The organism is Halocatena pleomorpha (assembly GCF_003862495.1).
GTDB classification, from domain to species: domain Archaea; phylum Halobacteriota; class Halobacteria; order Halobacteriales; family Haloarculaceae; genus Halocatena; species Halocatena pleomorpha.
Window position 1 is genome coordinate 57,026 of record NZ_RRCH01000029.1, and the last position, 57,671, is coordinate 114,696.

54 protein-coding genes (2 of these 54 running past the window's edge) are annotated in these 57,671 nt (G+C 57.8%); 32 read left to right on the plus strand and 22 right to left on the minus strand.

Going from position 1 to position 57,671, the window contains the following annotated elements; genetic code table 11:
* The 9 genes from EIK79_RS13520 to yciH all read left to right on the plus strand — a co-directional run.
* Positions 1–125: the final stretch of a hypothetical protein gene (locus EIK79_RS13520; RefSeq protein ID WP_124955641.1), read on the plus strand. The gene continues 349 nt to the left of window position 1, outside the view; only the last 125 of its 474 coding nucleotides appear in the window; its start codon lies beyond the left edge, outside the window; it ends in the stop codon at positions 123–125.
* Positions 126–250: 125 nt separating this feature from the next.
* Positions 251–790: a hypothetical protein gene (locus tag EIK79_RS13525; protein ID WP_124955642.1), complete on the plus strand. Its 540-nt coding sequence runs from the start codon at positions 251–253 to the stop codon at positions 788–790.
* A gap of 371 nt (positions 791–1,161) precedes the next feature.
* Positions 1,162–1,809 (plus strand): DUF6230 family protein, encoded by a 648-nt coding sequence (locus tag EIK79_RS13530; protein ID WP_124955643.1) that lies wholly within the window; start codon positions 1,162–1,164, stop codon positions 1,807–1,809.
* Between the two features lie 69 nt (positions 1,810–1,878).
* A complete protein-coding gene (locus tag EIK79_RS13535; protein WP_124955644.1) occupies positions 1,879–2,343 on the plus strand; it encodes a DUF6114 domain-containing protein in 465 nt (154 codons plus the stop codon).
* Positions 2,344–2,351: 8 nt separating this feature from the next.
* Positions 2,352–3,434, plus strand: coding sequence for a hypothetical protein (locus EIK79_RS13540; protein ID WP_124955645.1), 1,083 nt, complete (start codon positions 2,352–2,354; stop codon positions 3,432–3,434).
* Between the two features lie 83 nt (positions 3,435–3,517).
* A complete protein-coding gene (locus EIK79_RS13545) occupies positions 3,518–4,462 on the plus strand; it encodes an AAA family ATPase (protein ID WP_124955646.1) in 945 nt (314 codons plus the stop codon).
* Positions 4,459–5,478, plus strand: a complete 1,020-nt coding sequence (locus EIK79_RS13550) for a DUF58 domain-containing protein (RefSeq protein WP_124955647.1) — start codon at positions 4,459–4,461, stop codon at positions 5,476–5,478. Before EIK79_RS13545 ends, EIK79_RS13550 begins: the two co-directional genes overlap by 4 nt.
* 74 nt (positions 5,479–5,552) lie before the next feature.
* Positions 5,553–7,643 (plus strand): transglutaminase TgpA family protein, encoded by a 2,091-nt coding sequence (locus tag EIK79_RS13555; protein ID WP_124955648.1) that lies wholly within the window; start codon positions 5,553–5,555, stop codon positions 7,641–7,643.
* A gap of 89 nt (positions 7,644–7,732) precedes the next feature.
* A complete protein-coding gene (gene yciH / locus EIK79_RS13560) occupies positions 7,733–8,026 on the plus strand; it encodes a stress response translation initiation inhibitor YciH (RefSeq protein WP_124955649.1) in 294 nt (97 codons plus the stop codon).
* A gap of 45 nt (positions 8,027–8,071) precedes the next feature.
* Here the strand turns inward: yciH and EIK79_RS13565 are convergent, their stop codons facing one another.
* From EIK79_RS13565 to EIK79_RS13580, 4 genes are all read right to left on the minus strand, one after another.
* Entirely contained in the window at positions 8,072–8,443 is a 372-nt protein-coding gene (locus tag EIK79_RS13565; protein ID WP_368276877.1) for a rhodanese-like domain-containing protein, read from the minus strand.
* Between the two features lie 45 nt (positions 8,444–8,488).
* Positions 8,489–9,109 carry an NUDIX hydrolase gene (locus EIK79_RS13570; RefSeq protein WP_124955651.1) on the minus strand — a complete coding sequence of 207 codons (621 nt, stop codon included), beginning with the start codon at positions 9,107–9,109 and terminating at the stop codon, positions 8,489–8,491.
* Positions 9,102–9,527: a DUF5809 family protein gene (locus tag EIK79_RS13575; RefSeq protein ID WP_124955652.1), complete on the minus strand. Its 426-nt coding sequence runs from the start codon at positions 9,525–9,527 to the stop codon at positions 9,102–9,104. Before EIK79_RS13575 ends, EIK79_RS13570 begins: the two co-directional genes overlap by 8 nt.
* 69 nt (positions 9,528–9,596) lie before the next feature.
* A complete protein-coding gene (locus EIK79_RS13580) occupies positions 9,597–10,001 on the minus strand; it encodes a DUF5810 domain-containing protein (protein ID WP_124955653.1) in 405 nt (134 codons plus the stop codon).
* Positions 10,002–10,307: 306 nt separating this feature from the next.
* On the opposite strand from EIK79_RS13580, the gene gdhB reads away from it, so the two are divergent.
* A complete protein-coding gene (gene gdhB / locus EIK79_RS13585; protein WP_124955736.1) occupies positions 10,308–11,537 on the plus strand; it encodes a glutamate dehydrogenase GdhB in 1,230 nt (409 codons plus the stop codon).
* A 286-nt stretch (positions 11,538–11,823) separates the two neighbouring features.
* Complete coding sequence (locus EIK79_RS13590; protein ID WP_124955654.1) at positions 11,824–13,290, plus strand: hypothetical protein; 1,467 nt, start codon at positions 11,824–11,826, stop codon at positions 13,288–13,290.
* Positions 13,291–13,512: 222 nt separating this feature from the next.
* Here EIK79_RS13590 and rimI read toward each other — a convergent pair whose 3' ends face one another.
* The 3 genes from rimI to EIK79_RS13605 all read right to left on the minus strand — a co-directional run bounded on the left by rimI (position 13,513) and on the right by EIK79_RS13605 (position 16,739).
* Complete coding sequence (gene rimI / locus EIK79_RS13595) at positions 13,513–13,977, minus strand: ribosomal protein S18-alanine N-acetyltransferase (protein WP_124955655.1); 465 nt, start codon at positions 13,975–13,977, stop codon at positions 13,513–13,515.
* A gap of 57 nt (positions 13,978–14,034) precedes the next feature.
* Complete coding sequence (locus EIK79_RS13600; protein ID WP_124955656.1) at positions 14,035–16,011, minus strand: aconitate hydratase; 1,977 nt, start codon at positions 16,009–16,011, stop codon at positions 14,035–14,037.
* Positions 16,012–16,211: 200 nt separating this feature from the next.
* Positions 16,212–16,739, minus strand: coding sequence for a CDP-2,3-bis-(O-geranylgeranyl)-sn-glycerol synthase (locus tag EIK79_RS13605; protein ID WP_124955657.1), 528 nt, complete (start codon positions 16,737–16,739; stop codon positions 16,212–16,214).
* Positions 16,740–16,896: 157 nt separating this feature from the next.
* Here EIK79_RS13605 and EIK79_RS13610 point away from each other — a divergent pair, with 157 nt between their 5' ends.
* Positions 16,897–17,634 (plus strand): hypothetical protein, encoded by a 738-nt coding sequence (locus tag EIK79_RS13610; RefSeq protein ID WP_124955658.1) that lies wholly within the window; start codon positions 16,897–16,899, stop codon positions 17,632–17,634.
* 4 nt (positions 17,635–17,638) lie between these two features.
* On the opposite strand, the gene EIK79_RS13615 is transcribed toward EIK79_RS13610, so the two are convergent.
* Together EIK79_RS13615 and EIK79_RS13620 are read right to left on the minus strand one after the other, a co-directional pair.
* Positions 17,639–19,105 carry an MATE family efflux transporter gene (locus EIK79_RS13615; RefSeq protein WP_124955737.1) on the minus strand — a complete coding sequence of 489 codons (1,467 nt, stop codon included), beginning with the start codon at positions 19,103–19,105 and terminating at the stop codon, positions 17,639–17,641.
* A gap of 56 nt (positions 19,106–19,161) precedes the next feature.
* Complete coding sequence (locus EIK79_RS13620) at positions 19,162–20,682, minus strand: sulfatase (protein ID WP_124955659.1); 1,521 nt, start codon at positions 20,680–20,682, stop codon at positions 19,162–19,164.
* Between the two features lie 309 nt (positions 20,683–20,991).
* On the opposite strand from EIK79_RS13620, the gene EIK79_RS13625 reads away from it, so the two are divergent.
* The 5 genes from EIK79_RS13625 (at position 20,992) to EIK79_RS13645 (ending at position 27,873) form a co-directional block, all read left to right on the plus strand.
* On the plus strand, positions 20,992–21,501 hold the full coding sequence (locus EIK79_RS13625; RefSeq protein WP_124955660.1) for a DedA family protein: 510 nt from the start codon (positions 20,992–20,994) through the stop codon (positions 21,499–21,501).
* 246 nt (positions 21,502–21,747) lie between these two features.
* Complete coding sequence (locus EIK79_RS13630; RefSeq protein WP_233738167.1) at positions 21,748–25,329, plus strand: MMPL family transporter; 3,582 nt, start codon at positions 21,748–21,750, stop codon at positions 25,327–25,329.
* A complete protein-coding gene (locus EIK79_RS13635) occupies positions 25,322–26,092 on the plus strand; it encodes a TrmB family transcriptional regulator (protein ID WP_124955661.1) in 771 nt (256 codons plus the stop codon). The genes EIK79_RS13630 and EIK79_RS13635 overlap by 8 nt, the downstream gene beginning before the upstream one ends.
* Positions 26,093–26,216: 124 nt before the next feature.
* Positions 26,217–27,164, plus strand: a complete 948-nt coding sequence (locus EIK79_RS13640; RefSeq protein ID WP_185715641.1) for an ABC transporter ATP-binding protein — start codon at positions 26,217–26,219, stop codon at positions 27,162–27,164.
* On the plus strand, positions 27,157–27,873 hold the full coding sequence (locus EIK79_RS13645; protein WP_124955663.1) for an ABC transporter permease: 717 nt from the start codon (positions 27,157–27,159) through the stop codon (positions 27,871–27,873). Before EIK79_RS13640 ends, EIK79_RS13645 begins: the two co-directional genes overlap by 8 nt.
* Before the next feature lie 22 nt (positions 27,874–27,895).
* On the opposite strand, the gene EIK79_RS13650 is transcribed toward EIK79_RS13645, so the two are convergent.
* The gene (locus EIK79_RS13650; protein ID WP_124955664.1) at positions 27,896–28,468 is read right to left on the minus strand and encodes a DUF7344 domain-containing protein; all 573 of its coding nucleotides are present in this window, start codon (positions 28,466–28,468) and stop codon (positions 27,896–27,898) included.
* A gap of 236 nt (positions 28,469–28,704) precedes the next feature.
* Here EIK79_RS13650 and EIK79_RS13655 point away from each other — a divergent pair, with 236 nt between their 5' ends.
* Positions 28,705–29,754, plus strand: a complete 1,050-nt coding sequence (locus EIK79_RS13655) for a protein kinase family protein (protein WP_124955665.1) — start codon at positions 28,705–28,707, stop codon at positions 29,752–29,754.
* Between the two features lie 19 nt (positions 29,755–29,773).
* Here EIK79_RS13655 and EIK79_RS13660 read toward each other — a convergent pair whose 3' ends face one another.
* Complete coding sequence (locus EIK79_RS13660; protein WP_185715642.1) at positions 29,774–31,069, minus strand: outer membrane protein assembly factor BamB family protein; 1,296 nt, start codon at positions 31,067–31,069, stop codon at positions 29,774–29,776.
* A 313-nt stretch (positions 31,070–31,382) separates the two neighbouring features.
* Between EIK79_RS13660 and EIK79_RS18175 the strand changes: the two genes are divergently transcribed.
* A complete protein-coding gene (locus tag EIK79_RS18175; RefSeq protein ID WP_185715643.1) occupies positions 31,383–31,925 on the plus strand; it encodes a metal-dependent hydrolase in 543 nt (180 codons plus the stop codon).
* On the opposite strand, the gene EIK79_RS13670 is transcribed toward EIK79_RS18175, so the two are convergent.
* From EIK79_RS13670 to EIK79_RS13700, 7 genes are read right to left on the minus strand one after another with little or no spacing between them, the layout of a single operon-like run.
* The gene (locus EIK79_RS13670; protein WP_124955668.1) at positions 31,859–32,488 is read right to left on the minus strand and encodes a DUF7261 family protein; all 630 of its coding nucleotides are present in this window, start codon (positions 32,486–32,488) and stop codon (positions 31,859–31,861) included. The two genes, EIK79_RS18175 and EIK79_RS13670, sit on opposite strands and share 67 nt — an antisense overlap.
* Positions 32,485–32,964 (minus strand): DUF7262 family protein, encoded by a 480-nt coding sequence (locus EIK79_RS13675; protein ID WP_124955669.1) that lies wholly within the window; start codon positions 32,962–32,964, stop codon positions 32,485–32,487. The genes EIK79_RS13670 and EIK79_RS13675 overlap by 4 nt, the downstream gene beginning before the upstream one ends.
* Positions 32,957–33,613, minus strand: coding sequence for a DUF7263 family protein (locus tag EIK79_RS13680; protein ID WP_124955670.1), 657 nt, complete (start codon positions 33,611–33,613; stop codon positions 32,957–32,959). Before EIK79_RS13680 ends, EIK79_RS13675 begins: the two co-directional genes overlap by 8 nt.
* 16 nt (positions 33,614–33,629) lie before the next feature.
* The gene (locus tag EIK79_RS13685; protein ID WP_124955671.1) at positions 33,630–34,088 is read right to left on the minus strand and encodes a DUF7266 family protein; all 459 of its coding nucleotides are present in this window, start codon (positions 34,086–34,088) and stop codon (positions 33,630–33,632) included.
* Between the two features lies 1 nt (position 34,089).
* Positions 34,090–34,803: a DUF7289 family protein gene (locus EIK79_RS13690; protein WP_124955672.1), complete on the minus strand. Its 714-nt coding sequence runs from the start codon at positions 34,801–34,803 to the stop codon at positions 34,090–34,092.
* Positions 34,800–36,626 (minus strand): type II secretion system F family protein, encoded by a 1,827-nt coding sequence (locus EIK79_RS13695; RefSeq protein ID WP_124955673.1) that lies wholly within the window; start codon positions 36,624–36,626, stop codon positions 34,800–34,802. Before EIK79_RS13695 ends, EIK79_RS13690 begins: the two co-directional genes overlap by 4 nt.
* A 2-nt stretch (positions 36,627–36,628) precedes the next feature.
* Positions 36,629–38,842: a type II/IV secretion system ATPase subunit gene (locus EIK79_RS13700; protein WP_124955674.1), complete on the minus strand. Its 2,214-nt coding sequence runs from the start codon at positions 38,840–38,842 to the stop codon at positions 36,629–36,631.
* A 225-nt stretch (positions 38,843–39,067) separates the two neighbouring features.
* Between EIK79_RS13700 and EIK79_RS13705 the strand changes: the two genes are divergently transcribed.
* The 3 genes from EIK79_RS13705 (at position 39,068) to EIK79_RS18510 (ending at position 42,549) form a co-directional block, all read left to right on the plus strand.
* Complete coding sequence (locus EIK79_RS13705) at positions 39,068–40,033, plus strand: transcription initiation factor IIB (RefSeq protein WP_124955675.1); 966 nt, start codon at positions 39,068–39,070, stop codon at positions 40,031–40,033.
* A 232-nt stretch (positions 40,034–40,265) separates the two neighbouring features.
* Positions 40,266–41,003 (plus strand): hypothetical protein, encoded by a 738-nt coding sequence (locus EIK79_RS13710; RefSeq protein ID WP_124955676.1) that lies wholly within the window; start codon positions 40,266–40,268, stop codon positions 41,001–41,003.
* An 838-nt stretch (positions 41,004–41,841) separates the two neighbouring features.
* Positions 41,842–42,549: a hypothetical protein gene (locus EIK79_RS18510; RefSeq protein WP_124955677.1), complete on the plus strand. Its 708-nt coding sequence runs from the start codon at positions 41,842–41,844 to the stop codon at positions 42,547–42,549.
* An 86-nt stretch (positions 42,550–42,635) separates the two neighbouring features.
* Here the strand turns inward: EIK79_RS18510 and EIK79_RS13720 are convergent, their stop codons facing one another.
* Positions 42,636–42,884 carry a hypothetical protein gene (locus EIK79_RS13720; RefSeq protein ID WP_124955678.1) on the minus strand — a complete coding sequence of 83 codons (249 nt, stop codon included), beginning with the start codon at positions 42,882–42,884 and terminating at the stop codon, positions 42,636–42,638.
* A 91-nt stretch (positions 42,885–42,975) separates the two neighbouring features.
* Here EIK79_RS13720 and EIK79_RS13725 point away from each other — a divergent pair, with 91 nt between their 5' ends.
* Positions 42,976–43,203 carry a DUF7860 family protein gene (locus tag EIK79_RS13725; RefSeq protein ID WP_124955679.1) on the plus strand — a complete coding sequence of 76 codons (228 nt, stop codon included), beginning with the start codon at positions 42,976–42,978 and terminating at the stop codon, positions 43,201–43,203.
* A 26-nt stretch (positions 43,204–43,229) separates the two neighbouring features.
* Here the strand turns inward: EIK79_RS13725 and EIK79_RS13730 are convergent, their stop codons facing one another.
* From EIK79_RS13730 to EIK79_RS13740, 3 genes are all read right to left on the minus strand, one after another.
* Positions 43,230–44,624, minus strand: a complete 1,395-nt coding sequence (locus EIK79_RS13730) for a GntP family permease (protein WP_124955680.1) — start codon at positions 44,622–44,624, stop codon at positions 43,230–43,232.
* 292 nt (positions 44,625–44,916) lie between these two features.
* A complete protein-coding gene (locus tag EIK79_RS13735; RefSeq protein ID WP_124955681.1) occupies positions 44,917–45,783 on the minus strand; it encodes a 2-oxoacid:ferredoxin oxidoreductase subunit beta in 867 nt (288 codons plus the stop codon).
* Complete coding sequence (locus tag EIK79_RS13740; RefSeq protein ID WP_124955682.1) at positions 45,780–47,543, minus strand: 2-oxoacid:acceptor oxidoreductase subunit alpha; 1,764 nt, start codon at positions 47,541–47,543, stop codon at positions 45,780–45,782. The genes EIK79_RS13735 and EIK79_RS13740 overlap by 4 nt, the downstream gene beginning before the upstream one ends.
* A 309-nt stretch (positions 47,544–47,852) precedes the next feature.
* On the opposite strand from EIK79_RS13740, the gene EIK79_RS13745 reads away from it, so the two are divergent.
* From EIK79_RS13745 to EIK79_RS13785, 9 genes are all read left to right on the plus strand, one after another.
* On the plus strand, positions 47,853–48,506 hold the full coding sequence (locus EIK79_RS13745; RefSeq protein WP_124955683.1) for an FAD-binding oxidoreductase: 654 nt from the start codon (positions 47,853–47,855) through the stop codon (positions 48,504–48,506).
* Positions 48,507–48,558: 52 nt separating this feature from the next.
* Positions 48,559–48,768, plus strand: a complete 210-nt coding sequence (locus EIK79_RS13750; protein WP_124955684.1) for a hypothetical protein — start codon at positions 48,559–48,561, stop codon at positions 48,766–48,768.
* Between the two features lie 270 nt (positions 48,769–49,038).
* A complete protein-coding gene (locus EIK79_RS13755) occupies positions 49,039–50,391 on the plus strand; it encodes a ribonuclease J (RefSeq protein WP_124955685.1) in 1,353 nt (450 codons plus the stop codon).
* A gap of 26 nt (positions 50,392–50,417) precedes the next feature.
* On the plus strand, positions 50,418–51,452 hold the full coding sequence (idsA3, locus tag EIK79_RS13760; RefSeq protein ID WP_124955686.1) for a geranylfarnesyl diphosphate synthase: 1,035 nt from the start codon (positions 50,418–50,420) through the stop codon (positions 51,450–51,452).
* 48 nt (positions 51,453–51,500) lie between these two features.
* The gene (locus tag EIK79_RS13765; protein WP_124955687.1) at positions 51,501–53,219 is read left to right on the plus strand and encodes a glutamate--tRNA ligase; all 1,719 of its coding nucleotides are present in this window, start codon (positions 51,501–51,503) and stop codon (positions 53,217–53,219) included.
* A 93-nt stretch (positions 53,220–53,312) separates the two neighbouring features.
* Complete coding sequence (locus EIK79_RS13770; protein WP_124955688.1) at positions 53,313–53,642, plus strand: 4Fe-4S dicluster domain-containing protein; 330 nt, start codon at positions 53,313–53,315, stop codon at positions 53,640–53,642.
* Positions 53,643–53,786: 144 nt separating this feature from the next.
* Complete coding sequence (locus EIK79_RS13775; protein WP_124955739.1) at positions 53,787–54,641, plus strand: electron transfer flavoprotein subunit beta/FixA family protein; 855 nt, start codon at positions 53,787–53,789, stop codon at positions 54,639–54,641.
* 2 nt (positions 54,642–54,643) lie between these two features.
* Positions 54,644–56,293 (plus strand): electron transfer flavoprotein subunit alpha/FixB family protein, encoded by a 1,650-nt coding sequence (locus EIK79_RS13780; protein ID WP_124955689.1) that lies wholly within the window; start codon positions 54,644–54,646, stop codon positions 56,291–56,293.
* Positions 56,286–57,671, plus strand: partial view of an FAD-dependent monooxygenase gene (locus EIK79_RS13785; protein ID WP_124955690.1) — the 5' portion only. The gene runs 282 nt beyond the window's last position; the window shows 1,386 of its 1,668 coding nt (coding positions 1–1,386); its start codon is at positions 56,286–56,288; its stop codon lies beyond the right edge, outside the window. The genes EIK79_RS13780 and EIK79_RS13785 overlap by 8 nt, the downstream gene beginning before the upstream one ends.

Here is a 57,671-nt window from a genome sequence, read left to right on the forward strand (position 1 = left end):
CGGGGGTTCTCGAACCGCTGTACATCGGTCTGGGCGTCGCAGCGTTCATCCTTGTCGACAGCCTCATCGGCAGCGCGATCGGTGGACTGCTACGCACGCTCGTCGACGTACTGTTCAGGCGCTGACTCACTGAACTATTCGGCTGTCGGTCGGCACTCACGCCGTCGTTATCTCCCATCTTCATTGTATGTAATAAACGACCCTCTTATTCCCACAAGAGATTTTTATAAGAGCAGGAACGCGCGAGAGTATGGAACGTACCATTCGGTCGTTGTTTGCGATCGAGACCGACATCGACATCGGAGATATCGAAGCCATCCTCGGTGGAAGCCTGTTCGGCGCGCTGCAAGCGAACGTCATCCTTCACCTCGGTGATCTCGAAGCGCTCAAACTGCTCGGGGCAACCGTCGGACGACCAACGTTGCTAGCCGGCGCAGGACTGTTGTTCGTTTACGGTGTGGTACTCGCGTTCCCGTTTCTCGCGTTCGTTTCGGGATCAATCAACGCGTTCGTCACTCGGGTCATCATGTTATCACGCAACAGTTCGCTGTTACAGAAAGTACTCGTGCCGCTCCTCAACGTGTCCGCGCTCGGCGTGACGCTGTTCGCACTCGGACAGATCTACGGACTCCTCGTCGGTGTCGTCTTCTTCGGCGTGCTCGTCCAACTGTGGCTTCTCTTCATCGGTGGACCGAGCGCGCTGCCAGCGCTGGGACTCGTCTCGCTGTTCGCGTGGATGACGTACGGTGGAATGATGGGTCTCGTGTACGGTCTCGCTATGGAACGGTGAGAATCCCGACCGGACTACTATTTGTCTGACCTGATTTCGAACGACGACCCGGTAACGCCCCCGAAAAACGCCGCTCAAAGATGACTGAGGATACGTCACCGAAAATCCATTAGGAAATATGATGGGCAACTATGGTATTAAATAGCCGCGTATGTCCGGGCAAAAGGTCTAACTGAGTGACATAGAAACAACGGTCGGGTCGATGGACACGCGAGACAGTGGGTTACACGGGAATTCGATCGTTCGGGAGGCCATCCGTAGATTGTCGTGTGTGAGGAGGCGTGAGGGAGTCGCTACGAGACGTGTTTGTTTCGGTGACTATATATGGCTTCCCTCCATCGACCGACCAGGTACGCACGACATTAACAACCATGTACAACAAGCGCACGTTTGGAAAGGGAATGGGTGCATCGATCGGACTACTGGCTGTGATTGCGTTACTCATCATTTCTACGGGGTCTGCGTATGCCGTTCCGCTCGCCGGTATCGGTGGGTTCACGATTCAGGCAGACCAGCTCACTGCTGAGTCGGCGTATATCTATCCAGGAGTCGATGACACCAGCAATCAAGACGCCTATCCGATGGCAGTGATTGAGCAGAAAGACGTCAAAATTGATGGGATGAAGCTCATGAAGTCGCTCGATGTGAGCGCGGTGCCCGGACTCAGCGGTAGTGCTCGGGTCGTGATGACATCTAGTGACACTGTAACAGCAGATCAGCAGATGGTCAAGGTGAGCAACATCGAAGCCGACACCGCGGAGTTCAACCAGCAGGTTATCGACGAGTCCAACTCGAACAACCCATCAGACCAGTTCGGCATCTGGGCGGGTGACGCGTCGAAGAATCAGGACAAGCTTCAGGATGGAAAGATTGTCGACATTAGTGGCGATGGCCCGGCTCAGAAGCTACAAGGAGCAAACATCAAGGCGCACTACCTTGCGTCTAGTTCGATCAGCATTCCAGGTCTGAGCCTGCAAGTCCAGTACGACCAAGACGGTGACGGTCAGTACAACGAGTAGTTGGTAGGGCCTGCCAACTTCCGTTAGAACAGCATCACAGCGATCATGATAAATACAACCTATGGATTCATGAGCGACCGACGACAACGACTCGAACAGTGGCGCCAGCGTCGTCCGGTGCTCGGTGGCGTGTTCTTGCTTCTCGGGAGCGTGTTCATGTTTTATGTACCGATGTTCATCGCAAAGGACACGATTTTCATCGGGGGCAACACGGTCGCCTACATCGGACTAGTGAACGCTTCGTTCATCTTCTTGATCGGGGTGTTTTCCCTAACGAAGCCGGAGTACTCCACGATACTCGGTTACGCCGGTGTCGTGTTTTCGTTTACTTCATTGATGGGGACGCTTGGGGGATTGCTTATCGGGATGATATTCTCGCTCATCGGGTCGAATCTCTGTATTGCGTGGGAGTCTGAGCTGGTCGAAGAGAACAGTCCGTTCAGTTGGAACGGCAGCACGGACGTGGATTCAGATTCGAACGATGAGGACGCTGAGGACATGGGCGTTTCCGGGCTCGTGAATAAGTGGCGATAAAAATGTCGATGGACAGCTTAAAACGACGAATCCGGTCGGTCGGGCCGCTCCGCGCCGCGCTTGCGTGTGGATTTTCGCTATTACTCGTTACGAGTGGAAGTCTCGTGTTCGTCACGTCGGCCCAAGAATCGCCTGATGGTGTCGATGACCGCGCGACGTTCACTGTTCGAACGGGCTCGATTCACCCGGATATAGCAGATGCCGGACAGATCTGTGCGGAGAAAATCGAACCCGACGTGAACAAGGTCACAGTCTCCGATTCGACATTGAAAGACGTCGATATTTATGTCGGAAAGGAAGGGAGTATCGAGTCCCATATCAGCTTCCCAACGGGGGACGTGAGCGGGAATCTCGTCTTGTACACGAACGGCGAGAATCCGCTGGTCAACACACTAGCGACGCTCGGCATTTGTCTCCCGCCGGGGGTACCGAACCCGTTGCCGACGACGCTCAAAGCCTACTGGCTCGGTGTCGACAACTTAGAGACGGATGGGCTTTCGATCTCGTCTGGCGGTGAACCACCGAGCGTCGGTGGCCCAGAACTCTCGGACGTTCTTGCGGAGACGAACACGTCCAAATCTGAACTCGGGATCAACAACTCTACTGAAACGAACACCACCAACGAGACGCTGACTAACGTCACGAACACCACCAACGAGACGCTGACTAACGTCACGAACACCACCAACGAGACGCTGACTAACGTCACGAACACCACCAACGAGACGCTGACTAACGTCACAAACACCACTAATGAGACGCTAACCAACGTCACGAACACCACTAACGAGACGCTGACTAACGTCACGAATGAGACGACAGCAGTAGAATCAGGGACGAATGACACGGCAACGCCGACAGCAACAGACGCACAGTCTGAGGCTGTCAGTCAGGGGACCGACGTTCAGGCAGAGTCGCTCCAGAACACCCCTGACCGAACCGATCGGAACACCTCCGAACCAGATGCGACTGAAACCGAGGCAGACGCGCCAGAATCACCGTCTATTCCGACCGGAACACCCCAGCCGACGACGACTGATGATGAAGATGACGGAATCCTGTCTGGCATACTGGGACCGTTGTTCAGCTAACTGGCAATCGTGTTCTACTCCGTTTACGGTTTCTGAGAAAGCGTATGTGTGTTCGTGAGAATCCCTAGTCGTACAGAGGATCAATGACGGACAACATCACTGCTGAGACGATGGATATCGAACGCGCCCAAACGGTGGCGCGGCGCGTGATCGAAAACGTAGAGCAGGTGATCGTCGGGCAACACGAGGCCGTGGAACATCTCGTCACATCGGTGTTGGCAGGGGGAAACGTTCTACTTGAAGACATCCCAGGAGTGGGTAAGACGATGCTCGCTCGGTCGATCGCTCGGTCGGTCGATGGCCGATTCAAACGGATTCAATTCACACCGGATCTCCTCCCGAGCGACATCACTGGCGCGAACGTGTTCAATCAGAAAACGCAGGAATTCGAGTTCCGCAACGGACCGATCTTTGCGAACGTGGTCCTTGGGGACGAGATCAATCGCGCGCCTCCCAAAACACAGAGTGCGCTGTTAGAGGCGATGGATGAGGGACAAGTCACTGTCGACGGCGAGACGCATCCGGTCCCATCGCCGTTTACCGTCATCGCCACGCAGAACTCCGTCGAAGACGATCAAACGTACTCGCTGCCCCTAGCCGAGATCGATCGCTTCATGAAACGTCTCCATCTGGGGTATCCCGATGAACACGAAGAAACCGAACTGTTGGGGCGAGTCACCGGCGAACATCCGATCGAGTCGCTGTCTTCGGTTGCCACCATCGACGACATACAGACGGCACGACGCGCCGTCTCGAACGTTCGAGTGGAGGACGCTATCCGGCAGTACGTCACCCGACTCGCGCGGTACACGCGGGATCACGCACAGCCGGGTGCGAGTCCACGAGGATCGGTCGCGCTGCTCCACGCGGCTCAGGCCCGAGCAGTACTCGATCAACGGGGGTACGTGATTCCGGAAGATGTTCAACAGGAAATACGTTCGGTTTTTACCCACCGGATCAGACCAGTACCGAGTGGCGACGCGCCAGCCTCTATCGTTACCGCTGCGCTCGAATCCGTCGACGTATGAATCTGACACGACGCGGAGCTGTAGTCGTGGCTGCTGCCGTTGTTGGGGTGATACTTGGGGCGTCGTTCGGTGCCCGTTCGCTCGATGTCGTTGTCGTTCCGGCGGTTGCCGTGCTCGCGTTTGCCCTCGGTCAGGTCACATTGGCCGATCGGCCGACGGTCGAACGGACGAGTACCGAACCGGGAATGCCGGGGGACACTCGCACGATTGGCCTACAGATCGAGACGGACGCGATGGCAACGGTCACGGATCGGATCGACGGCGTCAGTCCGGAGACTGTTGAGATGGCCGTCAGTGACGACGGATCGGTCGAGTACGACGTGACGTTCATCCGTCGAGGCGTCCATTCGGTCGGGCCGCTTTCGGTCACCGTGTGCGATCCTCTCGGATTAGTCACTGAGCGATACCAGTACACCGATTTCGATCCGATACTCGTCTACCCTGATATTCACCAAATCGCCGCAACGGATGTGTTCGCCACCCTCACAGGCGGGGACGGAGTGCCCGAACGCCAAGAGTTTCAAGGGCTTCGGGAGTACACGCCGGGCGAATCGCTCCGCAATGTCCATTGGAAAACGAGCGCCAAACAGCAGGACCTTTTCGTCGTCGAACACACGCGAGAGAGCGAGTCCAGCGTTTCGGTCGTCGCTGAATCGCTCAGCGGAGCGGAAAACGCCGACGCAATGGCGCGTGCGGCCGCAAGCATCGTCTGTTTTCTACTCAGAAACGGCGTCAACGTGGGGTTGACAGTTCCAAACAGTCGCCTCGAACACACACAGACCACAACTCGACAGTCGGTCCTTGAATTCTTCGCAAAAGCCACGTCGGGACGCGTTCCGACTGCTCGCACTGAATCAGCCGACGTCTGCGTACGCGGTGAACGCGGCCACGCAGTCGTGGAGATCGACGGTCACCAGATTCCATTCGACCGATTGGTCGACTACCGTCACTCCGGGCGCCGATCGAGCGAACCGGCATTACACGCCGTGGACACGACACCGGGTGGTAACTCGTGACGACTGTTACTGACAGACTCGACCACGATCGGATACCGTGGCCATGGCTGTGTTCGCTGGCTGCTCTAGCGGTTATGAGTATATCCTACCTCTGGGTGTTGTATCGGGCGGTCGATATCGACGGCGATCCGGACTTGTTTTTTCTGGTCGTCTGTGGGGCGCTCGTTACCGGACTCCTCCTCGGTCGGTTCGTGGGTCCCGTAGTCGCGTATCTCTGTGTCGGTCTGCTCGCAGCTGGGGGAACCATGCTGTACGCATCCACCATACCGAACGGCTATTCGATCATCCTCTCTATCGACGCGTTCCAGACAGACATCGTGGCGTTGCTCACGGGACTGTCGATCATCCAGATCATCAATGCAGGTGTTTGGGCCACGGCCGTCGCTCCCGTTCCAGTGTTTCTCACCGCGTATTTCACCGCCCGCCACCGCTACGGTCAAGCGACGTTCGTCGGCTGTCTGGCGCTCGGATTCTTGATTCTTACCGGAGACGTAAACACGACGATCGGTCTCATCGGTGTGCTCGGTGCCACAGCAGCGGTCGGGTTCGGGGATCTCGCGCGCCACAACACCGATCTCTCGGGGGCGAGTGCGCTCCTTGTCGTGCTCGCGGTGATCGTCGTACTCACGTCATCTCTCAGCCTCGTTCCTGGCGGAGAAAGCACCCCGATACTCGGCGGATCCGACGGGGATCGAGCGCAAACGGTCGAAGGCAGTCTCACACGCGCCGATTCACAGCTTTCGATACAAGGCTCGATCAGCCTCGATCCCGAAGTGCGGTTCTCGATCGAAAGCGACCGGGAAGCGTACTGGCGCGTCGGTGCCTACGACCGGTACACCGGCACAGGATGGGTACGGACGGCCGACGATCGGTCGTACAACGGGTCTCTCTCGAAACCGCCAGGAACGACTGACACTGTTCGCCAGCGAGTTCGCGCCGAATCGTCAATCTCGACCATGCCGGCGGCGTGGAAACCGATCTCCGTCGAGAATCGATCCCCACGGGTGACGGGCTTCGATGGATTGCAACCGTCCGAACAGCTCGACGCTGGAGACAGCTACACGGTTACCAGTGCTGTGCTGCGGACTGAGCCTGCTGTGCTCCGCAACGCGAGCACCGGCTACCCCGACGGCCTCCGACAGCGGTACACCCAACTCCCGGACAGTACGCCCGACCGGGTCGACGCGTACACCGATCGCGTGACCGCAAACGCTGACAACAGCTACGACACGGCACGGGTTATTGAACGCCACCTCCAGAAGAACTGGAACTATTCGCTCGACGTGCAGCGCCCGGACAAACACGTCGCCAACAATTTCCTGTTCGAGATGGAACGAGGCTACTGCACCTACTTCGCAACGACGATGGTCACGATGTTGCGCACCCAAGGGATCCCGACTCGACTCGCGGTCGGGTATGCGCCGGGGGAATCAGTCGACGGAAACCGGTGGGTCGTCCGCGGTCTCGACTCGCACGCGTGGGTCGAGGTGTATTTCCCCGATCACGGATGGGTGCAGTTCGATCCGACGCCGGCCACCCCCCGTGAGCAAGCGGAACAGACCGCCGCTAACACCACGGATTCCGAGAACGACAACGCTGGATCGACGACACCCTCCCCGACTGATCAGACTGACCGGAACGAAACATCTTCAAACGCGTCACACACGCCGACGCCAGAGAACCAAAGCCAGTCGAACACCGATGGAGCCAACGCTACGAACTCTCCGAATCAGGCCCTTCCTCCCGATCAGGACAGCACTGAGCGAGACAATTCCGAAGACGATCCCTGGATTGTCCTCCCGACATGGGAGCAAATCCTGTTCGGAATGATCGTGGTACTCGGGGTCGTTGCAGCGATACGCCGGAGCGGCGTTACAACACGGGCGTATCGCGCAGTATGGCTCCGTCGTCAACCACGCAGCGATCCCGAACGCGATATCGAACGCGCGTTCGATCGGTTAGTGTACCTCCTCGAACGCGAGCACCGGCCGCGACAACCCGGTGAAACGAGACTACAGTACGTTCACGAGGTTGGTGAACAGGCAGATCGACGCATGGCAGAGATATACGAACGAGCCGTGTACGCCGGCGATCCATCCCAAGCCCTTGCCGATGAAGCGGTAGAGATTGTCAATCGGCAAGTTAAAAGATGTTCGGTCATATAACTATCATTCCTCCAATTAGGTGTACAGGGTCAAAATCGGGATGAACGGTCGACAGTGTTTAATAGGCCCATCGAGTAGTCCCGTCTGTAATGTCGGAAGTCTGCTCGACGTGTGGATTGCCCCAGGAACTCTGCGTCTGTGAAGACGTTGCCAAAGAGTCCCAGGAAATCACGATCCACATCGACGAGCGCCGATACGGAAAAGAGGTAACGGTCATCAAAGGGTTCGATCCGCGGGATGTCGACATGGATTCGCTGTCGTCGGACCTCAAATCGAAGTTTGCGTGTGGCGGAACGGTTGAGGATGGATCAATCGAACTCCAAGGAAACCATAGCGGCCGGGTTGAGGATTTCCTCCGCAAGCAGGGATTCAACGTGGCCTAGCATACTCTCTTCTGTAGCGTCAGTTCGACTTCGAGAGCGGTCAGTTTAAAACGGGGCGTTCGCCCCGCCGTCGGTGCTCTCGGTGAGTGCGTACTCCCACCCATCGAGTCCACCGGCGAGGCTTTCGACGGTCGTGTCGCTTGTTCCTTCGTAAGAGGCGATGAGTCGGGCGGCCTGAACCGACGACTTTCCGAGCGGACAGACCGTGACGATTCGATTTTCGCCGTCGAGTTCTTCAACGCGCTGTGGCAACTCTTCGAACGGGATGTTGTCACTCCCCGGTATGTGACCGCGTTCGAACGCACCAGATGAGCGAATATCAACGATCCGAACGTCGTCGTCGGCTTCAAGTGTCGACTGCAGTTCCTCGGCGGTAATCTCTCCGTCCATATTCTGATCAATCCGACGAAAACGGATATACTGTGGGTTCCGCTCCGATACCGGTTCTCTCGAACTGAACGTTCACAGCAGTCCGTCCTGTTCGGCCAACAACAGTCCTTCGAGCGTCGCGTCGGTGGTGGGATCGGTTCGTGCCACCGCTAGCGCGTCGTCGACGGGGACACGCTTGACGGTGATGAATTCGTTGGTGTCAAGATCGCGGTCGGCTGGTTCGAGATCGGTTGCAAAAACGTATCCCCGGCGGTGGGTGAGGAGTCCGGTTGCGATCCATACCTCTTCGAGGAACACGACCTCGTTAGGATCCGTTCCCGTTTCTTCGCGGAGTTCGCGCCGTCCTGCGGTTTCGTACACGGCTGGCGGAACGTTCGCGGTAGGGGAGAGACCGCCCGGCGCGTCAACGCGCTCGCTCGCTTCGGGATGGTCCTCGATATCCACGATGCCAGCGGGTAACTCAAGACAGAGCCGTTCGATCGGTGGACGATACTGTTCGACCATCACCAGCTCCGATCCATCCCGAGCGACGACGACGACAGCAGGCGGCAGCGCTGCCCAGTAGTAGCGCTTTTCGGTGCCGTCGGGCTGTTCGAGACGATCGTATCCGCCGGTGTACCACCCAGTTTCGTATTCGGTGACTGATTCGATCCGCCGCCAGCCATCGGGGAGTGAAGACTCTGTTTCACGCATCGTTTTTTAGAAGTTCTCGGTAGTGACGACCGAATGCCTGGCGTCTGAGTGTTCCGATCGCGGCCGCTTCTTCCGATTGGAACGTTGCCCCGACGACGGTTTCAGCGAACGTGACGGGGTGCCAGACAACGTGATCGACCGATTCGCTGCCAGCGAGTTCTATCTCGTACTCTCGTTTTGCACACCAGTCATCGAACTCTTCGCGCGTCCCGACGGTGACCTCAAGCAACGACGCGAACAACGCGTCGCGTGCTGTCGTCACGACGGACGTGGTGACGCGCTCGTCATACTCCTCGCGGTCGAACGCCATCGACTTCGCAACCTCTCGAACGACGGTTTGGGACGCCGAACCCAGTTCCTCGTACTGTTGGCGGACATCCGCAGCCGTCGACGGAGCAAACAATCCCTCCGAATGCATACTACGGGGGTAGTCGGGACGAACGGTTAATACACCACTTTTTCACTCCCTAGTCTCTCAAAGGACGGATCATTCATCATCATCATCATCTAATCTCGCTTTGGTCAGCCGCTGGGCCTCCTCCAATACGGCTTGTGCCTCCCCATCGAGAGCGGGGGAGTCGATTCGGTGGTGCTGGCCGCGAGGTGATTCAACGTCATCATCGAACAACGCCCCCGATCGTTCGTGGTCGTGTTCGTGATGACCGCCTTCGGTCGTCGTATCCTCAAACACCTGCGGAAAGTCGGCGTCTGCTGCCCGTTCGATGAGCACCTCGGACAGTTCGGTTTCGCCCATCTCCGACCACTCAGACACGGTCTCATCGAGCCACGCTTCGTGGTCGTCCTCGTGAACCAACGCGGTGAACGCCATGTGGTTCGCCAGATGCCCACCGTCGGCCTGCGGTATTCCGCAGACGGGACACTCATAGCCCATACTGACGTGTAGCCACGCTGGCCGGAAAGCAGTTGTGAGACGGCAGTCACCGGCACTACTTCGGACGCCATATGATCCCCTGTGTCGAACCACCGCGGTACGAGCAGTTGTGTTAATATAGCATATATGGATTAATATTATATTGATCCACGTACTACCTACGACAATGACTGCGATGAGCGGTCCGAGAGGACAGTGGTCAACGACTGACGTGGTTTCTGTAGACAATCGGGGTGTCTGACGGTGGCAACAGGTGCCTCCGTCGCGCGCGAACGATCCGAGCAAACGGAACCAGAATCGGCGTTGATGACGGCTCGACGGCAACTTGAACGGGCAGGAACGCTGTTGGAGATCGATTCCAACGTGGTCGAACGGCTCAAATATCCTCAACGGGTCGAGCGGGTTTCGATCCCGCTTGAACGCGATGACGGGACTGTCGATGTTTTTACCGGCTACCGCGCCCAACACGATTCGGTTCGTGGTCCGTTCAAAGGCGGTCTCCGGTACCATCCCGCCGTAACCGAAGAGGAGTGTATTGGGCTTGCGATGTGGATGACGTGGAAATGCGCCGTGATGGACCTTCCCTTCGGCGGTGCGAAAGGCGGTGTCGTCGTCGATCCACATTCGTTGTCCGATAGTGAAAAAGAGCGGTTGACGCGGCGGTTCACCCAGGAGCTTCGGGACGTGATCGGGCCGATGCACGACATTCCTGCGCCGGATATGGGCACTGACGCCGAAACGATGGGGTGGCTCATGGACGCGTACTCGATGCAGGAAGGTGAAACCATTCCCGGCGTCGTCACGGGGAAGCCGCCGGTCATCGGCGGGTCCTACGGACGAGAGAAAGCACCCGGCCGCAGCGTTGCGATTATCACCCGCCAGGCGTGTGAGTACTACGATCGACCGCTTTCGGAAACGACGGTAGCCGTTCAGGGCTTCGGTAGCGTCGGCGGGAACGCTGCTGTGTTCCTTGATGAATGGGGTGCGAACGTAGTCGCCCTTGCCGACATCGACGGCGCAGTGTACGATCCCGAGGGGCTGGATCCGGAAGCGATCCAGTCACACGGCGACGATCCGGCGGCTGTGACGGGGGTATCCGGTGCCCAGCAGCTTTCGAACGAGGAGCTGCTCACGCTAGACGTAGACGTTCTCATTCCGGCCGCGATCGGTAACGTACTGACCGAGGCGAACGCCAACGACATTAACGCCTCGATGATCGTTGAAGGGGCGAACGGTCCGACGACTTCGACGGCGGACGTGATCTTCGAGCGTCGAGGGATCCCTGTCATTCCCGACATCCTCGCGAACGCTGGCGGCGTTACCGTCTCGTACTTCGAATGGCTGCAGGACATCAACCGCCAGGGCTGGTCGTTGGAACGTGTCAACGAGAAGCTTGAGTCCGAAATGCTGTCCGCGTGGAACAACGTCGCAGAGACGTACGAGATCGAAGAGGACATCTCCTGGCGCGACGCGACCTACGTCGTGGGACTCCAGCGCATCGTCGAAGCACACGAATACCGCGGCCTATGGCCGTGAGTGAATCGTAACTGACTAGCAGTAGATTCTGATACCGTCTGTGGACCACGCTACCGACACCCGTGGCTCTCGCCGCAGCGAAACGTCGATTTCTTCGTAACTTCGAACCAGTGACACTATTTTGAACACAGTATTTCTACATTACTTTATAGATACTCCCAACTATATATTATATTTCATGTTGTTGGTTATTTGGTGGCATTAACCTGGTAACTTTTAAACTTCATCTACGGCCATTCAGGACGTGCTTAACAATGAAGTAGCCGGGGCTTAGCAGCAAGTGGTTATGCCCGACGAACACATAGCTGAAGAAAGCCCCGATCAGCGGGAAGAAGAATCGAACACCACACAGCCGCTCACCAATCGCAGAACCTGGCTCAAAGGACTCGCCGTCAGTGGTATCGGTCTCGCTGGGGCTGGTGGCCTCGCAAGCATATCGACCGCGCAGGACGGAGAGATACCGGCACCGTTTTGTGGTGATGCTGTGGAGGGTCCTTCAGACCCACCGGGACAGGCAGGACAGTGTATCGATTGTGTGCGTGATGTGTGTACAAACGAGCCGATCGCCGTCGCGTTGTTCACCGATCTCTCCGGCAACTGCTTCACCCTAGCAGCGGAAGAGATCCCAGACAACGCCGAGTACATCACGCTGAAAGCAGGACAGTACTGTTTCCGAGGAGAGGTTCCTGCGGATCCAAGCGGAGATGTGACGTGGTGTATCGAACAAGCTGACGGGCAGCCGCCAATGCTGCCGGAGATCAGCAACGCTACACTGTATACGTGCGGAGACGAGAATCCCCCCGCAGTAGACAACGTGACAGCATCCTGTGATGAAGTCGTCATCACTACCTCAAACATTCCAAACGGTGATACACTGGACGTGACGGTAGACTTCGCAGACGGCACGTCACAAACCGACGAAGATGTGCCGGTCCAGAACAATCAGGCAACGGTTCCGTTGCCCGGTGAGTCCAACCCGATAAACGTCCGTGTCGTGTATCAAGATAATTTGATCCTGTTCGATGCGGGTGTGATGGCAGACCCACCGTGTGAGGATGAACCGGCGGTCACCGATGTCGATGTCACGTGTGCCCAAATCACCATTCAGACTGCGAACATCGACGCTGGTGAAGAGTTGGACGTTACGGTCTTCTTCACCGACGACTCCTCGGAACCGTTCACGCCAGCAGTCGACGCCAACGGCGTTGCAGAAGTCGGACTTCCGGGTGACCGAGATCCGGAGCGCCTGGTCGTAGAGTATCAAGGGCAAGTGCTATTCGATCAGTTGGTGGCGGCGTCTGACGCGCCATGCACAGCACCGCCCGAGTGTCCGCCGGGTCTCAACATCAAGTTCAAGTTCAAGAACGGAATGTGGTGTCCTCTCCGCCACGACGGCGGTAACGCAGTCGATCCGAGCGTGTTCTCTGTCGAAGGGGATCGAAAGCAAGTGACGATCTGTGGTCCCTTCCCGTTCGCTGTCAGCTACGCGACGCGAAAGAAGCGTGATGACGATTGTAGATACAAGAAGGACGAAAAGAAGGGCAGAAAGAAAGGCAAAAAGAAGGACGACAAACGTCATGGAAGAAAGCGCGCGGACTGCAAGAAACAGGAACCAGTGCTTGCTGAGCCAGTCAACAGCGGATTCTGTGCTACTATTCCGAACCAACGCGACGGCAAGCGGAAGAAATCGAAAATTTGCTGGTTCCGCTTGTTCTGTCCGGAGAACAACGGAAACAACGACGTGATGGAGTAGTCGACCAATCCAAGCCACAGTAGACGTTCCAGACGAACGGCACTCGTCCGCTTCATCGACCGGACCGGCACGGTGGTACGAAATCGTGCTACCACTGCGGTGATCGGCGTCGGACGCACACACCGCCGGTCCGGACGACTCGCTTCCGTGACAGCGTTGCAGAATGGACCGTAGTGTCGTCTGCGGATTCGTCGACGCTCAAAAACAGAATGCTGCGGCCCACTACGCTTCGTGCACCATGATCAACGCGTCTTCTCCGTTGGCGTAGTATTGCGGAACGGTTCGTCGGTGGGTGAAACCAAATTGGCGATACAGCCGGATCGCCGCGTCGTTGGTCTCCCTAACCTCCAGTTTGACGGTGTGTATCCCACGCATCGCCAACTCCGCGAGCGTTCGCTGGAGCAACGACGTCCCGACACCGACGCCCCGGTGGTCGGGATGAACGGCGAAATCTTTCACATGCCCGATCGCCCGGCCACGGTTTGGCACCGAATCAGCGACGACGTAGCCGACGATCGTTCCGCCTCGCTCAGCCACGAGAAAGCCCGGTGCATCGAGAAACCGCTCGAACGCCCGAAACGGCCATGGTTGTGGAAATGACGCCTTCTCGATGCGAAAAACTGCAAGAAGATCCGATCGCTCGGCTTCACGGATAGCAAACTCGGTCCCGGGAACGGTCGTCGTCACACTACCCTATACGCCGTGTGGTAGCATAGAAGCTACGACACTCAGCGACAGCGACGATCAGTCGTCAGCAGGCGTCGCGTCGCTCGCGCCGGCGTCGTGTTGTTTGCGCGTGTGGGGGAGTTTGCCACCGTCAGCGAGGATTTCGCGCTCGCGTTCAGAGGCATCGAGCGTGGCGGTGAGTTCCCACTCGCCGTTCACGCGGACGGTGAACTCCTCTTGGCCCGACCGGACGGCTTCGTCTACGTCGTCAATGATCTCGATGTCGTCGCCCTGTTCGATCTGCTGGTAGTCCGCCTCGTCGATCGAGAGCGGCAAGAGACCGAAGTTGAACAGGTTCGCCTTGTGGATGCGGGCGAAGCTCTGGGCGAGCACGCCCTCAATGCCGAGGTACATCGGGCACAGCGCCGCGTGCTCTCGGGAGGACCCTTGTCCGTAGTTCTCTCCGGCGACGAGGAACCCGCCGTCGGCGTCCAGCGCGCGCTGGGCGAACGACTCATCCACCCGCGAGAGCGTGAACTCACTGAGCTTCGGGATGTTCGACCGGTACATCAGGATGTCCTGGGTCGCTGGAATGATGTGGTCGGTCGTGATGTTATCGTCCATCTTCAACAGCGCCGGCCCTTCGAGGTCGGCTTCAAGCGCGTCCTTCAGCGGCACGTCTCCGATGTTCGGGCCTTTGACGAGACCGTCGTCGACGGCCTCGTCGGGCTCGATGAGGTCGGTCGTGGATCCGTCGTACTCATCGGGCATCTCCAGACCGGGCGCGTCGAGATCACCGAGTTCGTCCGCGAGATCACGCGGATCGACGATTTCGCCTTTGAGCGCCGCAGCAGTGGCGACTTCCGGCGAGCAGAGATAGACAGAATCGTCCTCGATACCCGAGCGACCCTCGAAGTTCCGGTTGAACGTCCGCAGACTGACCGAATCCGAGGCGGGGACGTGACCGATACCGATACACGCGCCACAGGTCGCCTCTGAGAAGTTGACACCGGCAGCCATCATTTCGGCTGTCCACCCTTCGCGGGCAAGCATCTCCGAGGCTTGTTTGGAACCGGGCGCGACGATCATCTCTGTTTTCCGGTTGATCTGGCGACCTTCGAGCATCTTCGCGGAGGGAAGGATGTCCTCGTAGGCACCGTTGGTACAGGAACCGATGATGACCTGCTCAACGTCCGTCCCTGCGACTTCGCTGACAGGGACGACGTTGTCCGGCATCGACGGCGTAGCGATGAGCGGTTCGAGTTCGGAGAGGTCGATGACGATTTCGTCGTCGTACTCGGCGTCAGCATCCGGCTGGAGATTGACGTGAGCGTCCTCACGGTCGAGCCGGGAGAGGAATTCCTCGGTCTGTTCGTCGGTCGGGAACAGGGAACTCGTCGCCCCAAGTTCCGTTCCCATGTTGGTGATCGTCGTCCGCTCGGGAACCGACAGCGTTTCGACGCCCGGACCGGTGTACTCGAAGATTTTTCCGACGCCGCCTTTAACCGACTGCGTTCGGAGCATTTCGAGGATGACGTCTTTTGCGGTCGCCCACTCGGGGAGTTCACCCTCAAGTCGGACGTTGACGACTTCCGGCATCTCGATGTAGTAAGGACCGCCACCCATGGCGACGGCTACGTCGAGACCACCCGACCCGATGGCGAGCTGGCCGAGACCGCCCGGCGTCGGAGTGTGGGAGTCCGATCCGAGCAGCGTCTTGCCGGGTGCAGCGAAGTGTTCCTTGTGGACCTGGTGACAGATACCATTGCCTGGACGGGAGAAGTGCGCACCGAACGTTCCGGCCGCCGACCGGAGGAACCGGTGATCGTCGGTGTTCTTAAAGTCGAACTGGTACGTCTGGTGGTCACAGTACTGTGCTGCGAGTTCCGTCTGGACCTCATCTAGCCCCAGCGCCTCGAACTGTAGCCAGACGAGCGTCCCCGTTGTGTCCTGTGTGAGTACCTGATCGATCTCGATCCCGATCTCCTCGCCGGTCTCTAGTTCCCCTTCGACGAGATGGTCGTCGAGAATTTTCTCAGTGAGCGTCTGTCCCATATCATTCGTATGTCCACCGTCCACGGGTATAAACGACACGTGTTCGGCTCCTTTTGCGCTTTTACCCCTAAAATCGGCGGTTCAGACTCGTTCTCTGCCGATCGATCATTAATGAGTATTAAATTTATCAGGCTACAGCTTTTCGCGTGCTTACCGTCGTCTTTACTCGTGGTGTCCAATGTGATAGCTGTTGTTGGCATTCAGTACGGTTCGTCTTTCCAGCCAAATCTGTAGGCGATCACGTTCAGACCGAGGTGGAACAGCGGCGTGAACACGACAATGACGAGTAACACGGGTATCGTGAACGTGTCACTGAACCATGCGGGAGCGATGATCGCGGTGAGAGAAAGCGAACCGACCACGAAATCCAACTGGTCGAGTCCCGGCATTGCGGCCCCCCGATCGCGTCCAGTCCGTCGTTTTATCAGCGATGCGGCGATGTCGCCCACCATCGCACCCGCCGGAAGCGTAAAAACAGCTGTCACCGGAAACGTTGGGAGGTATCCCGGAAGCGGTGTAGCAAGCACGTTGAGCACGAGCGCAACGGCGATCCCAGCCAGCGTTCCGGCAGCCGTCCCGCGCCACGTCTTCCCGTCTCCAAGCAACCGGCGACCGTTGTAGATCCGCCCACCGTCGATCGGACGACCGCCACCAAATAGCACCGCCGCGTTGTTCGGGACGTACGCTGGCAACATCGACCAGAACGCGATCACGATAACCTCAAGCATACTCCCAACGCGGGGGGTCCCGAACTTAAACTACACTAGATCTATGATGACGCCAGACCCACTCTCGAAAGCTGTTTGTTTCTCTATCTTTCACACAACAGATATGCCTCGGTCGTACTCCCGTCGGACAGTGCTTCTGGCAGTCGGAGCCGCCGGTATGACTACTAGTACTGGCTGTTTGGACGGATTATTGCGCAGCGCGTCGGATTCACGAACACTATCGATTTCCGGAACCGAATCGGGAGAGACGGCGAGTGATTTTCGCGCGTACGTCGGTCGAATCCATGATCGCTACGGACCACACGGCGTCTGGGGTGTTCAAAACACCGAGAGCGATCACCCGTTCGACACCGCTAAGCTCACTTATGTCGGTGCGTGGAGCGATCAGTGGGTGCTCGGGACGGCCGCTGACAAGAAGGGGATACATGTCTCGATCGACGTTGCCGGGGTTCTGTATCGCGTTCGTCCGTCCCAGCAGTCAGCCACACGCGGAGAACGGTACCGCCTCTGGCTGTGGACTGGCGCGACACCAACACAGCCCGATGATGGCGTTTCTAACACCACACTCACCACCCTGTCAGTCGGTATCGATATCGATGGGGGTGTTCTCGATTCGTACCGCCCGACCACGAGTGTCGGTCCCGACGACACCCCCATCCGGATCGGGTTCGACGATCCCCTGTTCCCTCGGACGCGCCGACGGCTGCCTGCCGGGCGCATTCAGCCGGATCCCGACGAAACCAACACCGGGAACAACGGCGCGTTCGTGCTCAACTGGAGCGGTGGTTACGGAGATACGATTTCAGTCGCCGGTGCGTGTGAACTCCACCAGCGCAAGAAGAAGTTCGAATTCACGGTGACGAGCGAGGCAAGCGCGAGTCAGGGAACGCTGTGAGTGTTCAGTCGTCGCGCCCGACGGCAGACTGTCGCGCAACGGCTTTCCACCGTCCAGTCGAGAAACGAAACAGATTGATGCCGGCTCGACTGTACATGTCGAGGAGAATCCCTGCGTAGATGGCCCACAAACCCAACCCCATACCGGGGGCGAGCGACCAGTCCGCGACCGATGTCAGTACCACGCCTGCCGGCAGTCCGAGCGCCGCAATCGGAACTCGCAACCCCGTCCCCACTGCAGTCCCGTACAGCGGCCAGAGCGTATCTCCAGCACCACGGAGACCGCCGCGCATGGTGCGTGAGACGCTAAACGCCACAATGCCGAGACCGAACACCCGAACGAACGCGACAGCAAGCTCTGGTGAACCAGCGTTGAACAGCCGTACGATCTGTGGCGAGAGCGCCACGAGCACCGCACCGATCAACACCTGCGTCACGATTGCGATCCGGAGTGTTTGCCACCCATACCGGGTTGCGTCGGTCTCGTTTCCAGTCCCGATGCTCTGTCCGACGAGCGTGCTTGCGGCCGTCGAGTAGCCCCACGCGGGCATCATCGCTAGCAACATGATGCGCCGACCGATAGCGTACGCAGCGACGACCGGCGTCCCAATCGTTGAAAGGATGAGCAAGAACGGAAAGCGCCCGAATGTTCGGATCAGTTGCAGTCCAGCGAGCGGATAGCCGACGCGAATGAGTTCCCTGACGATCTCTTTGTCCCACTGCTTGCCGCCGATCCGAAACCGGACGGAGTATGCCCCAGAAACCAACACACCAGTAAAAAGGACCGCTGCAAGCGTGTTTGCGATCGTCGTTCCCCACGCCGCGCCCGCGATACCCAACTCGGGAAACGGTCCGGTCCCAAAGATCAACACGGCGTTCAAACCGATGTTGGTCGGGATCGATATCAACCGGATGTACATCGGCGTGCGTGTGTCTCCTGCTCCCTGCAGCGCGCGGGCGGCGATCATGCTCCAGAATCGGAACGACACCGAGAGCATCACGATCCGAAGGTACATGCTTCCGAGCTGGATCGTTCGGGAATCGTCGGTCAACAGTTCGACCATCTCTCCGCTGAACAGCCACGTGAGTAGTGTTAGCGGAACAGTGATCAACAGCGCGAGCCAGAGCGACTGCTTGATAGCAAACTCCGCGTCCGCTTGCTCTCCCGCGCCGATACACCGAGACACGAGGCTGATTGTACCGCTCGACAGTCCGAGCGCGAGTCCGAAACCGATGAAATAGTACTGAAAGCCGAGTTCGAGTCCCGCGACAGCCGCGTCGCCAAGCGCGAGGCTCACCATAAAGAAGTCGGTCATTCGGAGCACGGTGCGCATCCCACCACTGACCATTACCGGTACGGCGAGGTCGAACGCTTCTGTCCCCTTTTGTCGGTCGACCAACCCGAACCGTGCCAGCAGTTTCGGGTAACCAATGAGCACCGCCCGAAGCCGTTGTTGAAGCGTCGAAAGCACTGTCGATCCGATACTCACCGAAGCGCCCTAAGACCAGTGACACTCGCCTCTGGCAATCACTCCTTGTAGCCAAGATGTTCGAGACGCTCTTTCGCTTGCTCGCTCATTTCGTCCAGCAGTTCCTCGTCGTCCGCTTGGGTCGGGCTATCGGTCCACTGCCGGGCGATCTCGGACTCGAACGTTTCGAGTGCTGCTTCGATATCGGTGATGATCGGATCGTCTGCGTCGATGAGATCGGTTTGTTCTTCGGGATCATCGTCAAGCCGGTAGGACTCATCAGGAATCCGCTCGTTTCTGACATACTTGCCGGTCGGACGACGGGCGGCACGCATCCGTGAATAAAACCGTGACTCTTCATCGATCGTTATTCCTGCTGCTTGTGCCTTTCCTTCAAGCTGATTCAGTTCAATCACGGGTCGAGAGTACTCAACGAACGCCGTGGCACCGCCGTCGATCAGCGCGTCGCCGTCGGTTCGGTCGGGTTCAGACAACAGCGACCGAACCGGATCGACCGAAACGGCCCCATTCTCGAACGCGCTCGTCGGCGTCATTCCTGCGTGATCGAGCACAGTGTGGTATAGATCCAGCAGTTCGGTCTGTCGATCGTCCCGTCCAGCGGCGAGATCCGGATGTTTGACGAGCAACGGAACGTTGATGATCGGATCATAGAGACCGAACTCGTGTCCGTAGAGATCGTGTTCGCTGTGGAGTTCGCCGTGGTCGGCACAGACGACGATCAGCGTGTTCTCCCACTCACCGTTGGCTCGGAGCCACTCGAACAGTCGAGACAACTCCGCGTCGATATGCCTGATTTCGGCGTCGTACAGCCCGGTGATCGCGTTCCACTCCTCTTCGTCGATCGCGCGTGCACCGGAGTTGTACTCCTTGGAATTCTGGCAGACAGTCGTCGAATCGACGCCAGGTGCGAATTCTTCGCGGTGTTGCTGGGGTGGATGGTACGGGAGATGCGCGTCCATCAGATTGAGGAACGTGAAATACGGCTCCTCTGTCGAGTCGATGAACTCAATCGTTCGGTCGATCACTGCTGGGGTTTTCGAATCCGCTTGTTGGTTTGATGCGAAATACTCGTGGACGACGTTCCCCGCCTTGACCAGCCAGTTTGCAACCGTTCGGAGCGTTTTCCGGTCGTTCATCTCCTTCCACACCCGCGCTAACGGTCCACTGAGCACGTCGCTCGGGAGCGCCTCGAAGAAATTGTCGTGGTCGTCGAATCCGCGCGTGAGCTTCGTGTACGGGGTGATCCATGTGTTGGACGTGTAACACGCTGTCGAGTATCCCTGCGAGGAAAGCGTTTCTGCCAGCGTCACCGACGATTCGAGATACGGCTGCTCCTGATTTGCGCCGTGCTGGCTGGGATACAGTCCGGTAAACAACGACGCATGAACTGGCAATGTCCACGGCGCTGGAGCGACGGCCTGATCGAACACGCGTGCCTCCTCAGCGAATCGATCAAGCGCCGGCGTCGTCGGACGATCGTAGTCGTACACCGAGAGGTGGTCCTTCCGAACCGTGTCCATAACGATGAAGATGACGTTCCGATCCGTGCCGTCGCTCATATGCTCCTCCTATGCGTCCGGCCAGTATGAATATAGACATCCCTTGTTGTTAGTGACATGGTTGGTCGAATCCACAAACGGTTGCTACGAGTTTGTTTCGTTCTGGGATATTCGTCATCGACGCGGGCCGACGCCGACTGACACTGGTAGCAGCCGGTTCTGCGCCTGCTCGTTCACCGGATCGAAGCGACTCCCGATGAGTGTGAGAGTCTCGCCTGTTGTGGCAGTCGATCGGTAACGCGATACGACCGCGCAGCGACTGGAGTCGGTAGAAATAGTTCACAGGGGGCGTTCCGTTTCGAACACACAATGTCGTACGCTGATCTCTCGGCGTTCGTTGAAGGATTATTCATAGAGTATGGATACATCGCCTTGTTCGGTATCTTCGTTCTTGAGGGGGCGATGTTGTTGTATTTCGCTCCGAGTGAATCGCTGGTTCCGGGAGCGATATACCTTCTCACGGGTCACTCGCCGGTCGAGATCGCCGTCGTGATCGGCGTCGCTGCCATGGGAGCGACGATCGGTCAGACCGTGCTGTTTCTGTTCGCAAAACGTGGGGGACGGGATCGCCTGTTCGAACACCGGTGGGTTGGCGTCTCTGAAGACCGACTCGATCGGTTCGATCGGTGGTTCGATCAGTGGGGGACACTGTCCGTCGTCGTGAGCAACGCACTTCCGTTTACCAGGGGAATGTGCACCATACCGGCCGGATTCGCCCGACTGGACACACACCGATTCGTCATCAGCTCCGCGTTCGGAACGATTCTCTTCGAATCCGCGCTCGCCCTGCTTACGCTCGGTGTACTGCAGCTATTTTGATTCCCGGTGGAGTGCCATCAAATAACCGGAAGCAACGACGGTTATCTATGCGAACGTTTCGGCAAGCTTATCAGATATCCGTGTTAGTAGGATCATACTAACAAAGGTAGCGGTTAATGTACGATTATACGACAGGTGTATCGTCCAATGTACAATCAGACTACGAGGTGAGAAATGGGTGTATTAGAACGGTTATCGGCAGGTGTAACGAGATATCGTCGTCCAGTCATCGGTGCGTTGTTGCTCATGACGGTCGTTATGGGCGCGGGCGCGCCGATGATTACACAGAGTTCCTCGCTCGATTCGTTCCAGAGCAATACGGGCCAAGCGGCCCAAGCAGAGGAATACATCTCGGAGAACTTCACGAGCCAAGACGCGAACACCACATCGGTGCAGATCGTCATTCAGGAGGACAATGTCCTCTCCAAAGAGGCGTTACTCCGACAGTTGCGGCTCCAGCGATCGCTAACCACTAACAAGACGATCAACGGGACGCTGGCAAACGATTCGACCGTCGGCGTCGCAAGTGTCGTTTCGACGGCTGCGGTCCAGATGGACCGGGCTGAGGAGTTACAAGAACGCGGAACGGCGATCGAACAGAAAGGTGAATCACTCAAAGAGCGCGGAACGGAGTTACAACAACGCGGCGAATCGCTCAACGAAAGCCGCGAGGAACTCCAGCAACGTTCGGAACAGCTCAAACAGGAGGGCAACGAACTCCAAGAACGCGGCCAAGCGTTACAGGAGCGAGCCGACGAACTCAACCAGAGTCGGACGGAGTTGCAAGCAGACGCGCGCGAACTCAAACGACGAGCCGACGAACTCAATCAGAGTCGGACGGAGTTGCAAGCGGACGCGCGCGAACTCAAACGACGAGCCGACGAACTCAACCAGAGCCGCGCGGAGTTGCAAGCGGACGCACGCGAACTCAAACAACAAGCCGACGAACTCAACCAGAGTCGCACGGAGTTGACCCAGCGACGGGAGCGGCTCAAACAGCGGGCTGATGAACTCAACGAGACGCGTGACTCGCTCACAGAGCGCGCGAAGAACATCACCGCCCGCGGAAAGCAACTCGCTGAAGACCGGCGCTCAGGGGACGTTCCTCCCGCTGAGCTTGCGCAGCGAAGAGAACAGCTAGAACAAGACAAACGCGCGCTCGCAAACGATACGGCCGCTCTCAACCAACGGGCGGACGAGCTTGAATCTGATCGTGCGGCGTTAGAACGCGATGGACAAGCCGTGAAAGAGCGTGCTCAGGAGCTCAATCAGAGCCGCGATGAGCTACAAACCCGCAAACAGACGCTACAAGAACAGGGACAACAGCTCAAAACAGACCGTGAGAAAATCGAACAGCGACAACAACAACTCAAACAACAGGGACAACAGCTCAAAACAGACCGCGAGAAAATCGAACAGCGACAACAACAACTCAAACAACAGGGACAACAGCTCAAAACAGACCGTGAGAAAATCGAACAGCGACAACAACAACTCGAACAACAGGGACAACAGCTCGAAAACGACGCACAGGAGCTGAATCAGAGCGCACAAACGCTGCAAAACGAGTCGGAAACACTCAAGTCGAATCGAGAGACGCTCGAACAGAAAGTCGAGCAACTAGACGCCGACCGAAAAGCGCTCCAAAACAACGAGTCACAACTATCGATCACGGAGCAGATCGACATACTGGAATCGCGGAACAGCTCCGAGATCCAAACGGCCGTCGACGCGGTGCTCGGTGGAAACAGCACGGACCAGAGCAACGGCGCGTTTGCGTTCATGCCATCCAACTACGATCCGGGTGACAATACGGCGAACGCGACGATGGTCATCGTCTCCCAGAGCGCTAACGGCACCTCGATGGGTGGAACTGCGAACGAGCGACTCATCAATTCTCAGCTAGCCATCGAGGAAATCGCTCACGAGGAGTACGATTCACAACAGGTGTCGGTCTTCGGTGCGGGGATCATCACTGACGAGATCGAGCGCTCAATGACGGACAGCCTGGCGATTGTGGGACCGTTGGCGCTTGTGTTCGTGTTGATCGTCCTCATAATCGCTTACCGAGACCTCCTCGACATCCTACTCGGACTGTTCGGGATCGGCGTGGTGTTGGTGTGGACGTTTGGCTTTATGGGCTGGGCCGGAATCGCGTTCAACCAGATCTTCATTGCGGTGCCGGTGTTGTTGATCGGGTTGTCGATCGATTACGCGATCCACGTCTTCATGCGCCACCGGGAGAGCCGCGAGAACACCGGTGGCGTTCGACGTTCGATGCGATCGGCACTCAGCGGCATCGCCGTCGCGCTCGTGTTAGTGACACTGACAGCGGTGATCGGGTTCCTCTCGAATCTCACCAGCTCGGTGCCACCGATCCGTGAGTTCGGTATCGTGAGTGCGGTCGGAATCTCCGCCGCGCTGTTGGTGTTCGGGATGCTCGTGCCGGCGTTGAAAGTCGAACTCGACAGCGCACTCGAAGCTCGTGGCTGGGATCGACACAAACGCGCGGTTGGAACCGGCGGTGGAACGCTTGGATCTCTGTTGGCCGGCGGCGCAACGGCGGCCCGCCGAGCGCCCCACCTCGTGGTTCTCATCGCGCTCGTCCTGACGGTCGCGGGCGGTGTCGGTGCTTCACAGGTCGACACCAGCTTCGCTCAAGAGGACTTCCTCGCGGACGATCCCGACGGCTGGATGGAATCGCTCCCCGAGCCGTTCGCACCTGGGGAGTACACCGCCAAGGAGTCGATGTCGTTTGTCAACGATCGGTTCGTTCGGGAGGATTCGAGCGCCGCGTTGCTCATCCAAGGGAACGTCACCGACCCGAAGACGATGACGGCAGTCGACCGCGCAGAACAGAACGCCAGCGACAAGGATGTGACGGCGACCCTCTCGAACGGCGACAGCGACATCACGAGTCCGCTGTCGGCAATGGAGGACGTCGCAACCCAGAACGAATCGTTCAACCAGACGTTCACTGACGCGGATACAGACGGGGACGGCGTCCCGGATCGGAATCTCGACGCCGTCTACGACTCACTGTACGAGACAGCCCCTGACACGGCGGCGTCAGTGATCCAGCGGACCGACGACGGGGAGTACGAAGCGCTCCATATGACCGTCTCGATTGACGGCGGTGCTGGCGGTCAGGCAGTGACTGACCAGATGCGTGCGGTCGCAGCGAGCGTCGAGGAAACCAACAGTCTCGAAGCGACTCCAACGGGACAGCAGATCGTCTTCAAGAACGTTCAGGATCAACTGCTCCGGACGGTAATCGAGAGCCTGCTCATCACGCTCGGTGTGACGTTCGTCTTTTTGATGTTCGTCTACCGGTATCTGTACGGCAGTGCCTCGCTCGGGTTCGTGACGATGCTGCCAGTCGGGTTCAGCGTGTCGTGGATTCTCGGCACGATGTATCTGCTCAACATCCCGTTCAACGTCATCACGGGACTGATCACGAGCCTCACCGTCGGGTTGGGGATCGCCTACAGCATCCACCTTTCCGAGCGGTACAGCCTTGAACTCGATGACACGACGACCGCGTGGGACGCCCTTGAGACGGCAGTCACCGGTACTGGGGGTGCGTTGCTCGGCAGTGCTGCGACGACCGTCGGCGGCTTTGGCGTGCTCGCGTTCGCAATCTTACCGCCGCTTCAGCAGTTCGGTATCATCACTGGACTCACCATCATCTACGCGTTCCTAGCGAGCGTCATCGTTCTTCCGAGCCTTCTCGTCCTGTGGACGCGATGGCTCGGGCCCAGTAACGCGTTCGAGACAGCAGAGACTTCGTTCGGAACGACGGGAGAGGAGGCGTACACGGATGACTGACTCAGGACCGACCAGACCCGTTGCTATCGACGCCCTCGGGCAGCTCGGTCTCTCGAAGTACGAAGCCGCGGTGTTCATCGCGCTCCAGCAACTCGAAACGGGCACCGCGAGCGAAGTCGACCGTATCACTGACGTGCCCCGCTCGCAGGTGTACGGGGCCGCAGAACGCCTCAACGAGTTGGGTCTCATCGACATCCAGCAGTCGAACCCGATCCAGTATCGGGCGATCGGACTTGAGACGGCGAGAAAGCGCCTTCGAAAACGGCGTGAAGAGCAGGAGCGACGCGCTTTCGACTACCTGCACGCTGTTCAGGGTGAACACGCCGCCACCAACGAAACGCAGGTTGGTGTGTGGACCGTCACCGGCAAAGGCCCGATCGACGACCGTATCGTTGATCTCATTACCCGAGCTGACGACCGGATCCTGTTCGGTGCACCGGAACAAGCACTGGTGAGTGACGTGATCGTCGAGACGCTCACAGCGGCCGCTGAGGACGTTCAGGTGACCGTCCTCAGCGAAGATCCTGCGGTTTGTGAGCAGTTCGACAGCACACCGGTTGCTACCCACATCGTGACCGACCGAACGATGATCGAAGGACAGCGCGGGCGAATTCTCGCTGTCGACAGCGAAACCGTGTTGTTCAGTACACTCGGTGGGCCCACTCGTTCTAGCCACGAAGCAGCCATCTGGAGCGATGGCACCAGCGTCGCCGCTATTTTCATCGGATTGCTCGACGATTGGGTCGAGCAGTGTCTCCGATAGGAACGCTGGGGCTTCCTACCGGCTACCAGTTCAATACGAAAAACAATGTTTCGTCGTCGAATCCTATCCCTTTAGGGATGGGTAGCTCAAAACTCTCAGGAAGATATTAACCGATATGGCGAGCATGGATGTGGACAACTTGACGAAATACTATGGCGACGAGCGAGGGATAGAAGGGCTCACGTTCACCGTCGAGCCTGGGGAGGTGTTCGGTCTCCTCGGGCCGGATGGAGCTGGGAAAACCACGACGATTCGAACGCTGATGGGGTTACAGGCCCCATCTCAGGGCCGCGCGTCGGTGCTCAACTACGACATCAGACACCGTCGAGAACGGATAGCGATGAAACAGGATGTCGGATACCTCCCGAGTGAGCCGTCGTTCGACGGCTCACGCACGGGAAAACAGCTCCTCGCGTACCATGCCTCACTCAAAGATGACGAACGCAGCGAACGACTGCTCGAACTGTTTGCACTCGATTCACACCTCAACAGACCGATTCGCACGTACACGCCCGAACAGAAACGGCTACTCGCTACGGTGGTGGCGTTCATGCACGACCCGGCGCTCGTCATATTAGACGAGCCAACGGTTGGGCTTGATCCGTCGACACAGGAGCAACTCCGGACGTTTCTCGATATCGAACGACAGCGGGACACAACTCTCGTCGTCGGCTCGTGCAGTCTCACCACCGCGTGTCTCCTCTGTGATCGGGTCGGCATCCTCCGCAACGGTCACCTCATCGATTTTCGAACGAACCAACAGCTCCCTGACCGAGCACCATGGAATATCAGATTCGTGACAACAGATCCGGTCGACGCTAATGCATTCCCCTCCGAGCACAGCTACAACGTCGAAATTGACCGCACGGACGGTCAGCTGTCCGATGAGCACGATGGACGCCCGCCACGAACGGCTGTCAGCTTCGTTTACACCGGGACGTACGAGACGCTGCTCGAAGCACTCTCGACGTATACGATCCGTGACCTCATCATTGAGAAGGCAGCACTCCGGGAATTCCTGACACAGTGGTACGGTACACGGCTGGGAAACGGTGGTGGTGTGGATGTTTGAGATCGCAAGACACCAGCTGCGACACCGTCGCCTCGAAATCATCGCACTCACGGCCGGTTTCGTAGGGATTGCGCTCGCAGCGATCGGTATCGTGTTCGGAACCAGTTCCCAAACGATCGGTGCGTTTCTCGCATCAGAGGTGTACCAGTTCGGCTGGGTGCTCGGCCTCGGAAGCTATTTTGCGTACAGCGCCGGGTCGTTACTGGCTGCAGACATCGAGCACAACCGCATGGATGTGCTGTTGTCCGCGCCGGTCTCCCGCTCGTCGATCGTCCGCCAGCGGTTTCTCGCGTTGCTCGCCGTAATGCTCGTGGTCAACGGTTCTGTCTGTATCTTCGTTTATCTTGGAACGGTCGCCATCGGTACACCAGTCCGACCGACGAACCTCTTTCTGGTCCATATGCTTTCGATCCCGTATCTTCTGGTGTGTGCGTCGATCGGTCTTCTGTTCTCCGTGGGCGCGTCCACAGGCACCCGCGCGTCTGGGATCAGTGTCGCGGTCGTCCTCGCTCTCTTTGTGCTCACCCGGCGTGTAGCTGGGACGCCCTACGAGTGGCTCAGTGTGCTCACCCCGGCACACTACTACGACCCGACGGCGATACTGGTCACGAACGCCTACCCAGTGACCAACGGAGTGCTCTTGCTCGGCGTCGCACTCCTACTCAGCAGCCTGGGCCGACTGTGGTTTCGATCGATGGACCTCCGGTAATCCACCGCGAACGGTCCAGCAGTCAGTCGACGAGCCGAATACAGTCACCAACGAAGTGAATGTAGCCAGTGCGATCAAGATGGTGGAGTAGTCGCCCCACTGCTTCCTCGTCAAATCCTACGTTTCGGAGCGTCTTGCGCGTGTGAGAGATCGTCAGTCCGTTGGTCGTACAGTCACCATCGGCAAAGATCGCTCCACGGAGTGCTTTGAGCGCCTGCTCAGCTGTATCGCAGAGTGACTTTCGGGAGAGGTCCATGTGCGTGTGCAACTCCTCGATCGCCGGTCCGGCTGTCACCAAATCACGCTCCTGGTCGTACTCGATCGCACCGATCTCGACCAAGTGCGGAATATGATTGTGATATAATGACATGTACATGTCCTTCACAGTCTCAGCCGGGATATCATCCAACGCACAGCTGTGTTCCATCACCACACACTCGTCGGCTAAATCCGGCAACGACATGGGAGACTCGTAGTGGCCGAGACATTCGATAACGTACCGCCGGCGGTGGTGTGAGAGCATCTCGGAGATCTCCTCGATCGATGGACTCTCCGACAGTTGCTCGTCCGGTGTATCTCGACTATCGTCCGACACTACCGTATCCAAGGTAACATCAGTAATGAATATTGCGAGGTGAGTCCGATCACCGACGACGTACTTGCCGACGATTCCACCTCGACTCGTTCTCTCTCTATCTAGTCCTGTGTCATATTCCCGTAAGAAATAACGATCTCTACACTAATTTTTGAATGGTATCCACATATTCTAATATAAATTTTGCAAAGATAGGAATAAAACTAATATTGTTCCCAAATCATTGTGAGAGTGTTATGGGGACATACACGGTTCGGGAGGGAGATTCGTTACAAGCGGTTGTACAGGAGGTGGTTCGGGGTGATATCGTCATCATCACGAGTGGATACGACGCCACAACTGATGAGTGGCCGATTACAGTCGATACGGAGATTCGGATCGAATCGCCGCCTCACAATCGTATCGCTGTTCCTCAGGAGTCTGAGGCGGGCTTTATCCTCGACTTACAGGGGCCGAATCGTCCACCTGGCATCACTCTTCAGAACGTGTACCTCGACGCCCAAGGTGCGAACTCTGCGTTCAAGGTCCAGCGGGCACGGTTCTGTAGCTTTCTCGGCTGTGTTGCAGAGAACGCGTCTAAGCACGGGTATTTTCTGTTGAACCGCGATACTGCCCCGAACAGCAATCGGTTTTTCTACTGCGATGCCCACATAAACGAGGGGAACGGCTTTTTCATGGACGACGGTGCGCACAGCACGTCATTCGTCGGCTGTCGGTCGGTCGGTAACGGGGGACGAGGGCTGTGGTCGAAGAACAACTTCGCGAGCTCATGGATCGGTGGGGGGTTGGAGCGGAACAAGGATCAGGGAGCGTACATCGAGGGCAGCGAGGTGTTCACTATCGAGAACGCTTACATCGAGGGGAACGCTCAGAACGTCTCCGATCAGCTGCTCATCGAGAAGGCTCAGTCGACCACGATTGCTAAGTCGTACCTCAATGGCCACCACCAACAGGATACGAACGGCATCCGGTTTCGTTCCTCAAATAACTGTTCGATACGAAATATAGAATATCGGAACCTGAACGGGCTCCTAGTAAACGATCGTTCACTGAATACGGAACTCCAACGGGACAGCCACTACGTGCTTGATGATTCTTCATTTCTTGTCTCTGACACTGGCGAGAAAACTAGGAACAGTGGGGTGATCGAACCAACTGATCTATCGGCCATCGTGGGTCAGTACGAGGGTGAGCGCGCAATTAACGACGGAACATCTGGGCCGTTCGGTGTGGCCGTCTGGAACGGATCGGCGTGGATAAGCATGCGAACGGGAACATCGATCTAACCGTATCGATTCGAGTCCATTACGACCGTCCAGTGATCGCTCGAAGCGTGGCTCCGCCGATGTACACCGTGCCGTCTGCGATCGCCGGCGGCGCGAACGCATCGACACGGCGAGTGGGTGGTCCGGTCAATCGCCAGCGGATAGTTCCGTCATCGTGTGTGAGTGCTGTGTCACCTGTATAAAGCGTTTTCTCGGTCGTTGCCGGCGTGTATACCACGTGTCGATCGTCCGCGAACGACGTTTGCCACCGCACAGTGCCGTCCGAACGGAGAGCGGTAACGACTGATGTTCGGTTCGTTCGTGGTGATCGTTCGTTGAAACCGACGTACACCGATTCGTCGATCACTGCCGGTGTGGTCCACTCGCCTAAGAGAGGCTTCCCCTCCATTTCCATCCGTCGGCGGGCTGTCCGCGTGGCACGCGACGCCTGAGATCGCGTGATGCTATGTTCCCATAGAAGGCTACCGTCAGTGATTGATCGGGCTTCGAACGTGGTTGCTGTGTCTGTTCCGCGACCGACGTACAGCCGTCCATTCGCAACTGCCGGCGCGTTTGCTCCCATTGCTCTGTACGTGCCCTCGGGATCAGTTGACCAGTTCACTGTGCCGGTCGCTCCATCGATCGCTATCAGTTCGTCGGCCGCGAGATACGCGACGCCGTCCGCCACTGCCACCGGCGGGGCGTCGTAACCGTTGATCCCGGATCGGCCGGTCTCGTGGGTCCACAACAGTTCGCCACTCGCTCCATCGAGCGCGTAGAGTCGTCCCACGGTGCCGCCGCCAACGTTTCGTCCGACGGTGTACACGATTCCGTCCGAGATCGTCGGCGTGCAAAGCCGGGCTACGGATCGATTCGGCTCGAACCGCCACGCTTCGGTGCCAGTGTCCCGGTTTACGGCCCGGACATGGCTGTCAAATGCGTTGCGGTCATTCGCTCTTGCTGTGGACGAACCGGAGCCGACGTACACCAACGAATCACCGACTGCTGGCGCACTCACTCGATGTAAGCGATCAGCGTCGGTGGACCATCGCGTCGATCCGTCGGCCGTCGACAACGCGTACACCACGCTGTCATCACTCGTATACACGGTCGAATCCTCTACGACAGCCCCCGACAGGCGTGATTCTGCCTCGACCTGCCAGCGAAACGTAATGTCAGACTTCGGTCCCCACGCTCCGCGTCGGGTCCCCGTGTTGGCAGCCCTTCCCCCTAACTGCGGCCACGTGGCTTGTGCTTCCGGTTTCGAGGGTGATCGTGGCCGCTCGCTCTGCTCAGACAAACCGGCGTCGCGATGCGCCTCACTATCGGACCCCACGATACTGAAGCCAGTAATAATTCCAACACTTTTCATCACACGTCGACGTGAGACGGTATCAGCCCGCATATCTCTGGTGATCGTCCGCTACGCACATAGTAATTCACAGATATCATTAGGTATAATTATAATAAGTACCAGTATATATTTTATACCATCCAGATGGATATGCCGATGGTTCACCGACGAGAGAGCACAGCGTGGGCTGTCACAAGGAATTTTTGATTTCTCGCGTCCAGCACACCGTGAGGCGGTTTGTAGGGTCGAAGACTACCCGTCTCGCTTATCTGTTGGCGTAGCAAACGGTATGAGCATGGATCGTCACGGTCACGTCGGGTTGAACCTGCTCGTTTTCACGCCGATCGCGTACGTTCTGATTCAGTCGGGTCAAACCGGTCTCGCTATGTTTGGACTGTTAGGTCTTCTCGTAGTAGAACCACTCATTGACTTCGATCGAGTGATTCCGGGCGTCGAACATCGTGGGACGAGTCACTCGCTGTTCGGCGCGCTCCTCATCGGTGTGGCGTGTGGCGTTGGCGTCTACGCACTCAGTGGGTATCTCGTGTCTTCGCTCACGGAAACCGCGTTCGGACAGCCTGTGATTGTGTCTGGGAGCACCGGACGAAGTCCGTTTAATTTGCTGCGGAATGCACGGATCGGCTTCGTGATCGGTTTGGGGTCAGCTTTGCTCCACCTGCTCGGTGATTCACTTACCAGCAGCGTGAGACCGTTCCTCCCGTTTGCACGGTCGCGCTATTCGCTCGCTCTTGTCGCCCCACAAGGCTGGTCTCAGTTCGTCCTGTTCGCTGTGGGATTGCTCTCGTGTGGGGGTGTGATCGTAGCATCGGTGATGTGATGACCTGTAGGACGACGTACAATCAGTCGATCGGCTGGCCGGATTATCACTGTCGCTTCGATCCGCTCTTGATCAGTCGTGAGCATCACGTCGAATACAACAGCAAGAAGGTGCGTCTCACCGAGCCGTTCCTGAACGATGACGCCACGATCGGCTGTACACGGACCGAACCGGCGGGCCGAACCGGTTGGACAGTTCGCGTGTGCCCACTCTTTGGCTGCCGATCCGTTGTATTCGATGCTGATCATCTGGGTGCTGTGTTCTGTTTCGATCGTCGAGATGTGCGGCCTTAGTCGACTGTGAATTTCCGCAACGGTGCGATTGCGTTGGGACCACGCCGTTGTGTTGTTCGTTTCCGTGGAGACGACCTGCCGTACGTGTCGTACTGTCGACTCTAACGGTTCGCTCGCGGTATCGCTGTTCGCTCTGACATCTGCGCTGTAGCCCAGTTGCAGGTACGCTACGGTGATCGGAATGAACGAAACGGCGACGAACACCGCGGCAATGAGTACCAACTGGCCCCGTTCGGTTTCGAGTGACGCGGACGACGCTCGGAGCTTCATGGATACCACACCAGTATTCGCACGCTCCCATTGGGCGTCGGGATCGTTGTTTGACCGATCGGCGCGTCTGACGGCGACCGGTATCCGATCACACCGTGTGGGGTCTCGATTCGTGCCATCAGGTTCTCGGGCAGCAGTTCTTTGAGACGATCGCTGAGCAGTGGCGCTCCCTGTTCGAATCCCGACCGAGACGTTGTGAGTGCCGGCAGTCGATACGGCGTGGATGGATCTTCGAGGAGCGTGGCCGTATCTCGGGCGTACGTATCGAGCTGCGTCTCACGGGGTTCGGGTGGGGGAATCCCGAGGATGATCCCGGACAGCACGGCAAACACTACTAACACACCGATCGCCACTTCCATCACCGGTAAGGATAGCTGTGCTCTCGACGTGTTCGGTATCGCCCGCTCGACCCGGTTCCAACCATCGGACAGTAGCCACCTCCAGAGACGGTCGCCGCGACGTTTGGGGTCAGACATCGACGGTCACCACTAACTCTGTTGGGGTCGTCTGCACTCGGGCGTATGTGACTGTCACGGCGTCTGACCGTTCCTCTGTGGCTCGTAGCTGCGTCGGTTCGAGTCCCGTAAGCGCGATCTCGAACGATCCGGTCAGTCCTGACGGATCGTGTAGAACCACACGGTCGTTCGCATGGATCGTCGTTACCGATGCACGAGCTGGAACTGTGATCGTTGTTCGTTGTATCCCGGCGGGGATCACCGGGTTCTCACTGATCGGCGTCGTCTGCTGCTGGTGACGTTCCTGAAGAACGATCCGCCGAACCGTGGTTCCCCCTGTCGGGGTGCCTCGTTCGATGATCGTTTCATTACCTGCCCGTACGTGAAGTTCTGCCTTGTTTGTGAATGGGTACGTGTTGGTGAACTGCTGTCCACTCCAGGTTCGTAATTTTGTTTCGTTCATAACGCTTGCACGCGTCGTATACGGTGATCTTTCGCTTACCAACCGATCAGCAAGCGACGTGGCGATGCGTCGCTCGTGTGGGTCTCGGTCGGCGCTTCGGTACGCCCCGTCGACGACCGTAAGCGCCAGTCCGAGGATAGCCGTGAGCACGACTAACGAGACGACCAGCGCGAGAAGACTCGCTTGACCCCTTGTTTTCGTCTTCATCTCTTCTCACCGATCACTAGTCATCGTTTGCCTCGCTGCTCGCAGCTATCGTGATCCGGTATCCCGTTTCATTGCCGACGGCCCGAACGGACAGTGGTGTATGGCTTCGCCACTGTCCCTCGATCGAATGGACGGACGAAGGTACTGCAAGCCGGGCACGCCCACCGATTTCCGGATGAGGGTGTTCGAGTATCAGTGTCCGGTTGGCTGTCCGGAGTGAGTATGCCTGGTTATTGATCGTTTCCGGGAGAGCGATGCTACTCCGAGCGTCGAGTCGATACGAAGGAAACACGCTTTGTTGAACGTGTTCTGTCGCAGTTGCGAGCACCCGATCACCCATCTCAGCGCCACTCGTCGCCTGGTACTCTGGGATTGCACTGCCGTACAACACTGCTGTCACCAATCCAATGTACAATAGCACGAGACCGATCAGCAACACCTCACTCACGACCGGTGTGAGACCGCGGTTGTCCACGTCAGATCACCTCCACATTGAGTTCGTGAACGATGAGGTATGTTTGCCGCTCCCCCCTGAACGTCACGATGATACTTTCGACACCATCACCGTCGAGATCCTGCCGCTCAACGGCTGCCCCTCGTTCGGAGAAATACCAGGACAACGGTCCCGGCGTCGTCGTTTCGATCGAAACGGCGTCTGTCGCGTTTCCGATCACCGATCGTTCGTGAGTCACGTTCTGTTCGATCGTGACCGTCGTACCACTGCCTGAAACGGTGTCGGGGGTGCCGATGACGGGCGCACCAACGATGAGCGTCGATCCATTAGGGGGTGCGGTTATCATCGGCTTCGCGTGAAGCCACGCCTCGCCAGCCGATCCGCGCATGATCGCCCCGGCTGCGAACGTTACCCGCTGATCGCCGCTGGTGAACACGAGCGCGTCCGTGTCGATCGATCGAACTACCGTCGTGCCGTCGATAAGTCGGAGCTGACGATCAACGGGACGAAGGGTTCCATCAGCAAACGGCAGTCGATCCCGGCGGACACCCGACGTTCCTTTGGGATCGAACGCCGCCTCCATTCCGTCAGCGACACGGATCGCGTCTGCGCTAGCCACTTGCTGATCGATAAGTACGCCGACGCTCGCCGTGATCGCTGCGATCGAAATGACGGTTACACCCACTAACAACGCGATCCCGACAACGTGCGACTGTCCGCGATCCGAACCACTCATGCCATTCCCACCCCGCTGAAGATTGCATAGGTTACACCCACCAACACCGAGGAGTGTAACACGGCCTCGTACAATCCACCACGGGCGCTACCGGCGAACCACCCACACGCCAGCATCGTCGATTGGGTGACGACGTAACACTGGAACCGATCGCGTTCCGGTTGTACTGCGCCGGAAACGATCCCGATACCCTCTGTCGAACCGGAAACCGACGCGAGCTGCGCGAAACTATCGAGTACGTAGTTGTTCACCGCGATCATGATGGCGACGATGAGTAGTGCAGTCGTCCATCCAACGACGACGTAGACGGCCATCGTGCTCCGAAGTGCGCGTTTTTCGTGGTAGAGCCGACCGATCTCCGTCTGAAGAGTTTCGAACACCGCATCGGCGTCGCCCCCAGCGTCGAGCGCGCCGGCCACGAGTCCAACCGTTTGGGCCGCCAGCGGCGTTCCGACCTGCTCAACGAAACGATTCAACGCCGCCGTGTGAACCGAGGGTTCACTGTCTGCGGTCGTTACTAAACCGAGTCTAAACGCGAGCGCGTTAACGTCCGACGTGAGCGCCCCCAGATCGACATCGTTGGCAACACGCTCAACGGCGACACCGAAGGGATGTCCGAGTCGGACGTGCCCTGCGACAGCGTGAACGAAATCACGGAGCTCGTGGTCCTTGGCGTCGTCGTATCGTCGTCGACGCGCTGCTACACCGCCGATAATGATCCCTCCCGTGACGTATCCGAACAGGACGGCGTTCAGTGGGTGGATATCGCTGCGGATGATCCCCGCTCCACTGACGACGATCGCTAGAAGAACTGCGACCACGCTCGCGCTCGCCGGGTTTGATGTCACGCTCGCCAACACAGCCACCACACCGTTGGGCCGGTCGTATTCCGGAGGGGTCGCACCCGGAGGACGGATCGTTCCGATGAGCCACGCCGCACCGATCCCGATCCACAGCACGAACACTGCGCTTCCGTACACCAACACGGATCGAACTGAGATTCCGCCGAATGGGGTGTACAGTTGCTGAGACAGTCGGGGAGAGAGCACCGACAGCACCGAGAGAACGATGACCAACAACGCCGGCAGCACCAACAATACGACGAACAGCTCTGCAATGAGTTCGAGAAAATCACGCGACTGTTGTCGCGCACGAGCTTGCCTGTGGGATAACGTTCGGGACTCCATCTGGAGGTATCGAGAAAGGGCGTCGCTACCCTGCCGGGCGTGTTCACTGAACTTCAATAGGAAGGGTGCGAGCAGATCCTCCGAAGGGGTATCACGAGCAACGGTTTGTAACCCACGCTCGAAACTCCCCGTGAGCGTAGCGTGGTTGAGCACCCGACGGAATGCGACGCCCGTTTCCCCGTAGCTTTCTTGCGCTGCTACTCTCTGGAACATCCTCCGTTGATCGTCGCTCCCTTCGGCCAACGCACGAAGATACCGTACTGCACCGGGAAGTGTCTGCTCGATCCGTTCGCGCCGACGAGCACGGATCCATTTCAAATAATACCGACTGCCCCATACAACGGTTCGTTTGCTCACTAATCCCACCATCCCAGTCGTGGCACCACCGAGCAACCAGAGCGATGTCGATCCGATCAACGCGTCGGGTGCGACTGCTACGAGGATGGCCGAGCAGAGCGAAACACAACCGAACACGAGCCATGAAACCCCGTAGACACGCGCCATGTATCGATCGAACGCCACACCGACTGCTGCGCCGCGGTAGTACAGGCGGTCCTGATCGTGACGCGAGCGATCGGCGTTCCGAGCGAACAACGCGTACAGCCCACGGTCGAGAAGAGTAGCAACCCCTAGCATCGTCACGTTCCACCGGATTGGCGCGCATCGTAGCGGGCAAGCCGCTCAAACAGCACATCCATCTCGGTGATGTCTTCCTCGACGAGGGCTTTCACGAAGCGGTGCTTTCGACGGAACGACGCCTCGATCTCTGTGATCGGTATATCTGTTCGACTGGCAAGCCGTTCGAACAGCGTCGGATGTGCGGTCGTATCTGATCCCGACGGCGGGTCGAACGTAGTGGCGAATCCGCCCTCTGCGGTCCGCCGTAGCACCGTGTTGTACGCAACTGTCACACCGTCGCGGTCGATTGTCGTTGCGTCTCCCGATCTCTCAGCAGTGCCCGAAAGCAACTCCACTACCGCTCCCACGTATCGCTCGCCGTGGATGTGACGCGGAAACACCACCAGATCGATCTCCGGAAGGAGGTGGGGTGGGAGTCCCTGTTCAATGACGCGATTGGTGAGCCGTTCGATCGTTTCGGCGTGGGTGGTGCCCACGATTCCGTGGCCCGTCGAAATGCTCTCACCGAACGTCGCAAAGCTTTCGGGCGTGTTGATCTCAGCGATGATCTCGACATCCGGGTTAAGATAGTTCGATTCAGTCATCAAATCGGCCATCGAAACCCGCTTGTCCGATTGCTGGTGGTCCCGGGTTCGTAACGATACGCCAGTTTCGTGGGGCACCCGAACCTCACGAGACCCCTCATCAATGCTGATCGGCCGGTCGTCGTGGGGAATGAACGGGATGTGAGCGTTCATTAGCGTCGTCTTTCCGACGCCAGTAGGGCCGGAAAAAAGTACGACACCGTGGTGTTCGAACACCAGCCACAACAGTGCAACCAAGGCCGTCGGAATCGAACCGTTCTGAACGAGTTCCACCGGTGTGAGTGGATCGGAGCGTTGTTTTCTGATCGAAACGTGGGGGCCGCCCTCCGAGATGGTTCCTAACGCGAGCGCACACCGAATCGTCACGTCCGTGGACGCGCCGACAGGATCAAGGTTTACTTTCGCACTCGGTGTGCTCGCATTGAGTTCGACGCCGTCGGCCGCTGCGAGTTGCGTGACGACGTTGCTGAACGTTGATTCGCTCTCAAAGCGGATGTTCGTCGGTATTCGGCCAGCAACACCTCGGGGAACGACCTTGATGCTGTCCCCAACGCGATTGACTTCGATGTCTTCGAGTCGGTCGTCGTGGATCGGGATCGTCAACCGTTCGTAGCCGATGTAATCCCGGAGCACATAGTACAGGAGATCGTTCAGTCGATCCGATTCGGCCAGCTCGCTTCCGGGTGGATTGATCCGACTGTATTCGGACAGCACCGCGTGGAAACGATGGAGAAGCGAATCGAGTCGCCCCTGAGTCGCCTGTGCTGTGAGACGACGAACAAAGAGCCGTTTCGCTCGCTCGCGCACGAACGTGATCCGGTTGGGGCGTTCGCGTAGCGCCTCGGCTAAACCGGAGCCGGAGCGATGGGACTCATCAGCGCCGTTTTGAACGAGGAACTCGCTCACGTCTACCTCCCAGAACCGTTCTTTGCACGCCTGTAGAAGTGCTCCATCACCCGGTAATAGATCCGGCTCGCATACCGCGTACGCCGTAGTGAACGCGCCTCCGTCGCCGCGTTTTCGGTACACGACGACTGGTATTTCGAACTCTAAGAACGACACAGTGTACCTGCAACGACGCTCGCTCAGCAGGCATCGGTAACACGACTGATGTTCGGCGTCGATCGCAACTCCTGTTCGCATCGATGCGTGGTTGCTCGTTCCGACACGGAGTTCACCATCGCTCGTTGTCCTTTCGGTCAGCCGATCGTCGAGCGCGTACGGTGTTAGATCTCCGAAACATCGAACACGCGTGAGAGCGTAGTACTCGATCCGCCGACGGCTCGCACACGAGAGCGACTCATCGACTACCCGATCGAACACCTGTTCGTACTTCGGCGGGAGTCCCTGTTGCAATCGATCGATCGCTCCTGTTCTAGTAGGCGGTGGATTCGGATCCTGGAAAGACGTAGTGAACCGATCGGCAGCCTGCTCCACCCGGTCGGTCAACCGAGGTTCTCGAACCTCATACACCGTCGTTTCGTCCGTTCGTCGAATGGTTACCACGACCCCCGGATGAATCTCGTACTGAGCACACACCCCCGGAGCGTACCACGAACCCGATGCGTCCGGTGGAATCGGCGGTGGAACGTATCGGTCGCTGATCTTACTGTCGGCGCCTGCCTGCATGGGGCGAGTTGGCCAGATTATCCAATTTAAACGTTCGTGTATCGATCCCGAGTCAGCCTCGTACGATCGCCCGACGGCAGTCTATTTTGAGGAATCGGTGACAATTCCCTTTTAGGAGGGCTACCCAGAAACAGTCGGGGATCGCCTCAAGCGAACCACCGATAGGAGATGAGGCTGCCGGCGGGACAGTCCTCGTCCCGCTCGTTTCACACTAAGTTGATAACAATGTCACACACAACAACCAAAACCCTTCGAAACCGACCGAGCCGCACCGAGCAAGAGGAGACCGACGACGAGCGGGAAGCCGCCTGTCCGGAGTGCGGTGCCGAAGACGCGATTCAGGAGCAAGGCGAACGGTGCTGTCGGAACTGCGGGCTTGTCCTCGAAGAGGAACTGATCGACCGCGGGCCGGAATGGCGTGCATTCGACAGCCAGGAGCGGGATCGCAAGTCCCGCGTTGGTGCGCCGACGACCAACACGATGCACGACAAGGGGCTGACGACAGACATCAGTTGGAAGAATAAAGACGCCTACGGTCAGTCTCTTTCTCCAAAAAAACGCTCTCAGATCAACCGGCTGCGAAAGTGGCACGATCGCATTCGCACTGTAGACAACGGCGAGCGTAATCTTCGGCTTGCGCTTTCGGAGATCGATCGCATGGCGAGCGCGCTCGGTGTTCCGAAATCCGTTCGGGAGGTCGCGTCGGTCATGTATCGGCGTGCACTCGATGAAGACCTCATCCGTGGTCGGTCGATCGAGGGTGTCGCCACCTCCGCGCTGTACGCCGCCTGTCGCCAGGAAGGGATCCCCCGGAGCTTGGATGAGGTGACAGAGGTAGCTCGGATCGACCGCCGCGAGATCGCACGCACGTACCGCTACGTCTCACAAAACCTCGGTTTAGAACTGAAGCCCGCCGACCCGAAGCAGTACGTTCCCCGATTCTGCTCAGATCTCGATCTTTCGGATGAGGTGCAGACGAAAGCCAACGACATCATCGACGTAACGGCCGAAGCGGGGCTTCTCTCGGGAAAATCACCAACAGGGTACGCCGCCGCAGCGATTTATGCCGCTTCGCTGCTCTGTAACGACAAACGAACCCAGCGGGACATCGCTGAGGTGGCCCAAGTGACTGAAGTCACCATCCGCAACCGCTACCAAGAGCAGATCGAAGAACTGGATATCGTCGCGTAAGCTGCTACTAGGGAGCGAGCGGGCTATCCCCGTCGGGCATTCGTGATTGTTGTCATGGTGCAGAAACGAAACAACTGGTCGCACAGAATAAATAGAATGGCACTTTTCGATGTATTTTAATATTCCGAAAGCAATATAATAGTATCCGAGAATAATCTGGTATGAACTATCTTGCAACAGGATTGGATGTCCGTCGGGCGGGAGTGCGTGATCGGTACGAGGTGAGTCGCCAATGAGTGATGTTGACGAGATCATTGTGGCGATTGAGCACGATCCGGGACGGTTCGATGAGTACTGTGATGAGCTTCGGACGATTCTCGAATCGGGTGAGACCGACGCGCGCCGCTCGGTCGCGCAACTGCTCGGAGACGTTGCGGAGGTCGATCCCGGGATTGGGACGCGTCACCCCGAACTGCTGGAACTCGCGTTTGAGGACGCGGATGTTGTGGTTCAGGGGTTGGCTGTCGATACTGTTGCTATAATCACGAAGGCTGAGCCAGCGGCTAGTACTGATTTTGTCTCTCAGATTGCCACCACGCTTGCTGAAGAGGAACTGCCATCAACTTCACAAATGTCCGGTATTCGCGCACTTGCAGTTATTGACGAGAAAGCACCTATATCGATCAGCAAAGCTGATGAACCGCTTGCTACGTTGCTCCACGATGGAGTAACTGATGTTCGTGAAACGGTGGCTGAATATATTGCAGATTCTGTCACAGCTGCTCCTCACGAGTTTCCTGCTATGCTTCAAGCATATACCAAGGCGCTTGACGATCAGAGTCCTACTGTTCGGCTGCGTGCTGCCGAAGCGATAGCAGTTGCCACCTATGAGGATGCTGAAGCGATTTCTGATGTTGATAGAGTATTGAATCGTCTCAAGGAATTGCGCTCGGACAATGTCCTCCCAGCAGAACGTGTCGAGAAGGTCATTGACATGACAAAAGTCGGTGCAGGCTATGCCGGGGAATAACTAATTCATGGGCATAGTAGATAAAATCAAATCATATTTCAGTGACGACGAGGCTGCCTTATCAGAACAAGCAGAAGAGCTTAATCGTCACCGTCGTGGGGATCCTTTTGCTGATTTGCGTGGTGAAATCGAGGACATGCCTCCCCATGAAGTGGCTAACAAATTCGCTGATATGAGGCAAAACAGACGATTAGCTTTTGTTAGGAATGGGAATATATCGAGACAAAAATGGCTTGAAGTGGTAAAGGTAATCGAAAATGATCCAGAGCTACAGAAATCTTGGGGGGTTAGCAGCAAACAGATCACGTTTCAAGATGACACTGCCGTCTGTATGTGTCATGAAGAGATAACGAATACGTGGACTGAAACGAAAGGGACAGAGAGGTCAGTCGGTCAAACACAAGGCAAATCTAACGGCTCGAAAGCCGAAGTCGGCGGCAAAATAGGTGGGAGTGGTGGAACCAGTGTCCCTGGAGTTGGGAATCTTAATGCAACAGGTGAGGCATCAGGCAAGGTGGGACGGACTCAACAGAAAACACAACAGAAAATGGCCCAAGCTACCGGGATCAAAAGTGTAACTGAAACTTTCCATTCATGTCGTGTAGCACCAACTAACTCTAAGGCATCTAGATCTGCGTTCCTTCGCGTAGGGAATTTTCATATGGATGTCAGTCTAAGTATTGAAAAAGGGAACAATACGCAAAGAGCCATTGATGAATGGGAGATAGATGCTAAGAATAAGCCAATAAAAAAAGAGTCCCAGAAAGGGATCGAAGAGCTTCGAGAGAGTCAAGATGCTATCGAAAATCAAATCAAAGATCTCGATAGTCAAATCGGAATGTATAGTAAAAGAATAGAAAGAAATGAAAAGTTCATATCTCAGTGTGAAGACGCTATTGAAGAGAGTGAGGGTGACATCGATGAGGCTGACCTCGATAAGAGAGATCGACTCTTAGAAAAATACGAGGATCTTCAGGAGAAGAAAGAAGAGGTTCGAGCAAAAAAAAGACAACTCCAAACCGAGAAGAGCGACCTGCAACGCCGCATAGAGAACCATGAGGGGTACGAGCAGACCCAAGAAGCGGCGTCTGAAACCACTGCACAGGACGCTGACGAAGTCACGACGACGAACCCAACGGAGAGCGAAGACGAGACGGCGTCCGAAGCAGCTACCGACAGCACTGATACGGAGGCGAACACAGAGCACACCGAGACGACCACATCCCAGTCCGCCGACGACTCACCGGCGGGTGACAGCCGCCCACCTACTGACGATGGGGGTGATGTTCGTGGGGATGCGGGCGAGACGGACACGGAGGAGACGGCTCCGACTGCCGACTCTGGAACCAAGCCGACGCGGGAGACCGCTGACGCTACAACAGCGAGGGCGGGCCAGTCCGAATCGGAGGATAACACGTCTCCTGACCAACCAGATTCCCTTGACACGAACGAGGAGCAAACGGAGTACGCCAACAAAGGCGAACGCTATCTCGACCGCTACGCTCCCTCTGGGGGATCATCGGGCGAATTTGACAATACAAAATAAGACGATATCCCGAGACGATTCACGCGGCTTCCGTTGCTGTCCGACACGGCAGAGGCGACCGCACGGTCGGGATTGATCCCTGTTCTCTAATTCGACCTGCTCCGATAGTCCACTAGTCGCGGCCAGCATTCCTGATAGCCAAGATACAGTCCGGCAATCAGTGCGAGTCCGCCCATGTACATCTCCCAGACGCCGACCGTCGAATGGCCTGCTACAACGCTTTGGAGGCTGTTGTGTTCGATCAACATCCCGCTGACAGTGAACACGATGGATCCGATCGCAGAACCAATGAGTGCGAGGAGTTCGGTGACGGATCCGGAAACCAACTCGTCCATTATAGCACGATTGGGAACTCCGAAGGAAAATCCGTTTCGGGTTTGAGCGACGCTCGAAATCGTTTATTTGTCGGCTCCGTATACGCCACGTATGGGACGATACGGTAATCTCGATTACGGACTGTTAACCAAAACGGGCTTTCTACTCGGCGTCGGACTGTTCGCGCTGGGCGCTGGCGGCGGTGCAGTCGGCCACTCCCTCTACGGAGCACTCCCGGCGTGGGAAACGACCATGTTCACGTACGCCGAGGTGATCGGCATTCTGCTCGGACTGTTCTCGCCGTTCCTGTTCGGGATTTTCCTGCCGCTCACAGAATGACAAACAGCTGAACGATCGAAAGTCGTTCAAGCCAACGGAAAGACCGTCGACAAGACGAGAACAGAAACGAGACCGGTCACGGAAATGAGTGTCGTGACCACGGTCCACGTTTTCAGCGTCTCTGCTTGTGTCAGTCCACCGATCTCTTTGACCAACCAGAAGCCCGAATCGTTGTACCACGAACAGATGTTTCCGCCAGCGCCGATGACCATCACGAGATACGCCGGATGGACGGCGAGTTGACTTGCCAGCGGAGCCATAATGCCCGCCGTGGTGAGCATCGCTGCCGTTGCCGATCCCTGTGCGATACGGACGATCGCAGCGATGAGCCACGCGGTTACCAGCAGCCCGATACCGACCTCTTTGAGACCAGTAGCGATGTAGGTTCCGATTCCGGAGGCGGCGAGCATCGCGCCGAACGCCCCGCCCATCGCGGTGATCGCAGCAATGTTCCCACCGCTTTTCAGCGCCTCCGTAAGCTCGTCCTCCCACACCGATCGAGAGAGATCGGACCACCGGAGGTAGGTGAGCGCCGCGACGATGGCCGCGATCGTCAGCGCGACGTTCTTGTCCCCGATGAACGCAACGGCCGGTTCGATAGTTGACAAGGATGGATACCATGCTTTGAGACCATCGACGACCGTGAACGACGCGACCAGCACGACGGCGAGCAGGATCGGAAGCACCGATTCGAACACCCCCGGGAACGAATCCATATCCCGCTTGGCGCGCTGTTTGAGTTCCTCGGTCGTGGTCCCCATCGTGTCCCGGAGTGGAATCGTCAGCCGGCTGTTGATCCACCGGCCATAAACGAGACCGCTCATGGCGGCCGAGGGAATGGCGACTGCGACACCGATCAACATCGTTATTCCGAGCGAAACGCCAATCTCATCGGCAACAGCCAGCGGTCCCGGCGTCGGTGGAATGAACACGTGGGCCGTCGCGCCCCCGGCACCGACAGCCACGATGTACAGCGTGTAATTTTTCCCCACCCGAGCGCGCATTGAACGCGCTAGCGGTGCGAGCAGGTAGAACACGCTGTCGAAAAACACCGGAATCGCCAGTACTGCACTGCTCCCCCACAGAGCGAAATCGGAGTTGCCCTTACCGACGACTGACTGGAACGCGCGGACGATGCGCTGGGCAGCCCCGCTTTCGAGCATCGATTTTCCGATGATGGCCGCCATGAGAATCGGAATCCCGATTCCTGCCATTCCATTACCGAACTCCGTCGCCGTTTTCGCCGCGGCATCACCGAACGTGAAGTCCCCGACGAACACCGCATTGACGAGTCCCACCGAGAACGCGGCGATCGCTAGGCCCACGAACGCCGGAAGATCCCAGACGGCGAGCAAGACGACGACCATAACGAGTCCAACGATGAACGTGATCAACGGGCTATGTGCGAATTCAAGTACCATATGTCACAAACCCTCATCCCAGTTGTTCATTGAAAATGTTTTCCATTATGGATAATCCGCAATGATTATTGAGTATAATTTCCGTTTTTATGTATATATGTGGGAATATAGCCTACGTTTATAGTATTTTTCTATATGACTTCGCTTACTGCGTCTCGGATTAGTCCTCACTACGAAAAGAGGATACTCGTGTGTAACAAGCAGCATAAAGACGGTTCTCACGGTGTTATTCGATCGAGAACGAACGTCGTCAGACAGCCATCGAAGCGATCAGTAGGTGCGCTGTCGCAGGTCAGTAGAACTCTCGGACGAGATCCATCGCGTCGTCGGGTGCGCCGTCGGGGATATCCGCCATGTTTTCGGTCAATCCGTGGGCTTCGTTGTAGGACGTGCTCTCTTCGTCCTGGTAGATGACGCCTTGGTATTCAGCGTCATTGTCGAGGATAGCCTCCGTGGCTTGGTCGTAATCAGAGGCGTCGTACTCCTCGTCTTCGTCGAGATCGACCAGTGAATCACGGAAGTAATCGTACGTGTCCACGTCGTTGAACGTCACACACGGGCTGTACACATTGACGAAGCCAAAGCCGTCGTGTTCGACTGCTTGTTTAACGATCTCAGCGTGGCGCTGGGCGTCAGAAGAGAACGACTGAGCGATGAACGTCCCACCAGCCGCGAGCGCGAGCGCGAGCGGATTGACGGGGGCTTGTTTCGGCCCTTCGGGAGAGGTTGATGTCTCGAAGTCCTCCCGGCTCGTCGGGGAGAACTGCCCCTTGGTCAGGCCGTAGATCCGGTTGTCCATGACGACGTACGTCATGTCCATGTTTCGCCGGACCGCGTGAATGAAGTGGCCGACACCGATGGAGTAGCCATCACCGTCGCCGCCGGCGACCATCACTTCTAGTTCGGGGTTTGCGGCTTTCACGCCGATTCCGACCGGGAGCGCACGACCGTGAACGCCGTGGAGCGCGTATGAATGCATGTACGTCCCGATCTTTCCCGAGCAACCGATCCCGGCGACGACAAACGTGTTATCGGGATCATTGCCCGTTTCCGCGAGCGCTTTCATCATACCGTTCATCGTCCCGAAGTCACCACAGCCGGGACACCACGTGGGTTGCTTGTCGGATTTGAAATCAGTGAATCGAACGTCTGAGCTCATGCTGTCACCTCCGTGCCCGTTGCGAGCACGTCTTTGATCTCGGATGCGAGTTCGTCGGCCTTGAACCGAACGCCGTTGTATTTGTTGATCCGGTCGACGCGGGAAAGCGTGTCGTGTTCGAGGAGATCCGCGAACTGCCCACCGGCGTTGCATTCAACAACGATCACTTCATCGGCGTTCTCAATCTCTTCGGTCAGATCCGCCCGGGGGAACATGTACGAACAGGAGAGGAACCGAACGGAGATCCCATCGTCTTCGAGGAAATCCAGTGCCTCGCGGATCGCGCCCTCGTTCGATCCCCACGAGATGACGAGCGTGTCCGAGTCCTCCTCACCGAACTCGCGGTACTCCCAGTTTTCGCGTTCGATCGCGGTTTCGACCTTCCGTGTGCGCTTGTCAACCTGCTCGATACGGACATCCGTATCCTCGGTCCGCCGACCGAGTTCGTCGTGTTCCAATCCCGTCGTCATGTGAGCGCCGCCGGACGTGCCGGGCAGCGTTCGGGGACTGATGCCGTCGTCGGTCGGGTAGTGGGGCTGGAACTGTCCTTGGTCGTTCTGCCATGCTTCTACGTCCGACGGTTCGACGAGATTACCGCGCTCGATCTCGACCTCGTCCATGTCGAACTCCTCGGGTGCGAACGTCTGCTCGGTAACTGCGAGCGAGAGGTCGCTCGTAACGTACACCGGCACCTGGTATTTCTCTGCGAGATTGAACGCTTCGACGGTTTTGTGGAAACACTCTGCGACCGTCGTTGGCGCAAGCACAAATCGAGGGACTTCACCGTGTCCACCATATAATAACTGATTGAGATCGCCCTGTTCCTGTTTGGTCGGCATCCCTGTGGAGGGCCCCGAGCGCATCACGTCACAAATGACCAACGGCGTTTCAGTCGTTGCGACCAACCCGAACGTCTCGGTCATCAGGTCGATGCCCGGTCCCGAGGTCGCTGTCATCGAGCGTGCACCAGCCCGCGCCGCCCCGAGTGCGAGGTTGATCGCTGATAGCTCGTCTTCTGCTTGGATGACAGACCCACCGTAGCGCTCGATCCGGCCGGTGAGATACTCCATCACGTCCGTGGCTGGCGTGATCGGATAGCCGGCGTAAAACCGACAGCCGGCGGCGATCGCTCCCATGCCGATCGCCTCGTCGCCGTTCAAGAGCACGTAGTCGTTGTCCGTCGTTTCGAGTTCGTACTCGAAGTCGTGATCGTAGTTTTCCGTAACGTACTCCTGTCCGAGCCGTGCGGCCTCCTTGTTGTTCTCGACGATTGAGGTGCCTTTGTCACCGAACCGCTTTTCTAAGGACTCGTCCAGTTTCTCGATCGGGAACGACGCGACTTCACAGGCTACACCAAGCGCGACGACGTTGCGCATGATCGCGCCGCCGGCGTCCTCTGCGAGGCTCTTGAGCGGGACATCGAGCCCGATCATCTCGTCCGGGATCTCGAGATCCTGCATCGTCGTGCGTTCACCGTCGTAGATGATGACACTCCCCTCGTGTAGCTCATCGAGATTCTCATCCACCGTGCGCTGGGTGAGCGCGATCAGGATGTCGAGCCGGTCGACAACGCTCTCGACTTGCTCCACCGACGTTCGAACTTTGTACGCCGTGTACCCGCCACGGATCCGTGACGCGAAATCCTTAGACGTGAACACGTGCCGCCCTGCCCGCGAGAGGGCTTGCGCAAATATTTTCCCCGTTGAATCGATGCCATCGCCAGCTTCGCCGCCGATGGCCCAATTGAGATCTTTGTGCATACTGTTTCAAACGTACCTCTCGCCGGTCCAAAAGACTTCTGAATGCTTAATATCGATTCTACCAAAATTGCAATAATAGTGTCATAAATACGTGACGTCACAATAATCGAATTATCACGGCTATAACGCGCTGATATAGGCGTGAAATGCATATTTTGAATCTCCGAATTTGATTCACTCATCGTATTTATCAATATAGTATATTCAGTTATATCAGATTATTATGATGGTCCGAATACGACGTTCGGCGTCCCTTTCATCACTGCCGTAATGCAGTGGACTAACGTGTGTGGACGGAAACGGGAATGTATGAACGCTACCCCCGTTCCAGTGGTGTCGGTTCAATCCGTTGGGAGTGACGCCGTCGCTCTTGAACTCCGTTCTCCGGAGGGCTTCGACGCCCGACCGGGACAGTTCGTCAAATTGTCAGCCACGGTCGACGGCGAAGATGTCTCTCGGTTCTACACGATCTCCTCGCCGCATATCACGGAGACGTTCGAGACGACGCTGACGATCGATCCGACAGGAACGTTCGGTCCGTATCTCTCGGAGTTGGAGTCGGGTGACACGATCGGTGTGGCTGGGCCATTCGGGGACGCCTATTACGAAGACGAGGCACAGACGCTCATCGTCGCGGGCGGCCCTGGAGTCGGTCCGGCTGTCGGGATTGCAGAACGGACCTTGATGGACAGCGGAGAAACAGCCATCGTGTACGTCGACGAGGACCCGATCCACGAACAGCGTCTCAGTGCGCTGTCAGAGCAAGGGGCGACGGTGTTCGTCGTCTCCGATAGCGACGCCCTCCCATCAGCAATCGAGGAGGCGACGGACGGCACGGAGCCACAGCCGTTCGTGTACGGGTTTGCTGACTTTCTCGAAGTAGCAACCGATGCCCTCGGTGCTGCTGGTGTGGATACGGACACGGCCAAAACAGAGAACTTCGGTCCTGCTCCCGACGCGTAGCCACGCGCTCTGGAGTCGGTACCGTTTCGGTCGCCTATCACGTGGTGTCGCTATGCGACGCCAAACGTACGGCACGCTTTCGGTCATCGCGTTCACTCTGATCCTCGTGAGCTTCGTGATCCTCGGGTTTTCGCGCATCGTCCTTCCCTACCGGACCGCACGAATGCTTGCTGCCCCGACGCTGTTAGTGGGGTTCGCACTCGTCTGCTTTCTGTTCATTCAGGGCGTTCTTTCGTGGATCGGTGTGAGCCGTCTCCAATAACGACTCGCGGTCCGTCGTGAACGATCGTCCACCCCACAGATCGTACGGAAGAGCGTGTAAATCGCCCGATTCACGGGACCAATCCGAAGCCACGTAGTTTTTAACACAGCAGCCAGTACTCTGCCGTAACCGAGAGCACGGTCGCCCCTGGGTGCAAGCGGGCGACCGGCGAGCGGCAACTGCCGAAAGACACGATTGTTCTCGCCGGTGGACTGTACGGTCGCATGACGCGACGATTGCGCCTTCGGGCGGCGTACTCGGAGGTCTACAATGGAAATCGAAATCGCAACGATCGGTGGATACGAGGAGGTTGGCCGCCAGATGACGGCTGTCCGCACCGGAGACGACGTGATCGTCTTCGATATGGGGCTGAACCTCTCACAGGTACTGATACACGACAACGTCGAGACCGAGCGGATGCACAGTCTCGATCTCATTGACATGGACGCGATCCCGGACGATCGCGTGATGTCGGATCTCGAAGGCGACGTACAGGCGATCGTTCCGACTCACGGACACTTGGATCACATCGGGGCGATATCGAAGCTCGCACACAGATACGACGCGCCCATCGTCGCCACGCCGTTCACGATCGAACTGGTGAAACAACAGATTCAGTCCGAAGAGAAGTTCGGGGTGAACAACGACCTCGTGAAGATGAGCGCGGGTGAGACCCGTCAGATCGGGGATTCGGGCAACGTCGAACTGGAGTTCGTCAACGTCACCCACTCGATCATCGACGCCATCAACCCCGTTGTTCACACACCGGAAGGGTCGATCGTTTATGGGCTGGACAAACGCATGGATCACTCCCCAGTCATCGGTGATCCGATCGATATGCAGCGGTTCCGTGAGATCGGCCGGGAAGGCAATGGCGTGCTCGCGTACATCGAGGACTGTACCAACGCGGGACGGAAGGGCCGCACACCGAGTGAGTCCGTCGCGCGCAGCCATCTCAAGGATGTGCTGTACAGCATGGAGGACTACGACGGCGGTATCGTCGCCACCACGTTCTCCAGTCACATCGCGCGCGTTCGGAGTCTCGTCGAGTTCGCTGACGACATCGGTCGGCAGCCGGTGTTGCTCGGTCGATCGATGGAGAAATACTCCGGGACGGCCGAACGATTGGACTTCGTTGACTTCCCGGAGGGACTGGGGATGTACGGCCACCGGAAATCCGTCGATCGGACGTTCAAGCGGATCATGAACGAGGGGAAAGAGGATTTCCTCCCCATCGTCACGGGGCACCAGGGTGAGCCGCGCGCGATGCTCACGCGGATGGGGCGCGGTGAGACTCCCTACGAGCTTTCAGATGGAGACAAAGTGGTGTTCTCAGCACGGATCATTCCCGAGCCGACCAATAAGGGCCAGCGCTACCAGTCTGAGCGTCTCCTCAATATGCAGGGCGCGCGGATCTACGATGATGTCCACGTCTCTGGTCACCTGAGCGAAGAAGGTCATTATGAGATGCTCCAAGCCCTCCAGCCCCAACACGTTATTCCAGCCCACCAGAGCATGGAGGGCTTTGCGCCCTACGCCGACCTCTGTCGGTCACAAGGGTACACGCTCGGGCGTGATCTTCACGTAACTAGCAATGGAAACATGATTCAACTCGTAGAGTAAATCCGTTACTACGCACCAGTACAACTATGAGCTCGATAGACCGCGACCGAGTAACCGCGGCCCTCACCAAGCGTCGTGGTCTCGTGAACGACGCCCTGACTGAGACGCTCCCGATCGATCACCCTGAACAGCTGTATGCTGCCTCCCGCCACCTGCTGGACGCAGGCGGGAAGCGGCTCCGGCCGAGTGTGCTGTTGCTCGTCGCAGAGGCGCTCACCGACACCGCCCCGTTGAACGATGAGTACCGATCGTTCGGTCCACAGGACATCGATATCATGAGTGCGGCTGTGAGCGTTGAGATTATCCAGTCGTTCACGTTGATCCACGACGATATTATGGACGATGACGACCTTCGACGAGGAGTGCCGTCGGTCCACGAGGCGTACGATCTCGACACCGCGATCCTTGCCGGCGACACCCTCTATTCGAAGGCCTTTGAGTGTATGCTCGACACCGGCGCGTCGGCCAGCCGAAGCGTCCGCGCACTCGAAGAACTAGCGACGACCTGCACGGAGATCTGCGAGGGCCAAGCGCTCGATGTGGCCTTCGAACGAAACGACGGAGTCACGACCGCCGAGTATCTCGAAATGATCGAGTTGAAAACGGCCGTCCTGTACGCCGCGGCAGCGAGCATCCCAGCGATCTTGCTCGGCGCTGACGACAAAACCGTTGAAGCCCTACACCAGTACGGCATCGATGTTGGGATGGCCTTTCAGGTGCAGGACGATCTCCTTGATCTCACAGTGTCGAGTGAGCGACTCGGCAAGCAACGCGGAAGCGATCTCGTTGAGGGCAAACGAACGCTCATCACGCTCCACGCCAAAGAGCAAGGCATCGACGTTGATGGACTCGTTACCACAGATAGCGTAGATTCAGTGACCGAACACGACATTGAGACCGCCGTGGATGTGCTTGAAGAGGCCGGCAGCATCGAGTACGCACGGAACACGGCGCGGGATCTGATCACGAACGGAAAGAACCGCCTCGATGTACTCCCCGACTGTGAGGCCCGGACCGTACTAGAGGACATCGCAGATTACCTCATCGAACGACGGTATTGACACGCCCGATCCACGCCGGTTTTGATCCCCCGTCGTTTCTCTACACGCATGGACGACGATCTCAGAGAGCGCATCGAGCGCAAGGCGGAGGTGAGCGCGCTGTACAACGCGCTCAAGCACAACAACGAAGCGCAGGTCGGAGCGATCATGGGTCCGCTCATGGGCGAGAATCCGGAATTTCGGGCGCACGGGGATCGGGTCCCTGAAATCATCGCACCGATCATCGATCGGATCAACGCCTTGTCTCCGGCTGAGCGCCGCGAGCGGCTCGCAGAACTCGACCCGGACCGGCTCACAGAACTCACCGCCGAGACCGAGACTGACGAGGACCACGATCCGCTGGGTGAACTTCCTAACGCCGACGCGTACGACGAGATCCGGATGCGACTGGCCCCGAATCCCAACGGACCGTGGCACCTCGGCAACGCTCGGATGCCGGCTGTCATTGGAACGTACAAAGACCGGTACGACGGCTGGATGCTGTGTCGATTCGACGACACCGATCCTGAAACCAAACGCCCGGATCTCGACGCCTACGGCGACATCCTTGACGCCATAGAGTATCTTGGATTCGAACCGGACGCGGTGATCCGCGCCTCCGACCGGCTTGAAACGTATTATGAATACGCACGCGAACTGATCGAACTAGGGGGGGCGTACACATGCACCTGTTCGGCGGAAACGTTCTCGGAGCTAAAAAACGCCGGAGAGCCGTGCCCACACCGCGCAAAGGACATCGAGACCGTTATGGAGGAGTTCGAAGCGATGATCGCTGGCGAGTACGATCCCGGCGACATCGTACTGCGGGTCCGAACCGATATCGAGCACAAAAACCCCGCGCTCCGTGACTGGGCCGCCTTCCGGATGATCGATACGCCACATCCCCGCGAGGAGGCAGCCGGCTATCGGTGCTGGCCGATCTTGGATTTCCAGAGCGGGATCGACGACCAACTCATGGAGATTTCACACATCATCCGAGGGATCGACCTTCAAGACTCAGCGCGCAGACAGCGGTTCCTCTATGAGTACTTCGACTGGGAGTATCCCGAAGTGGTCCACTGGGGGCACGTGCAGATCGACGCCTATGACGTGAAGATGAGCACCTCGACGATCAAAGGTCTCATCGCGGAGGGGGAACTTGACGGCTGGGACGACCCACGCGCGCCGACGCTCGCAAGCCTTCGAAAGCGCGGAATACAAGGTGAGGCGATCGTTTCGGCGCTCGTCGAACTCGGAACCTCGACGAGCGACGTGGATCTTGCGTTGTCAGCGGTGTACGCTGCTAACCGCGAACTGATCGACGACGACACCGACCGCGCGTTTTTCGTTCGGGACGGCGTCGAAAAGCCCGTAGTGAACGGACCGGACGCCGGAACGCCGCCCGTTCATCCCGACTACGACGAGCGAGGTGACCGAACCATTCCCGTCGATGGTGCCGTCGTCGTCGAACCGGCAGACGTACCGCCCAACGGCGAACGCGTCTGGCTCAAAGGGTACGGCTGCGTCCGGCATACCCGCGACGCATTCGAGTTCACCGGTGATGGGATCGACGCCGTCAGAGAGGAGGATGTTCCGGTCGTTCATTGGGTCCCTGCGGATGAGAACGTTCCGCTCACCCTACGGACCATGGACGGACCGGTGACGGGACACGCAGAGCCCGGTCTCCGGGAGTACGCCCCCGATGACATCGTCCAGTTCGAACGCGTCGGGTTCGCTAGGATCGATGCGATGAACGACGACGCCGTCGCCTACTTCGCTCACCCCTAACTCGGCCCGTCACACAATAATGACGCGACACAGGCGACTTGATAACAGCCGGGAACACGTTTAAGTGTCTGCCAACGAACCATCTAGTTATCAATGCCTATCGATCCACAGTTCGAAGAAAACAAAGAGCACGTCGGGGAGGAGAACGGCGTAGACGTTTGGGGACCGACCGACCCGCCGGAGGAACTCGGTATCCACGGCACGCACGTCGCTGTCGACTACGACATCTGCGTCGGTGACGGCGCGTGTCTTGAGGACTGCCCGGTAGACGTTTTCACGTGGGTCGATACGCCCGACCATCCTGAAAGCGAAATCAAAGCCGAACCGACACACGAAGCCCAGTGCATCGACTGTATGCTCTGTGTTGATGTCTGCCCTGTCGACGCCATCGATGTCGATCCCGGCCGCGCTGGACGCATCTAACCGCCTGAACGAGTCGCTCGTTGCCTTCTGGTCAACTTTTAGTAGTTACTAGTTCATTCCCATTAACCATATAAAATTTGATGTCTTGGTAAAAAGCTATTAACGTCCCGTGGTAGTCATAGCCAGACAGGGAAACTGATGTCAATACACTCGATCGTTCTCACGAAAGGGGTACCGGATTTCCGCGAAGGGCAAGTCTCGTTCGACGAGGACGGGCATTTAGAGCGGGGAAAGACACCGACAGTGATGAACCCGAACGACGAGCACGCGCTCCGGGGAGCACTGCAGACGAAAGTGCGCCACAGCGGGCGGGTAAGCGTGATGAGCATGGGTCCGCCGGGGTACGGCGACGTGCTCCAAGAGGCGATGGAGTCGGTGTACGCCGACGATCTGTATTTGTTGTCGGATCGTGAGCTTGCGGCCTCGGACACGTGGGCGACGGCGATCACTCTCGCAACGGGGTTGGAGAAGCTCGGGGTTCCGGATCTCGTTTTTGCGGGCTTCAAGACCGCCGACGGAGAGACGGGTCACACCGGCCCACAAACCTGTTGGGCGTTAGACCTCCCCATGATCACACACGTCGTTTCGATCGACGTAGACGAAGCGGAGCGAATAGTACGGGCACAGCGATTGGTTGAAGGCGATGTCGAGGAGATCGAGACCGTCGAGACCGAACTGCCCGCGTTCATCGTCGTCGATCCGGAGTTCGACACGAGCTACCGCACGGCCGGCGAGCGGTTAGTGTTGAAAGACTTGCGCGAGCGGACGACCGACCGTGCCGAAGAGCACGAGCAGCATCTGACGACGTGGGACCACGAGGATTTGAACCTCGATCCGGACTACATCGGATTGGACGGGTCGCCAACGATCGTTTCCTCGGTCGATCCGATCCCGAAACCCCCTGCCGAACGCGACGCGACAGTGGTTGACCCGACCGATGAGGACGGAATGAGCGAAGTGTTCGAGGAGATGCAGCCGTTGGCTGCAGGGGGTGATTAATCGTGGCGGAACTTGACCCAAGTGAGTACACAATCGCGGAACTCGGCCCGGAGATCAAAGAGATCGAGGACGTAGCCACGCTTGAGGAGGTTCTCGAAGCTGAACGGAACACTAAAGATCGAGAGGGAGCGAAAACGCTCCTCGAAAGCCGGATCGAGAAGTTTAGCGAGGACGACGACGCCGATGTTGGGGATCTCGATCTCAGTGAGATGTCGGTCGCTGATCTCGGCAACGCTCTCCAAGACATCGACGAGATGGAGACGCTTGAATCGCTGCTCGAACGCGAAGCAGAGGAACAAAACCGCGACAGTGCGACGCGGCTCATCGAGAGCCGCATCGACTCGGTGGCCGGCAGCGGTGAGTCGGACATTGAACAAACTCAGCAATCACCCGAAGAGAAACACCCAGAACTCGATCATCCGACAGCGGACAAAGGTCACGTTCGTGCGCTTGAGAACGGCACGTACCGCGACATGTGGGTGTACTGTGAGACCCAATCGGGCGCACTGCTCGATGTTTCCAAAGAGATGCTCGGCAAGGCTCGTCGGCTGATGGACGAGTACAACGAGAACTACGACGCGAACGAGCGCGTCGTCGCAGTGGTGATCGGAAATGACGTTGCTGGACTCGCAGAGGAAACCATCGGCTATGGGGCAGACGTTGCCGTCTACTACGAGGACGACCGGCTCGACCGGTTCCGGCATACGCCGTACACTGAGATCTTCGCTGACATGGCTCGTTCTGGGGGAGACTGGCGTGACTACGATGAGCCGCGCTACACGCTGTTTCCGGCGACGAACAACGGACGGGATCTCTCGGCACAAGTCCAGGCCGAACTCGACAGCGGGCTGGCAAGCGACTGTTCGGGGCTGTACATCGAGGAAAGCGTCATCAGCAATCCCGTCAAAACCGGCCGACCGGGCGAGAACAAGACGTTCGAACGCGTCTTACACATGAAGCGCCCGGATTTCAGCGGCTTCGAATACTCAACTATCCTCTGTCTTGACAATCCTGCGCGGGAGTTCCATCCCCAAGGAGCGTCAGTGATACCGGGCAGTTTCGAACTGCCCGCGTTCGACGGCGACCGGGAGGGCCAACTCGTCGAACACGAACTGGCGCTGGATCCTGAGTGGCTTCAAGTTGAGGTAATCGCTTACGACCGACTCGACACCGGGGTGGATCTGTCGGACCACGACGTGGTTGTCGCGCTGGGTCGAGGGATCGGTGACGATCCGACGCACGGGATGGAACTCGGTGTTGAACTGGCAGACACGTTCGAAGACGCTGGCGTTGGAGTCTCACGAGGGATCGTTACGGGATCGTACGATTTCGCGGGACACATCGAGGGGTACACCCACGAAGAGCGCCAGATTGGCGAGACTGGTCAGGTCGTTGCGCCGAAGCTGTACATCGCTGCGGGTATCAGCGGTGCCATTCAGCACAAGGTCGGCATGGACGAATCGGAAACGATCATCGCGGTCAACACCGATCCTGACGCACGGATCCGCGATTTCAGCGATTATTTCATCGAGGGCGATCTGTTCGAGGTGCTACCTCAACTGACGGCGGCGCTGAAAGCCGGAGAACTGGATCTGAAAGCGGTTGCTGACGGTGGCGTCGGAGCGGACGATGGAGGTGATACTGATGAGTGAAACATACGAACACTACGAAGCCGTCGTCGTCGGGGCCGGTCCCGGCGGTGCGGCCACAGCAGCGAAACTGGCGGATGAAGGCATCGAGACGCTCGTGTTAGAACGCGGCGTCGACGCGGGCGCAAAGAACGTTTCCGGCGGACTACTCTACGCCGAGCAGTCGGCACCCTACACGATCGACGACCTGTTTCCGGACATCCGTGCGGCGGCAACCGAACGGCCGATCACGGAGTATTACATGCAGAACGTCGCCGGAGAGAAGGTCAAGGAGTACGATCTCACATCACTTCACGAGCACGACACGGCGTGGTCCGACGCAGTGCTCAGACGACGGATGGATTCATGGCTCGCAGAGCGAGTTCACGAACGCACCCGTGAAACGGGTGGCGGACTGCTAACGGGGATTCACGCGAACGGACTGCTCCGAGAAAACGGGGAGATCGTTGGCGTCACCTGTGACGAGATCGATCCTATTCGGGCAGATCTCATTGTGGCTGCCGATGGAGTGAACAGCGAACTCGCACGCGACGCTGGCTTGATGGATTGGGACGAACCAGAAGAGTGGTTCCAAGGCGTCAAGGCGACCGTCGATATGCCGGCTGTCGATGATCGATTCGGAATCGAACCGGACGAGGGCGTCGCGCACCTGTTTTCCGGCGATCTATTCGAAGGCGTCCGTGGCGGGGGCTTTCTGTACACCAACACAGATTCGCTGTCGATTGGCGCGGTGTTCCACCTCGACAGCCTCGTCGAAGAACGCGCCGAGCCACACGAACTGTTGAACGCGCTGCTCACCCATCCCTTGTTGGCCCGATGGCTTGGCGAGGAGTACACCGAGGTCGAATACGCCGCGAAGCTCGTGCCCGATTCGAAAAAGGTGGCTCACACGTCGCCGCACAAGGACCGCCTTGTGCTTGTGGGTGACGCAGCCGGACAGATGCAGGCCCAAGGGCCGATCATCAAGGGCATGAACCACGCAGTGAGTGCCGGTGCGCTGGCCGCCGAAGCGTTCGCGACAGCCAAGCGACGGAATAATCCTGAATCGGCGGGCAAGCGATACGAGCGGAAACTCAAAGAGAGTGGCGTGATGAAGAAACTCAGACCGAAGCGCTACGAGCGGCTACGGCCGATCGGTGAACGCGAGAAAACGACTGATGTGGTCGATCGGTTGCTCACATCGCCAATCGGTCGCGTCGGACTCAAAGCGATGGACTCTATCGGGTTGGTAGAGCGGCTGTACAGTTCACCGTTCATGTCGATGTCGATCCCGGACACACGAACGCCTTACGTCACGCTGCCAACGGTTATCGCGGAGGAACTCGGCGCGCCAGTTCGTGACCGATCCACTGTCGAGCCACCGAGCCTTGAAGAACGGATC

Coding starts and splice junctions, on each gene's coding strand:
- EIK79_RS13600 (WP_124955656.1), bottom strand. CDS start 16,011: ATGGGACAGACGCTCACTGAGAAAATTCTCGACGACCATCTCGTCGAA.
- EIK79_RS13540 (WP_124955645.1), top strand. CDS start 2,352: ATGGACAGCTTAAAACGACGAATCCGGTCGGTCGGGCCGCTCCGCGCC.
- EIK79_RS13750 (WP_124955684.1), top strand. CDS start 48,559: ATGCGACGCCAAACGTACGGCACGCTTTCGGTCATCGCGTTCACTCTG.
- EIK79_RS13555 (WP_124955648.1), top strand. CDS start 5,553: ATGAGTATATCCTACCTCTGGGTGTTGTATCGGGCGGTCGATATCGAC.
- EIK79_RS13575 (WP_124955652.1), bottom strand. CDS start 9,527: ATGCATTCGGAGGGATTGTTTGCTCCGTCGACGGCTGCGGATGTCCGC.
- EIK79_RS13625 (WP_124955660.1), top strand. CDS start 20,992: ATGTCGTACGCTGATCTCTCGGCGTTCGTTGAAGGATTATTCATAGAG.
- EIK79_RS13695 (WP_124955673.1), bottom strand. CDS start 36,626: ATGCTAGGGGTTGCTACTCTTCTCGACCGTGGGCTGTACGCGTTGTTC.
- EIK79_RS13720 (WP_124955678.1), bottom strand. CDS start 42,884: ATGGACGAGTTGGTTTCCGGATCCGTCACCGAACTCCTCGCACTCATT.
- EIK79_RS13550 (WP_124955647.1), top strand. CDS start 4,459: ATGAATCTGACACGACGCGGAGCTGTAGTCGTGGCTGCTGCCGTTGTT.
- EIK79_RS13525 (WP_124955642.1), top strand. CDS start 251: ATGGAACGTACCATTCGGTCGTTGTTTGCGATCGAGACCGACATCGAC.
- idsA3 (WP_124955686.1), top strand. CDS start 50,418: ATGAGCTCGATAGACCGCGACCGAGTAACCGCGGCCCTCACCAAGCGT.
- EIK79_RS18510 (WP_124955677.1), top strand. CDS start 41,842: ATGTATAGTAAAAGAATAGAAAGAAATGAAAAGTTCATATCTCAGTGT.
- EIK79_RS13690 (WP_124955672.1), bottom strand. CDS start 34,803: ATGAGTGGTTCGGATCGCGGACAGTCGCACGTTGTCGGGATCGCGTTG.
- EIK79_RS13655 (WP_124955665.1), top strand. CDS start 28,705: ATGGGGACATACACGGTTCGGGAGGGAGATTCGTTACAAGCGGTTGTA.
- EIK79_RS13545 (WP_124955646.1), top strand. CDS start 3,518: ATGACGGACAACATCACTGCTGAGACGATGGATATCGAACGCGCCCAA.
- EIK79_RS13730 (WP_124955680.1), bottom strand. CDS start 44,624: ATGGTACTTGAATTCGCACATAGCCCGTTGATCACGTTCATCGTTGGA.
- EIK79_RS13535 (WP_124955644.1), top strand. CDS start 1,879: ATGAGCGACCGACGACAACGACTCGAACAGTGGCGCCAGCGTCGTCCG.
- EIK79_RS13580 (WP_124955653.1), bottom strand. CDS start 10,001: ATGGGCTATGAGTGTCCCGTCTGCGGAATACCGCAGGCCGACGGTGGG.
- EIK79_RS13735 (WP_124955681.1), bottom strand. CDS start 45,783: ATGAGCTCAGACGTTCGATTCACTGATTTCAAATCCGACAAGCAACCC.
- EIK79_RS13710 (WP_124955676.1), top strand. CDS start 40,266: ATGAGTGATGTTGACGAGATCATTGTGGCGATTGAGCACGATCCGGGA.
- EIK79_RS13755 (WP_124955685.1), top strand. CDS start 49,039: ATGGAAATCGAAATCGCAACGATCGGTGGATACGAGGAGGTTGGCCGC.
- EIK79_RS13530 (WP_124955643.1), top strand. CDS start 1,162: ATGTACAACAAGCGCACGTTTGGAAAGGGAATGGGTGCATCGATCGGA.
- EIK79_RS13590 (WP_124955654.1), top strand. CDS start 11,824: ATGCCCGACGAACACATAGCTGAAGAAAGCCCCGATCAGCGGGAAGAA.
- EIK79_RS13705 (WP_124955675.1), top strand. CDS start 39,068: ATGTCACACACAACAACCAAAACCCTTCGAAACCGACCGAGCCGCACC.
- gdhB (WP_124955736.1), top strand. CDS start 10,308: ATGACGGCTCGACGGCAACTTGAACGGGCAGGAACGCTGTTGGAGATC.
- yciH (WP_124955649.1), top strand. CDS start 7,733: ATGTCGGAAGTCTGCTCGACGTGTGGATTGCCCCAGGAACTCTGCGTC.
- EIK79_RS13620 (WP_124955659.1), bottom strand. CDS start 20,682: ATGAGCGACGGCACGGATCGGAACGTCATCTTCATCGTTATGGACACG.
- EIK79_RS13635 (WP_124955661.1), top strand. CDS start 25,322: ATGACTGACTCAGGACCGACCAGACCCGTTGCTATCGACGCCCTCGGG.
- EIK79_RS13700 (WP_124955674.1), bottom strand. CDS start 38,842: ATGCAGGCAGGCGCCGACAGTAAGATCAGCGACCGATACGTTCCACCG.
- EIK79_RS13645 (WP_124955663.1), top strand. CDS start 27,157: ATGTTTGAGATCGCAAGACACCAGCTGCGACACCGTCGCCTCGAAATC.
- EIK79_RS13765 (WP_124955687.1), top strand. CDS start 51,501: ATGGACGACGATCTCAGAGAGCGCATCGAGCGCAAGGCGGAGGTGAGC.
- EIK79_RS18175 (WP_185715643.1), top strand. CDS start 31,383: ATGGATCGTCACGGTCACGTCGGGTTGAACCTGCTCGTTTTCACGCCG.
- EIK79_RS13605 (WP_124955657.1), bottom strand. CDS start 16,739: ATGCTTGAGGTTATCGTGATCGCGTTCTGGTCGATGTTGCCAGCGTAC.
- EIK79_RS13570 (WP_124955651.1), bottom strand. CDS start 9,109: ATGCGTGAAACAGAGTCTTCACTCCCCGATGGCTGGCGGCGGATCGAA.
- EIK79_RS13675 (WP_124955669.1), bottom strand. CDS start 32,964: ATGTCTGACCCCAAACGTCGCGGCGACCGTCTCTGGAGGTGGCTACTG.
- EIK79_RS13640 (WP_185715641.1), top strand. CDS start 26,217: ATGGATGTGGACAACTTGACGAAATACTATGGCGACGAGCGAGGGATA.
- EIK79_RS13770 (WP_124955688.1), top strand. CDS start 53,313: ATGCCTATCGATCCACAGTTCGAAGAAAACAAAGAGCACGTCGGGGAG.
- EIK79_RS13610 (WP_124955658.1), top strand. CDS start 16,897: ATGACTACTAGTACTGGCTGTTTGGACGGATTATTGCGCAGCGCGTCG.
- EIK79_RS13725 (WP_124955679.1), top strand. CDS start 42,976: ATGGGACGATACGGTAATCTCGATTACGGACTGTTAACCAAAACGGGC.
- EIK79_RS13630 (WP_233738167.1), top strand. CDS start 21,748: ATGACGGTCGTTATGGGCGCGGGCGCGCCGATGATTACACAGAGTTCC.
- EIK79_RS13740 (WP_124955682.1), bottom strand. CDS start 47,543: ATGCACAAAGATCTCAATTGGGCCATCGGCGGCGAAGCTGGCGATGGC.
- EIK79_RS13670 (WP_124955668.1), bottom strand. CDS start 32,488: ATGAAGCTCCGAGCGTCGTCCGCGTCACTCGAAACCGAACGGGGCCAG.
- EIK79_RS13680 (WP_124955670.1), bottom strand. CDS start 33,613: ATGAAGACGAAAACAAGGGGTCAAGCGAGTCTTCTCGCGCTGGTCGTC.
- EIK79_RS13745 (WP_124955683.1), top strand. CDS start 47,853: ATGAACGCTACCCCCGTTCCAGTGGTGTCGGTTCAATCCGTTGGGAGT.